The organism is Oceanobacillus polygoni, from assembly GCF_008304605.1.
Classification (GTDB): domain Bacteria; phylum Bacillota; class Bacilli; order Bacillales; family Amphibacillaceae; genus Oceanobacillus; species Oceanobacillus polygoni.
In genome coordinates this window covers 52,061-109,731 of the sequence record NZ_PIJY01000045.1, presented here as the reverse complement: position 1 = coordinate 109,731, position 57,671 = coordinate 52,061, and the positions used below count along the sequence as shown (strand labels likewise).

The following is a 57,671-nucleotide window of genomic DNA, read 5'->3' as shown; positions in this document are numbered from 1 at the left end:
AAAAAGGGTCAAAATATCAATATGCATTAGTCAAGCAGTCCTTCCATTGGTTCAATCACTATTTTCTTATTCACTATATCCACATCTGTTACAACATCATCAATATATGGGATGAGAAGATCCTTTCCAGCTTGCTGCTTCACTACCCAAACGTCATTTGCACCCGGAGATAATATTTCCTTGATTTTCCCCAGATTTCTTCCCTCAGCAGTAAACACCTCGCAACCGATGATTTCGTGATAATAATATTCATCTTGATCAAGTTCAGTTAATTGCGCCTCATTAATTTTTAGTTTACAGCCTTTAAAGCTTTCCACATCATTAATATTAGCGTAGCCTTCGAACTGAAGGAGATCAAACCCCTTATGCATCCGACGTGCAGCAATTTTAAGTTCAATTGGCTGCTCGTCCTTTATAACAAAGAGCTTTTCGCCCGGGGCAAAGCGTTCTTCAAAATCACTAATACGCAGTACTTTGACTTCTCCTCGAATACCATGTGTGTTGACTATTTTTCCTACATTAAACATTCGACTGTTCATTTTATCACCTACTTGTTATTCATCAATTCGTACGACAACGTCATCTTTAATAACGATGACTTGTTCCTCCATAATCTCATTCCAATTAGAACCAACCTTCACCTCAACAAGAGCTTCAACTTCTTTTTCAATAATTTCACTTCCAAGCTCCAGCGTTTCCAATTGACTTATTTTAAAATCAAGCAGTTTAATCTTTTCTTTGCGATTATTTATTTCCTGCTGGAAGCGCTGTTCAATTTCTTGCTTTGAGCTTCCCGCTTTATTCTGCAATTTTCTTTTTTCAAAAAGGAGCTGTTGACACTCTTGTTCAAGTCGCAATTTATGATCATGGAAATTGCGATATATCTTTTCTTTACTTTTCTCCGTGACAATTTGTTTAATCACTACTTTTTTAATGATATTCACTGGATCTCCTCGCTCCCGTTATAAAGTGAAACTTCAATCAGCAGGGATTCCTTTTCCCAACTGATTGTTAGTTATACAGAATCAGGAATTTACGGGCTGTTTTATACTATACAGAGCGCTCCCACACCTTTACATTTTTATTTTTCTTCTGCTTAGAAGTGGGGGTATTACAGTCCGTTAATACGTGAGAAAACTTGGCACTTGCTATTAGGTTAGGCAGATGCCTTTGTTGCATTTATTCAGATAGGAAGCTTTTATACTTTACTATCTGCCAAAAAATCTTTTTAAGATGTGTAAAAGGGAAAGAAGAACCCTACGGGGGTCCGCTTTCCCTTTACATAATGTCCAAATAAATACGTTTATTACCATCCGTTTTTGCTGCATAGACAACCGTACGAATTGCCTTTGCAATACGTCCATTTTTTCCAATTACCTTTCCAACATCCTCTTGATGAACAGTAAGATGGTAAACAATCTTTGCATCTTCTTCTGTCTTCTTAACAACGATATCTTCTGGGTGATCAACTAATGGGGTAACAATCGATTCTATTAGGGCCTTCATGATATCACACTACTTCTCTACTTGGTTTTTTTGGTCGTGGAATTTTTTCATGATGCCTTCTTTTGAGAAAAGATTACGAACTGTATCACTTGGTTTAGCACCTTTTGTCATCCAATCAAGTGCTTTTGCTTCATCAATCTTAACTTCAACCGGGTTAACTACCGGATTATATGTTCCGATTTGTTCGATTTGACGTCCGTCACGAGGAGAACGTGAATCAGCTACAACGATACGATAAAATGGGTTTCTTTTAGATCCCATACGCTTTAAACGAATTTTAACAGCCATTATTTTGCACCTCCAATAAAAATGTTATTCACAATTTAAGATTCTAACAGAAAAAAAACGGTCTGTAAAGTGTTTTTACATTACAACGCTAAAATAGTTGTATTACTAAGTCCATTTCCAGTGCCCAGAAGCCATTAGACTCCCTTCCTGACACGATAAGAAGCACCAACTATGGGTAAAGGGTGGCCGACTAAACCTTCGCCAAAGCCTAACTTCGGCATACCCTTTTCAGGGGCATGTTCCTTTATCTCCTACGTAGCAATGTTCGACGCGTCGAACTGCCCCACATTTGCGGGTTGCAGTCTATACGCCTCTAACCAGGCACTTCCACTTCTGAGTTTACATGAATGGGAATTTCATGCCTTTACCCTTTTTACCTTTTTGCATGTTGGTCATTTGTTTCATCATTTTCTTCATTTCGCTAAATTGTTTAATTAAACGGTTGACATGTGATACAGATGTTCCAGAGCCTTTGGCAATCCGCTTTCTACGACTTCCGTTAATAATACTTGGATCCTGTCTTTCTTTTTTCGTCATGGATTGAATGATTGCCTCAACCTGCGTTAACTGATTTTCATCCAATTGTGCATTTTTAAGCCCCTTCATTTTGTTTGCACCAGGAATCATTGCCATCAAATCATCTAGCGGTCCCAATTTTTTAACTTGCCCCATCTGTTCAAGAAAATCATCAAATGTGAAGGACATCGTACGCATCTTTTCTTCTAATTCTTTTGCTTGCTTTTCATCGACATTCGTTTGTGCCTTTTCAATTAAAGAAAGGACATCACCCATCCCGAGAATTCGAGATGCCATTCGATCTGGATGGAATGCTTCTAGCTGGTCTAGTTTTTCTCCCATCCCGGCAAACTTAATCGGCTTGTCGGTAACAGCTTTTATCGATAATGCTGCACCACCACGTGTATCCCCGTCCAATTTTGTAAGCACAACGCCAGTAATATCAAGCTGTTCATTAAAGCTTTCTGCAACATTAACTGCATCCTGACCTGTCATCGAATCAACGACTAAGAATATTTCATCTGGATTGACGGAAGCTTTAATTTGTTGTAATTCATCCATCAAATCTGTGTCTACATGCAAGCGACCTGCTGTATCGATAATGACATAATCTCTGTGCTCTTCCTTTGCCTTTTCAATTCCTCCTGCTGCAATATCAACTGGATTTGCTTCTGTTCCCATGGAGAAAACAGGCATATCAAGTTGTGTACCAAGTGTCTCTAATTGCTTAATCGCAGCAGGACGATATACATCACAAGCAACTAATAGTGGTGAACGATTATGTTTCTTGCGTAATAGATTTGCTAGCTTTCCGGTTGTTGTTGTTTTACCAGCACCTTGTAAACCAACCATCATAATAACTGTTGGCGGACGATCGGCTACAGCAATTTTACTTTGCTCACCGCCCATTAACGTTGTTAATTCTTCTTTTACTACTTTTATAACCTGTTGACCAGGCGTTAAACTTTCCATTACTTCCTGACCAATTGCACGTTCCTTAATACGAGCGATCAAATCTTTGACCACTTTAAAGTTTACATCCGCCTCTAGTAATGCAAGACGTACTTCACGGGTCATTTCCTTAACGTCTTGCTCAGAAACCTTCCCTTTACCAGTTATCTTCTTTATTGTACTTTGCAGGCGGTCGGCTAATCCTTCAAATGCCATAGAAGGTGTCCTCCTAATCTAATTCTTTTAGTTGGTGAAGCAAAGCATAAGCAGATTGATCTGCGACAGTTTGCTCCAATTGTTCAATCAGTACTACTCGCTGTTCAAATTTCTCATATAAATGCAATTTCTTTTCATACGATTCAAGCATAGCCTCTGTACGTTTGATATTATCATACACTGCTTGCCGTGACACATGAAACAGTTCGGAAATCTCACCAAGTGAATAATCTTCTAAGTAATACATTTCCATATAATTACGTTGTTTCGGTGTCAGTAGAGTTTGATAAAAATCGAATAAATAATTAATACGGGTTGTTTTTTCAATCATGATTCACACCCCTTGTTAAGTGAAATTCCTTTACACAATCATAACGAAATCCTTTGTATATTGTCAAGGAATTTCAGATCCTACTCCGCCTCTGCTTCGGTTCCTAAATCTGCAAATAAACCATACACAAATGCATTGGCATCAAATTGTTGCAAGTCCCCCACTTGTTCCCCTAATCCAACATATTTCACAGGAATATGAAGTTCATTTCGTATCGCAAGTACGATTCCACCTTTGGCTGTCCCATCAAGTTTCGTTAATACGATACCAGACACATTCGTTGCCTCTGAAAACGTTTTGGCTTGGCTTAGGGCATTTTGGCCAGTTGTCGCATCTAAGACAAGGAGCACTTCATGTGGGGCACCAGGAATTTCTCTTTCAATTACACGCTTCACCTTCGAAAGCTCGTTCATTAGATTCACTTTATTTTGCAGTCTTCCTGCCGTATCACAAATTAACACATCTGCTTGACGTGATTTCGCCGCTTTAATCGCATCAAAGATTACTGCTGCTGGATCACTTCCTGCATTATGTTTAATTACATCAACGTCAGCTCTTTCTCCCCATACTTCTAGCTGCTCAATTGCTCCTGCACGGAATGTATCACCTGCTGCTAGGATAACATTTTTTCCTTCTTGTTTTAGCTGATGTGCTAACTTCCCAATCGAAGTCGTTTTACCAACACCATTAACACCAACCACAAGAATAACAGAAAGACCTTGTTCTTGTATGTTTAATGTTTCGATTTCTTCCTGAACATCACCATAATAAATTTCTACAAGCTTTTCAGAGATAATATCTTTTATCCCATTTGTGTCTTTGATGTTCTGACGTTTTACTTCCATTTTCAACTCTTCAACAAGTTCCATTACAGTTGATACACCAACATCTGCAGTAATAAGAACTTCTTCTAGTTCTTCAAAAAAATCTTCATCTACTTTACGGTAGCGCGCAATTAAATCATTAATTTTTAATGAAAAAGAATTACGTGTCTTCGTCATACCTTCTTGATATTTTTTAGAAACCTCTTCTTTCTGTTCATTCTGTTTAAATTTATTTTTTAACTTATTGATAAAGCTCATTGTTTATCAACCTCCTAGGAATTTATCAATTCTTTCGTATCCTCTAATCGAACAGAGACGAGTCTTGAAACACCTGATTCTTGCATCGTAACGCCATACAATACATCCGCTTCTTCCATTGTACCTTTTCGGTGTGTAATCACAATAAATTGTGTGTTATCACTGTATAATTTAACATATTTTGCAAAGCGAGCGACATTTGCTTCATCAAGAGCTGCCTCTACCTCATCAAGGATACAAAATGGAACCGGTCGTACTCTTAGAATGGCAAATAGAAGTGCAATTGCCGTAAGCGCACGTTCTCCACCAGATAGCAAGCCTAAATGCTGCAATTTTTTCCCTGGTGGCTGAGCGATGATATCCACACCTGTATCCAATAAATTTTTCGGATTGGTTAATTTCAGCTCGGCATAGCCGCCTCCAAATAATTGTTTGAATACGTCATGAAATTCATCCTTGATTTTAGTAAATGTCTCATCAAACCGTTTCTTCATTTCATCATCCATTTCACCGATAACGGTATACAGTGTTTCTTTTGCCTCGACAAGGTCATTCTTCTGTTCGGAAAGGAAAGTATAGCGTTCCGAAATGCGTTCGTACTCTTCAATCGCTCCTAGATTAACAGTCCCCAGACGGTCAATTTGTGACTTCAATTCATTTACGATCGTTTTAGCTTCTTCTGTATCTTCCGCTTTCTGATACAGCTGCTTTGCCTTTTCGTATGTGATGGTATATTCCGTCTGTAAATGATTCAATCTGTTTTCCAATTCTACATCAAGGCGACCTGCACGAACCTCTTTTTGCTGAATGGTTTGTTGCAGCGTTTGAAGTCTTTTACTTTCTTCCTTCCGTTCTCTTTCTTCGTCTTGAACAAACTGGGTTTGTTCAGCTCTTTCAGAACGCTTCTGCTGAATTTCATTGGTTAACATTTCCTTCTCTTGCTTAGCAGCTACAATACGCGCGTCTACCTCTTCTTCTGTCTCTTTCGATTGTTCAATTTCTAATAAATTGCTCAATTCCTTTGCATAGTTATGATGCTGACCTTTTAGTTTATCTAATTGATCTTGGGTAGAAGTTGTTTTTTCGCGCTGATACTTTACTCTTTCTTCTTGTTCCGCAAGTTGAATTTGTAGTTGATGCAAATCATCTTGCATCATTTTTTTATTCTCTTTAAATGCAGCCTCTTCATTCGTTAACAAATCGATTTCCTGTTGAATGGAGTCCAACTGTACTTTAAGTTCCGTTAATTCATCTGTTAGCACTTCTGCTCGCCTAGTTAGTTCCTCACTATCTTGTACAAACTGCTGCTTGTCTTGATCATAGATCGACAGGTTATCATTAATAGATGAGAGTTTCATCTCTACTTGCTTCCACTCCGAGTGTAATTCTTGTAGTGCAATTTGCTCGGAAGAGATGGTGCTCTCTTTCGTTCTCAGGTCATTTTCCAGTTGCTTAATCAAATGCTTCTTACGCCCGACAATGGATTCAAATTGGAATATTTTCTGCTGGAATCCTTCGATTTTTTCCGTTACTTCTTGTAAATCTTTTTCTCTTGTAAATAGTGACTGATTCGTTTTCTTTTGAGCTCCACCAGACATGGAACCTCCAGGATTTACGACATCCCCTTCTAGGGTAACAACACGAAATCGACGGTTAACGAGTGCAGCAATTTCATTTGCATCCTTTAAGTTTTCAGCAATAATAACATGTCCCATTAAATGATTTACTGCCTTCTGGTAAGTAGCGTTTGTATGTACGAGTTTTGATGCTATTCCATGGAAACCTGGGTGACCTTCAATTTTCACTAACATATCTTGTGTAATAAAACGCTCCTGGATAGAACCAAGTGGTAAAAAGGTTGCTCTTCCATTATTTGTTTGCTTAAGCCAAGCGATAGCCCTTCTAGCTGCCATATCATCTGTTACAACAATATGCTGCGCTTGTCCACCAAGAGCCGTTTCAATTGCTGTAATAAACTTTTTCGGTACGTCTACCAATTCGATTACTGCACCGTGAATGTTTTCCAGCTTCTTCTCTTCACGAGCTTTCAAAATTGCTTTTACGCCATGGAAAAAACCCTGAAAGTCTTCTTTCATTTCTTCCAGCATTTCTTTTTTTGATTTTAGTTTTTCGATATATTGATAGCCTTGATAAAGCTTTGTTTGTGATTCTTGGAATTGGTTTCGTTCCGACTCTAAGTTTATTTTTAATTGCTTCACATCGGATTCGATTGCAGAAAAGCCAGTTTCACCCGCTTTATAACTTGCTTCTAATTCATTTTTCTCTTCCGTCAATTGTTCTCTTTGTTTGATTAGATCTTGAAATTTATCTGCCTGTTTTTCTTTTTTTCCATCAATTTGTTGTAATTGCTGTGCGATTGATTGCTTTTCATTTCGTTTTGCCGCCTGCTTGTTAAGTAATTCAATAAAATCGGACTTCAAATCTTCAATTTTCTCTGAAATACTTTCTTTGCTTGTGTTTAAGTTAGCTTCTAGCTTACTTGCTTGTTCTTTGCATTTTTTTCGATCGTGTTGTAATTGAACAAGCTGCTTTTTTTCTCTTGCTAGTTCAGCCTCTAATTCAGTAATTCTAGTATTACTCTCTTTTTTTTGCATTTCTAATTTATGCTTGTTTTCTCCAAAATGCTTCGATCGTTCATCAAGGAGTTGTTTCTTTCCTTCATACTTCTCAAGCTGCTCTGTAGCAATTAAAAGATTTTCTTGCATTGCTTCGATTTTGTCATCCAATTGCTGAATTGCTTGATTTTGCTTCTCAATTTCAGCTTCCTTTTTTTGGATCGTGGCCTTAAGGGCACTTTCAGATAACTTTTCGTCTTCCAATTCTTTTAATTGTGTTTGCCACTCGTGATGGAGCTGTTCAATTTCAGATAATAGGTAGGAAATTTCCTTTTCTTTAAGCTTATCTTTTAGCTCTATATATTTTTTAGCAGTTTCAGCCTGTTGTTTCAATGGATTGATCTGCTGTTCAATTTCGTGGATAATATCTTCAACTCGATTGAGATTTTCCTGTGTTTCTGCTAATTTATATTCTGCTTTTTTCTTACGTTGCTTGTATTTCAGTACTCCTGCAGCTTCTTCAAAAATCGTTCGTCTTTCCTCAGCTTTTGAGCTAAGAATTTCCTCGACCTTTCCTTGACTTATAATGGAGAAAGCTTCTCTTCCAAGACCAGAATCCATGAAAAGATCAATAATATCTTTTAATCGGCACGACTGCTTATTGATATAAAATTCACTATCACCAGAACGATAAACTCGACGTGTCACACTAATTTCTTCGTAATCGAGTGGTACTCGTTTATCTTGATTATCAAGTACGAGTGTAACTTCAGCGACATTTAATGCTTTTCTAGTTTCACTGCCTTGGAATATGATATCTTCCATTTTGGAGCCACGTAATGATTTAGCTGATTGTTCACCGAGCACCCAGCGAATCGCATCGGTAATATTACTTTTCCCGCTTCCATTCGGACCAACAACCGCTGTTACTCCCGGTACAAATTCCACATTGATCCGTTCCGCAAATGATTTGAAGCCTACACTTTCCAATCGTTTTAAATACATATACATTCTCCTAATTTCAAAAGAACCCTATTCCTTGCGTTCCTTGCTAAATTTCTTTTTAAACTTTATTTTAAGTGAGAGCATGCGCTTCTCATCGTTGTATCCCATTATTTATTTACTTAACTAAAAAATAGATTGGCTTTTTAACCTATTTATTTTATCATAAACTTATGAACAAAAGAAGTGCAGAACCGTTTCAGGCTCAATCGAATTGCAAGTGTTTTGCCAAAAAGGGGGATAATATGAGTTTAGAAGTCGCATCAGAAGAAAACATGAAGATATTGCTTGAAGAACTAGCAGATAAATTACAGGTTGTCAATCGTACAATCATGGAACCAGAGGATTATGATCTTGAAAAATATGAAGATTTGAAATTTATGTATGATATGGTTGTACAAAAAGGAAGACTAAGTGCGTCTGAAACACAGGCATTTATTGAGGAACTTTCTTTAATAAGGAAATAGACGATAAAAGGCTGTGTCCAACTATGGATAACAGCCTTCTGTTAATCAATGCGGGATAAATGAATCAAGTGCATATTTTGCTGCACGTTGTTCTGCTTCCTTCTTCGTTCTGCCAATTCCTTCACCTGCATTTTTCCCTTTTATAACAACCTGGGCAACAAATTCCTTATTATGGGATGGTCCTTTTTCATCAACGATTTTATATTCAATCGTTTGATTTTTATTTTGTTGAACTAACTCCTGAAGCTGGCTTTTATAATCCATCGCATGCGAAAAAGCACCTTTTTTAATTTTAGGAAATACATGAACTTCTAAAAAATCTAGCGCTTCATCAAATCCTTGATCTAAATAAAGTGACCCAAGGAAGGCTTCAAACACATCGGCCAAAATGGCGGGTCTATTTCTCCCTCCTGTTTGCTCTTCGCCTTTACCGAGTAAAAGGTATTTGCCAAAGTTCAATTCTAGAGCAAAGTTTACTAGGGACGGTTCACAAACAATTGCAGCACGCAGTTTCGTCATTTCTCCTTCTGGCATATCATTATTTTTTCGATATAAATACTGAGATACGCCTAACTCAAGAACTGCGTCGCCAAGAAATTCAAGGCGTTCATTATCCGAAAAAACGACATTTCGATGCTCATTCACATACGATGAATGTGTAAAGGCCTGTTTTATCAGGTTATGGTTATTAAATTTAAGATTAAGCTCCTCCTCTAATTGTTCCACGTTCATTGCTTTCACCTCCATCATGTTTAGATACAGAAAGTCCCGCCTTAAGCGAGACTTTCCGAACTATTCCAAACAAGCTTTTTAGCTTTTAGTAATTTGTTTAAGCTTTGCTGTTTATGTAGTTTACAGCATCACCTACTGTATTTATATTTTCAGCATCTTCGTCAGCAATTTCCATGTCAAATTCATCTTCTAATTCCATTACAAGTTCTACTACATCTAGTGAATCAGCTTCTAAATCTTCTTTAAAAGAGGCTTCCATTGTAACTTTAGACTCTTCAACATCAAGACGGTCAACGATAATAGCTTTAACACGATCAAATACGTCTGCCATTTTGCTTCACCTCCCTTCAAGTAGTATAAAATATTTGCCTAAGAAATTCTAGCAGAAACCGAATAAAATAGCCACTTATACTTTTCTGGATAGTTAGACATTTTATTCATAAAATATATAAACTGCGAACTAACTGCTGGGTTAGGAATTACTGTCGCCGTCCGGGATCGCTACGAACAGTCGCTTTCCGCGGGAACGGCTTCAGCCTCTCCGGACTGGTTAGAGCAACGACATTGTTTTCATCGACTCCACTATTAATATGTAGTCATCCAGGACTAATGGCGAAAATACACGCGATATCCCTCATTTAAGTTTACGCCAGATTGCTCCAGACGAATCACATTACCATTCCGCCATCAATGTGGATGGTTTGACCAGTAATGTAGTTGGCGTCATCGGATGCTAGGAAGCGTACGACCTTTGCAACGTCTTCTGGTGATCCTAGCTTTTCTAACGGAATCACTCCTAAGATTGCTGCCTTTTGTTCTTCGTTTAGCTCATCTGTCATATCTGTCGCAATAAACCCTGGAGCAACTGCGTTTACTAAAATATTCCGTGTTGCCAATTCTTTAGCAGATGTTTTGGTCAGACCAATAACCCCTGCTTTTGCAGCAACATAGTTCGCCTGTCCAGGATTTCCACTTACCCCAACAATCGAAGCAACATTAATGATTCTACCAGCACGCTGCTTCATCATTTGTCTCGTAACAGCTTTTGTACAAATAAAGACACCTTTTAAGTTCGTATTTATAACTTGATCGAACTCTTCTTCTTTCATACGCATTAACAAATTATCTCTTGTAACACCTGCATTATTCACTAAAATATCTAAGCTGCCAAATTGTGTAACAACTTCCTTCACCATTGCTTTTACACGTGTTTCATCTGCAACATCAGCTTGTATTTTAAAAGCCTTCACACCTAGTTGCTCTACTTCCTCTACAACAGCTTGTGCTTTCTGTTCACTGCCAGCATAATTAATCGCTACATTAGCGCCTTGACGCGCAAGCTCTAATGCGATTGCTCTTCCAATTCCACGAGATGCTCCTGTTACTAACGCGCTTTTCCCCTTTAGCATTACGCATCCTCCCTATACCATGAAATAAATTCATTCATTGATTTCAAATCCTGGACTGCAAACGTTTTGATCTTCTTGTCGATTTTACGTAGTAATCCTGAAAGAACTTTCCCGTTACCTACTTCCACGAATGCGTCAACACCTTGGTCAATCATATGGTTAACGGATTCTTCAAAACGAACTGGTGAATACAATTGTTTAAGAAGTAAATCCTTAATCACTAAACGATCTGTAACAGCCGCTGCTGAAACATTAGCAAAAACTGGAATTACTGCATCTTTAATTGGTGTTTTATCCAAATACCCTGCAAACTCTTCGTTCGCGGATTTCATTAATCGAGAGTGGAACGGTCCGCTCACATTTAACGGTAGAACTCGTTTTGCACCTTTTTCTTTTAATAGACCAGAAGCAAGCTCAATTCCTTTTTGCGAACCAGAAATAACAACTTGCCCAGGACAATTTAAGTTAGCAACATCCGCTATTTCATCTGTTATACCAGTCAAGACTTCTGTAATCTCTGCTTCAGACAGTCCAAGAACCGCAGCCATTGTACCTTGTCCTTTTGGGAAAGCTTCTTCCATTAACTTGCCACGAACTGCAACAAGCGGCAATGCATCTTCAACGGTTAATGCTCCTGCAGCAACCAGTGCACTGTATTCTCCGAGACTGTGGCCGACTGTCATCAGAGATTCGACATTTTCCTGCTCGAGTAATTGATGGATCGCAATACTGGTTAAAAGTAATGCTGGTTGTGTGTTTTCTGTCTCTGTTAACACTTCTGCAGGACCTTCAAATATAATTTCCTTTATATCCTTACCTAATACATCATTTGCTTTCTGAAACAGCTCTCTAACTTGTGGAAATTCATCATAGAATTCCTTTCCCATTCCAACAGCCTGTGAGCCTTGACCAGGAAACATTAAAGCTACGCGCTTCATTCAATCACTCCTTATCTGATTCAATTGATTCAACTGTTGTTTTAATTGTATTTGTTACATCATTCTCCACCATATAACTAGCTTGTTTGATCGCACTTAAAATTGCTCTACTATTCGATGAACCATGAGCCTTAATAACAGGAGCTGCGAGTCCAAATAGACCAGCACCACCATACTCTGAATAATCTAGTTTATCTTTTAGCCCACGTAAATCATTCTTCGCCAGTGCTGCGGCGATTTTCGTTTTTGTTGAAGCCATAAAGGTTTCTTTTAATAACGTAAAAATTGTTTGTGCAGTTCCCTCAATTGTTTTTAGTGCGACATTACCACTAAATCCATCTGTAACAACAACATCAGCTGCATGATTTAATATATCACGCGCTTCGACATTTCCAACAAAGTTTACTGGTGCCTTTTCTAGCAATTCAAACGTTTTTTTCGTTAAATCGTTCCCTTTTCCATCTTCCGTACCAACATTTAGTAAACCAACAGTTGGATTTTGAATTTGTCTTACCTTTTCTGAATAGATGGATCCCATAATTGCATATTGTACTAAATGATCAGGCTTTGCATCGACATTTGCACCAACATCTAGCATTAGAAATCCTTTTCCATCAACGGTCGGCAATGTAGGGCTTAATGCTGGGCGATCAATCCCCGGTATTCTACCAACTACAAACAACCCCGCACTCATTAATGCTCCCGTATTACCAGCAGAAATACACGCATCTGCATATCCGTCTTTAACAGCCTGTGCCATTAATACTAGTGAAGCATTTTTTTTGCGACGCACTGCGCGAACCGGCTCATCATCACTAGTAATGACTTCATCTGTATGTACAATTTCAATATTATTATCATTTGTTAAAAGTGGTTTTATTTGCTTTTCGTCACCATAAAGGGTGATGTTCAAATTTTCAATTTCTGAAATAGCATCCATTGCACCTAACACTACTTCTTTGGGCGCGTTATCTCCACCCATGGCGTCAATTGCTAATCTCATTTATTCTTTCCCCTTTATTCTCATTTGATTGGTACATATAAAATACACCAGAAAATACTTTTTCATTATCAACATAACTATTAACTTGGACAACGGTACGACTTTTCTCATCTTTCCCTTCCACCGCTGCCTTGGCTATCACGCGTTCACCTTCGATAACCTGACGTCTGAATTTAACTTCTGACTTGGCAGTAAGTGCAAGTTCATCATTAATGACTGCAACAGCTAATGAATTTGCCTGTGCGAACAAATGATGACCTCTGGCAATTTTATTTCTAGAAAAAACAAGATCAGAAGTAATATCTAGAATAGAGATTGCACGCTTGTCCAACTCTAAATCAATGATTTCACCAATAACCTCATCCAATGATAAAGCTTTAACCGTTTCGTTCCACTGATTTGTCGCAACATGCTTAATACGTTCTCGTAATTCAGGGATAGCTAATTCCATCCGATCCAGTCTTATCGTTTGAATACTAACTTGAAACGCTTTTGCTAAATGTTCATCCGTGATAAACGGAGTTTGTTCTATTTTTTCTTTTAAAAGTCGTTGCCGTTCCGCTTTTGTTTTTCTCATTAGACCGCACCATCCACCATTTTCATCATATTTTCACTTTATGCACGACCTCTTTATGACTTGGTACTAATAGTAATATATAATAGCTGCTTTATTTATGCAAGCATACTTTTAATACAATCTTTTAATCAATTTTATCTGCAAACGAAAACTCACTCTCTAAATAATGCTTGAGCGCACGAAATTCCTCGTTTTCTTCTAATTGATTTGTTTCCACAATTTCTTGTGCATCATTCCTTGCGGTTTCCAAAGCACGATAATCATGAATCATATCCGCCACCCTAAACTCAGGAACTCCGCTTTGTTTTTTACCAAAGAAATCACCTGGTCCTCTTAGCTGCAGATCCTGTTCGGATAGTTCGAAACCATTCGTTGTTTCTGTCATAATTCGCATCCGCTCCTTACCAACCTCACCTTTCGGTTCAGCAATCAAAATGCAATAGCTCTGTTTACTGCCTCTTCCTACTCGCCCTCGTAGCTGATGAAGCTGTGATAAACCAAATCGTTCTGCATCGTAAATGACCATTACGGTCGCATTCGGCACATTCACGCCGACTTCTACTACTGTCGTTGAAACAAGCACTTGAATAGCATTGGCAGCAAATTCCTTCATGACACTGTCTTTCTCTTGTGCCGATAGCCTACCGTGCATCAAGCCAACATTTATTTCTTCCGGATAATATGCTTCGAGCTGGTGAAACAAATCTACTGCATTCTGAATATCAAGCTTGTCAGATTCCTCGATAAGTGGGCTAATGACATAAGCCTGTTCCCCTTCTGCAACACGTTGGGCGATAAAATCCAAGATTCTTTCAAACGTATTTTCTTTTGCCCAAAGGGTTTCAACTTCTTTTCTTCCAGCAGGCATCTCATCAATAATCGATACATCCATATCTCCAAAAGCCGTAATTGCTAGCGTTCGTGGAATGGGGGTTGCTGTCATAAATAACACATCTGGATTTAGCCCTTTGTCCCTTAATGTTCTCCTTTGCTCAACGCCAAAACGATGTTGTTCATCGACAATCACAAAGCCTAAATCATGAAAGAAGACATCATCTTGGATTAATGCGTGGGTTCCTATCACAATATCCACTTCACCATTTTTGACAGCTTGCAGGATTTCTTTTCGTTTCTTCCCTTTTACCGAACCAGTTAACAAAACAATTTTTGCCAGATCACCAAATAATCCTGTCAAGGATTGATAATGCTGTTCTGCTAGAATTTCAGTCGGAACCATTAATGCACCTTGTTTCCCTGCAGTGATGGAGGCATAGAGACCAATTGCCGCAACCGCCGTTTTCCCTGATCCAACATCACCTTGTAAAAGTCGGTTCATTCGGTAGGGAGAACTTAAGTCCGCCATTATTTGTTGCAATGATTTCTGTTGTGCTCCTGTTAGCTCAAAAGGGAAACTTGAAATAAACGCTTTTACTTTTTCTGTATCATAGTGCTGCGCATTACCTTTAGTTGCTTCGCGTTTCAGTTTACGTAATAGTTGCATTTTCAACTGGAAAACAAGAAACTCTTCATATGTAAAACGGCGACGTGCATGCTTTAGCGCGATTCGATCAGTTGGAAAATGCATTGTCTTAATCGCTTCCGCCCGCCTTGGTAGCTTGTAAGCATCTAAATAGTTCTCTGGTAAAATTTCTATAATTGCGTCACCATATTTTGTTAATGCTGCTTGCATATATTTTTTTAACTTATAATTGGTTACATCACCCTTTACCGAATACATAGGTTGTACATTCGCTTGTTCATTGGCACGACCTTTTTTGTAATTGCTAACGGTAATTTGCAGGCGATGGGCATCCCATTTTCCCGTTAATGTAACGGTGTCACCAGCGTTGATCTGTTTTTTTGCAAACGCCCGATTAAACATAACAGCTTTTATTGCAACACCTTCTACTTCTAGCGTAAACGAAAGTCTTGATTTCCGCTTACCGTAAAAAGTAAGGGAAGGATCATGGATCACCCTCCCCTCAATCGTTGCTTTATCGTCATGTATTAATTCACGAAGTGGTTTAATTTCATATATATCGTAACGGTATGGGAAATAAAGCAGCAGATCTGCAATGGTATGGATTTTTAACAATGCTAAATCCTCTGCTGCCTTCTCTCCGACACCTTTTACATGCGTTACAGGCTCCTTAAGCACAGTAAATCACTCTTTCTATAAATGTTTCATACGTTTGAATCTCCCGCTAGTCTAAGTGTGGGAGTATTCATACAGACATTCCAAATATTTTTTCTTTAAGCAATCTTCCTGTTGGTGTGTCTGCCAATCCACCTTCACCTGTTTCACGCAAGCTAGATGGCATTTGTTTACCAATTCGGTACATTGCTCCAATTACTTCATCACATGGTATTTTGCTCGTAACACCTGCTAGTGCCAAATCAGCTGATACAATTGCCAAAGAAGAACCTGCAGCATTTCGTTTTACACAAGGTACCTCTACAAGACCTGCAACTGGATCACAAACAAGCCCAAGCATATTTTTCAGTGTTATTGCAAAAGCTTCTGCAGATTGCTGAGGTGTTCCACCAGCCATTTCAACAATCGCTGCCGCGGCCATTGCTCCTGCTGAGCCTACCTCAGCTTGACAGCCTCCAGCCGCACCAGATATGAAGGCATTATTTGCTACAACAAAGCCAAAGGCCCCTGCTGTAAATAAATAACGAATCATTTGTTCCCGTGTTGGATTCAGCTGATTTTTTACAGCGAATAGTGTGCCGGGGACACAGCCAGCACTGCCAGCAGTTGGTGTTGCACAAATGATTCCCATCGCCGCATTTACTTCATTCGTTCCCATCGCTTTACTTACTGCATCTAATAGCAAATGACCTGACAGTGGTGTTTTTTCCTTCATATACGTTTGAATCCGGACAGCATCGCCACCAGTGAGTCCTGTTACAGATTCCACACCTTTTAGCGCATCATCAATTGCTCGTTCCATCACCTGGAGGTTTTTTTCCATTTCAGCAAAAACGTCATCACGAGTTTTCTCTTTTACATCCATTTCCTGGCGAATCATCACTTCAGAAATTAAAATATTTTCCTTCTCAGCTATTTCAACCAATTCGGCTACTGTTCGAAACATCGCTTAAACCCCCTTCTGAAAATTAACTGTCGATTTTAGATATCTGCATGATATGATCAGCACTATCCAACTCTTTTAATATTGTATCCCCAACATTTTGGTCAACTTCAATGACCATTAGTGCCTCTTTCCCGACATCTTTTCGGTTCACTTCCATATGACCAATATTAATTTCATGTTTTGCTAGAATCTTCGTTACGGAGGCAATTGCGCCAAACCGATCATTATGCATGATTAGAATGGCAGGATGGTTTCCTGATAAACGGAGTACAAATCCATTTAACTCCGTAATTTCTACTTTCCCCCCACCAATTGATATGCCAACTAGCTCCAATTGATCGGAATCGTCACCGATAACGAGGCGAGCAGTATTCGGATGATCTGCAGAAGCACTGTCCTCGATAAATTCAATTTCAAGACCTTGTTCTTTTGCCGTATCTAAAGATTTGCTTATCTCCGGGTCGTCCGTTTCAAGCCCCAGTAATCCACCCACTAATGCAAAGTCTGTACCGTGACCTTTATACGTTTTTGCAAATGACTCATACAAATAAATTTTCGCCCATGTTGGTTGCTTTCCAAATAAATTGCGGGCAGCTTTCCCTATCCGTGCAGCTCCAGCCGTATGCGAACTGGATGGCCCAACCATGACAGGACCGATAATATCAAACACTGAATTATATTTCATATGTTTTCACCGCCTATTCTTTGCATAGTTCTTGTTCTATTGTAAAGTATAACAAAAAAGCTTATAATATTCATTTGTGGATTATAGAATTACAGTCTATTCGTAGTAGTTGACCCATTTGTTACCAGTCGACTCACATAGGAATAACACGTTTTCTATATATCGGGTGGGAGAGGGATAGCAAATTGTTAGAGGAAATCAAATGAAACAACAAACTTCATTAAGAAACGAAATAATCGCCGGTATCATTGGATATTTTACAACAGTCTATATCGTTGTGGTCAATGGTTCCATTTTGAGTGAAGCAGGTATATCTCTCGAAACAGGGATGATTGCCACCATCATGGCTAGCTTTGTAGGCACAATGATGATGGGTTTTTTCGGAAAACTACCGTTAATATTAATTCCCGGGATGGGTATCAATGCACTTTTTGCCTATTCGATAATTAATAATAACGATTTTACGTTTCAAGAAGGTCTTGCTGTCGTACTTGTAGCAGCTCTTATCTTTCTTGTGACAGCATTTACAAAAATTGGCGTTATTTTGAAAAATGCGATTCCAGAGTCCTTGACACATGCCATTACAGTTGGACTCGGTTTTTTCTTGATTTTAATCGGTTTAGAAAAAAGCGGTATTGTAATTAGTGGTGGTAGCACCATTGTCGCTATTGGCGACTTTACATCAACACCTGTAATCGTAGGTCTACTCACATTATTTATAGCGATATTTCTTTTCGTAAAAAATGTGCCAGCAAACTTTTTGATTACAATGGTTATCGGTACGATACTTGCAGCTGTCTTTGGCTTACAGCAGCCGGAAGTCGAGCCGGTTCATGTTCATGTAAATGAGTTGCTATTTATTCCTTCGTTTACTGCAATGGGGGATTTTGCGTTCTGGCTAGCTGTATTTCCATTAGCACTGATCCTTATTTTTGAGAATATGGGAATTTTAACCGGGCAACTAGGGATGCTGAAACGTCAAGATAGCTACAATAAAGCATATCGTATCACAGCTTTTTCTACACTGACATCTGCTTTTTTCGGAACTTCACCAACGGTTTCTGGTGCTGAAAATGCCGCAGTAATAGCTTCAGGCGGTAAAACAGGTAGAGCAGCAATTACAGCTGGTATTTTATTTTTGGCTACCATTTTCATCATCCCATGGATATCAATGGTTCCAAACTCTGCCATTAGCCCAATCTTAATTATTGTTGGATTTTTAATGGCTCAGAATATTAAGCACTTGCCATTGAATGATTTTGCTGACTCTATTCCAGCACTCTTGATCGTTGTCATGATTCCATTCACCTATAGTATTGGTGATGGAATGGCGTTTGGCTTTATTGCATATCCGATCGTAAAAATAGCCTTAGGTAAACAGAATGAACTGACAAAACCATTAATTATTATTTCTTCCCTGTTTTTCATTGAATTTGTTTTGAAAATTACAGGTATATAAAAAAACGCCCCAACATTCTAGAAGGATTAGGCTAAATCCTTTAAGTTGGGGCGGTTTTTGTCTATTTCGCATCATTTTTCGATTCTTCAATATGCTTCTGAATCTTTTCTTGTACTTTCTCTTCTACTTTTTCTACTCGCTCATCTTTTAAATGCCTCTCTGGCTTTGGATGAAACCATTGAATTTCGTCATCTCGGAAGATTCCTTTATATTCATTCCCTTGAATCATTAGCTTAAACTGATGCACATCGTGCGTTTGATCAGCAAACAGGGGCTTTACCTCAATATCATCTGTTTCATCTTTAACTCCATGCTCATCTAGAAGCCGATGCACTTCTGATTCAACAGCTTTTAAATACGTATCTCCCAAATCCTGTTTTGGATGTGGATTGAGCCATTGAATTTCCCCATCATGGAAATTACCAACATATTGGTTTCCATGTACTTTTAACTTGAATTGATGCCTTTCGTATATGCGATCTTCAAAAATTTGTTCTACTTCAAAATTATCGACCAGTGTCAACGCCTCCTCGAATTGATTCTTTACTTACTATATTCCCGAATCTCATAAAAAAAATCGGATTTCGAACCAAATCACAATAATTTTATAACAACAATAATGTACTATTCAGTTACATTTGTAAAGTATTGTATTCATGAACAAATATTGTAATTTGTTTATCAGAAGTAAAAATCGTCAACTTTTACAATATACATAAATCAGGTTACATCTTCAACACCATAGGATTACCTTTAAGTTTTAATATTTCACTTTGTAATATGGTCCTGCTTCCACATCTACTGGCAAAGATATAATCTCGCTAACCGTTACAAATTGATAACCTTCATTGATGAGTGCAGTTAATAACTCAGGTAAAGCATCAGCTGTTGCCTGGTGGATATCGTGCATTAAAACAATTGCACCGGGAGTAATACTGTTCAGAATTTCTTCTTTTATCATGTTAGCATTCCTCGTTTTCCAGTCCATGGAATCGACGGACCATAAAATAAGAGAGTTTCCTAATGCTGTAGCTGTTTCTTCAACACGCTTATCAAATATACCATAAGGAGGTCGAGTCATTGTCGGATACTGTCCGCTCGCTTCTTCTATATTTCTAGCTGATTCAGAAATTTCTTCTTCAATACCATATGTATCTAACTTAACTAAATTTTGATGTAAATTGGTATGATTTCCAATTTCATGACCTGCCATAGCAACTTCCTTAGCCATCGATGGGGTCGCTGCCGCTTGACTGCCAAGCATGAAAAAGGTAGCTTTAACATCATGCTCTCCAAGAGCCTCAAGTACTTGAGGAGTAACGTTTGAATTAGGACCATCATCAAATGTAAGTGCAATATATTTCTCATTCCGATCCAAACTATTTACTACTTCGGAATCCTTTTGTACTAGAAACTGTTTGTCATGTAGTGCCGTTTCTTTTAATTCATGGTCTGTTTCCTTTTTCACTTTCGGCATAGTTTGTGAACTGCTTCCAACTGACCCACCTGAAATGAGAAAAAAAGTTATCGCAATAAGTATAATTAATACCCACCCCGGCCAACGTATTCTCCTAATCATTTTATATTTATCCTTTCTAGTAGGCTATCAGCAGAACTAATAGCCCTACCTACATGTTACTTATTATTCGCAACCTCATTACAATGATGGTTACAGTACATTAATGGATATATTCATTACTAACGAGTACTTCATTTAAAACTTCAGTTGGAATTATGAATTCAACGGTTCCCATATATCCTGGTGCAACTTCATATTCATCAAAAGAGATGACAAGCTTGCCATCATGATTAATATAAAATTGCTGTTCAGCTTGTATTGTTTCAAAGAAATCACCAAAGTCTTCCAAGCCAGCATCTTCCACCCAATATATTTTATCAGTATCTGAATTCATTTGTTCACGCATTTGATCCTTGATATTTCCGCTGATTATCTGAATATAGCTTTCATCAGTGAACAGCATTGGTAGTGACAACAATATTTCATTTTTTTTATCAATCGTGTCATATTGAAGCGTTGTTGAACCTGAAGCAGCAATTCTATCGACATACCTCTCTAACACAAGAATTTGCTCATTATCTATCTTTACTTCGAAGCCACTAGAAATCGCATAATGCCCAGTTTCCCCCTCATTAACCTTTTTCATAATAGCTTCAAACTCTTTATAAAGGGTTTTGCCTTCTTCTAAATATTCCTCATTTAGACTATCTTCAAGTTTTTTGTTTTCTAAATCTGTCACTGCCGGTACTTTAATATCTGCTGATAGAAGCCCATCTTCCTCCTCAAATTGTGTAATTGTTATAACCTTTATAACCTCTCCAACAATAGGTACCTCAGATAAAGCTTGAGCCATCGCTGGACTGACATTGACACTCGTTGTAAATAATAAAGCAGCTGCAGCAACACCAGCAGACCATTTAGCTGTTAGTCTTTTAGTTCTCCGTTTTTTCAGTGCATCTTGCACAACATTATCAAGTTCTTTTGGAATCACGATTTCATCATACTTTTTCTTTACGGATTTAAAGTTTCTTCCCATGTTTAACCTCCTCCTCAATAGTTGGATCTTCATCCAGTTCAACTTTCAGCATTTTCAATCCTCTGTACAGCCTTGTTTTAATCGTATTAACATTTTCATCCATAATTTTGGCGATTTCTTCTATTTTCATATCTTCAAAATATCTAAGTATGATTATTGTTTTGTACTTACATGGAAGGTGATCAATCGCCTCTTGTAAATCTAAATGGTGATACTCATCTTCTCTACCACTTACTATAACTTCCATCACGGTATCATCAACTACACTCACCCGTTTATGCTTTCGCAAATGATCCAGGGAAGTGTTTACAACTATCTTATAAAACCAACTTTTTAAACCAACTTGATTTTCCAATGTGTTGATGCGAATGAGAGCTTTATGAATCGCATCCTGTACAATGTCAAGCGCATCCTCTTGATTTCCTACATAGCTATAGGCGACCCTATAAAAACTCTCTTTATTCTCTATAATAAACGCGGTTAATTCTTTTTCTATTTTTGTTTTTTTAAACAAACCCATCTAAAAGAGCTCCTTTTCGGCGGTTAATAAGCTTATACATACTAGACGTACGAACAGGGTAAAAAGTTTGCACATTTATAATATATTTTTTTAAAAAGTGATTTTAATCAAATGTTGTCGTTATATGTATCCCATTATTGAATAAAGTATTCGTAAAGGGGTGACAAATGTGAAATACCTGTTTTATCAATAAACTAGTTGCTTAGGTTTATTATTCTGAAATCACAAAGAGAATGCTTCTTGTAAATGAAACACCCTCTTTATCCAATACTCTTAATCTATACTAAAATGTGATGCACTAAAAAAGCCCGACAACCTTTTCGATTGTCGGGACGATATTAATATTTTCTTAGAAAACTTGGTTTCATTTGATACCATTCATTACTTATTACATGATGACAAGCAGTGAAAATTCGTTCGATTACTTGGGTAGAGTTAGCTAATACCCTTATTGTAAAACCAGGTATATGAAGTTCTGATAAACCTGCTTTTATATCAGCAGCTTCTTCGCCAATTGTTTCATATAACAAATCAAGTAAAGCAGAATCTGTCTTTTCGCCAATCACGATAAACGAGCCTAAATGTGTATAGCCTTCCATAAAACCTAGACCACCAATTTCTTGAGCACCTGGGTTCAGGTTAATATGATCAAAGGCAATCAATTCATTATCCATATAGATTTCGTTGATAAGTCGTAAATGATTATAACTAAATTGTTTCCCTTCTGGAGACCAGCCTGGTGTCAAAATATCAGTATAAAGTAATGTTGCACCCTTTTCCATATAAACCGTATTCTTCTGAAAATAACGTGCATCCTGATAGGCAATAAGCGCATCTGGTAAATATTCTAAATAACTATCTTTTTTTAGGTGAAATTCTGTTTCCTGGTATGCTTCTTTATTCGGCGTTTTATAAACTTTTGTTGCAGACTGTGTCGTTAACGTAAGCTGTGCACCTTCATCAAGCGTTACTTTCATTCGGTACGTATCGCCATCTAGATAGCCACCACCAGGATTTAAAAGATAATAACAAGGATAGCTATAATTGTTATGATATATAGGGCGCATTACTTTGAAAGCCCCCTGAAAATAAACGTTTTTAGCTACCGTTCTCCCTTGACGTTTTTCTAAGTCAAGCTCTAGAAACCCCGTCCAATCAGTCATCTTGCTCCAAACCTTTTAACAATGCATGCTTTTTGATCCAATCAATAACCTCATCAAGACCTTCATTATCTTTTAAATTTGTAAAAACAAATGGCTTATTCCCACGGAAAACCTTCGTATCTGACTCCATCACTTCAAGGCTCGCACCAACGTATGGAGCTAGATCTGTTTTATTGATAATAAATAGGTCCGATTTAATCATCCCTTGTCCACCTTTACGTGGGATCTTCTCTCCTTGTGCCACATCAATAATATAAATGGAGAAATCAACAAGCTCCGGGCTAAATGTTGCAGCAAGATTATCGCCACCACTCTCCACAAAAATCAGCTCTACATCTGGATGTTTTTCTTTTAACTCATCAATTGCCGCAAAGTTCATCGATGCATCTTCTCGGATCGCTGTATGCGGGCAGCCTCCTGTTTCCACACCAATGATTCGATCATCCGGCAATATTCCGTTTGCCACAAGAAATTTCGCATCCTCTTTCGTATAAATATCATTTGTAATAACTGCCATGCTGATTTCTCCATCTAATGCACGTGTTAGCTTTTCTACGAGCATGGTTTTCCCTGCACCAACAGGACCACCTACTCCAATTCGAATTGGTTCCATATAAACACTTCCTTTACAAAATTCTAAAACTATGACATAAAGATTCGTATATTTACACGCTCATGCTTCATTTGAGATAATTCTAAGCCTGGCGAAACGATTCCAAAATTGATTTTTTTTAATTGCATTACTTTATCCGTTGCTACAACAAGTTCTTTTTGAAATTCGTGAATGATCTGCTGACCAGTAGTTTGTCCCAAAGGGATAGCGCGGACAGCATTTTGAACAAGAGCAGTAATGGTCGAATATAAATAGTATAGGATAGTCGTTTCCTTATCCACATGAAGGTGGTAACCAACGATTGTAAACGCAAGCGCTGAGTGGCCAAACGACTGCTTCTCTTTAATTCGACGTCGATATTGTGATGTGACTGGAATTTTATACAATTCCTCTGTGATGTTTAACATACGATCTCCCATTCGTTGGGTTCCGTCTCGTGATTCACGCGCAAGGTTTTGGACAGTTAATAACCTGTCCAATTCCCACACCTTATCTAGATCATCTTCAACTAGCGCCTCGTATGCAAGCCGCGATGCTAAACCATCTGAATAAACAAGTTGCTCATGCAAGTATACCTTTAACCACCTTGAAAAAGACTCTTTATCATGAACGATGCCTTCCTGTATATAAGTTTCCAGCCCGAATGAATGACTGAAAGATCCTGTAGGAAAATTGGAATCACATAGTTGAAAAAGTGATAAAGAACGATCAATCATGGCTGTGACCTATATGTCTGAAGGCTTGTTTCACTTTACGGTCTTCCCGCTTGAACGGAATACCTAACCCTTGTAACAATTCTTCAACTAAGTAATCATACTGGACAAGCATGTCACTCTCTTCAAACTGAGCTGGAAGATGACGATTGCCGAGCTGATGTGCGATCGTACCCATCTCATGCATCGTTCTTGGACTGATCACTAATAAATCATCTGACAGCACATCAACAATAATCATATTTTCTTCATCCATGAATAGTACATCACCAGCTACTAAATCGCGCGGTTCCTTTAGACGAATTCCAACTTCTCTTCCGTGATCCGTTTCAACACGCTGAATCCGTTTGACTAAATGAGCACTTTCAAGATAAACCTTTTCTTTATGAAGCTTGTTAACTTCTTCTTGATCCATTTCGTTTATATTTCCGACGATTTTTTCGATAATCAATCATTTCACCTCAAAATAAGAAATATCGTTGACCCATTGGCACCGTGGCAACGGGATCACATGTAATTAATTCACCATTTATTCGGACTTCATACGTTTGTGGATCAACATCAATTTCAGGAGTTGCTGTGTTTAATTTCATATCCTTCTTTGTAAGTTGGCGAATTCCACGAACGGGTCTTACCATTTTCTCAAGCCCTAGCTTCTCTTGAATGTTATCGTCATACGCAGCTTGTGATACAAAGGTAAACGAGCTTTTTGCTAATGCTTTCCCTGTTGTAGCATACATTGGACGATAAATCATTGGTTGCGGCGTTGGAATTGTTGCATTGGCATCGCCCATAAGACTTTGTACAGCAAGACCATTTTTTAGAATCATTTCCGGTTTCACTCCAAAGAAGCGCGGCTCCCATAATACAAGGTCAGCTGATTTTCCAACTTCAATGGAACCTACATATTCTGAAATTCCGTGTGTAATTGCAGGATTAATCGTATATTTAGCAATATAACGTTTTGCACGATTATTATCTGCGTACTTGCTGTCACCTTTCATCGTTCCCATTTGCTTCTTCATTTTGTCAGCAGTTTGCCATGTCCTCAGTACAACTTCACCAATACGTCCCATTGCCTGTGCGTCGGAGCTCATCATACTAAATACACCCATATCCTGTAGGATATCCTCAGCTGCGATAGTTTCTCTGCGAATACGAGAATCTGCGAAGGCAATATCCTCAGGTACTGATGGATTTAGATGGTGACAAACCATTAACATATCAAGATGCTCATCGATTGTATTAACTGTATAAGGCATCGTTGGGTTTGTTGAAGATGGTAGTACATTTAACATACCGGCTGATTTAATTAAATCTGGTGCATGTCCGCCACCAGCACCCTCTGTATGGTACATATGAATAACACGGTTTTTAATTGCTTTCATCGTATCTTCAAAAAATCCTGCCTCATTCAATGTATCAGCATGAAGCGCAACCTGAACGTCAAATTCATCAGCTATGCGTAGCGAATGATCTAATGCAGAGGGTGTCGCTCCCCAATCTTCATGTACCTTCAAGCCGATTGCCCCAGCACGAATTTGCTCTTCGAGTGGTCCGGCTGTTGCAGCATGACCTTTACCAGTCAAACCAACATTAATCGGAAGGCCTTCAACAGCTTGAAGCATCCGGTGCATATTCCATATACCCGGTGTGACAGTTGTCGCCCGAGAACCTGCACCTGGACCAGTTCCCCCACCAATCAAGGTTGTCAGTCCAGCAGTAAGCGCAACATCTACTTGTGCAGGGTTAATAAAGTGTACGTGGGTATCGATTCCACCTGCTGTTAGAATTTTCCCTTCTCCTGCAATCACTTCTGTTGCAGCACCGATAACAATATCTACATTATCCATGACAAGTGGATTTCCGCTTTTTCCAATTGCAAAAATCGACCCATCTCGTAATGCAACATCTGCTTTATATATCCCTGTATAATCAAGCACAATAACATTGGTAATAACAGTATCAGGAACACCTTCCTCACGAGTAGCTAGTGGATGCTGGCCCATACCATCTCGAATAACCTTCCCGCCGCCAAATACTACTTCTTCACCATAGGTTGTATAATCTTTTTCAATTTGAATAAATAAATCTGTATCGGCTAATCGAACCGAGTCTCCAGTTGTCGGTCCATACATTTGCGAGTATTGCTCTCTGGACATTTTAAAACTCATTCTGAATCCCTACCTTCTAATGGCCCATCTACTTTATTATTAAATCCGTATACTTCTCGTTTTCCAGAATAATCGATTAGCTCAATCTCTTTCTCATCACCAGGTTCAAACCGAACTGCTGCACCTGCAGGAACATTCAATCGTTTTCCATATGTTTCGTCACGATTAAATACCAATGCTTCATTCACTTCATAAAAATGATAATGCGAGCCAACTTGTACTGGTCGGTCACCAGTATTGATCACAGTAACCTTCGAGCTTATTTTATTTTCGTTACAGATGATTTCCTCATCTATTAAAATCAATTCACCAGGAATCATTTTGCCACTCCTCTCTTTAACGTATTGGGTTATGAACCGTTACTAATTTAGTTCCATCAGGAAAGGTTGCTTCTACTTGAATATCATCAATCATTTCTGGTATCCCATCCATTACATCTTCACGTGTTAAAATGGTCGCTCCAAATTCCATTAACTCAGCAACTGTTTTGCCATCACGTGCACCCTCTAAAAGCTCATATGTAATAAGCGCCATCGCCTCTGGATGATTCAATTTTAGGCCACGATCTCTCCTGCGTCTCGCTAGATCAGCTGCCACTACAATTAAAAGCTTATCCATTTCACGTGGTAATAATTGCATTTATCTTTTTCCTCCTTTATATTTCGTGTGTTTAACAATCAGTTTCCCCATTTCGTATAAGTTCAAAACCCATTATCTAATTTTAAAAATCAGATAAAAGAATTGATTATGTTATTATTGGGAAATTTCAATCAAGCCAACATCCTATTAATGTTCGCTTTATCGAAGCTAGATCCTTACAGCTCTAAAAAGCATCATCAAAAGTGTTGATCACGTTCTTACACACAACTCGTTTTTTTGTATTAAAATTAATCTTCATTATCGATTAAACTTAAATCTTTGTGAAATCCATAACAAATAAGCGATCTCATATAGAGAACCACAAAATACGTCATATTCAATTATTATTGGTTTTTAATGTTTGTCATTCGTGCCGTTCATTTTCAGTCAGGTACTGATGAAGACGGTGGGTCTTCTGAACAACGAAAAGAGAGGTTTGTCTACTTCGTCTATTAGTAGATTAACTAAAGACAAAATAGTTTGAGAGTATAAATATATATAATCGATATGTGATTAAATCAATACTATACCTATGATACAGATTTATTCGGGGAAATCAAGTTTTTTCGCTTTTCTAAGGCAAACTTCATAGTGCCAACGACAATAGCTATCAAAATTGGAGAGAAACCAAAAAGATCGTACGCAATCGTACGATCTTCTAACAAACATTATTCTACAGAGAAAATATAAGAATAGATAGGCTGGTTACCGTTATGAACCTCAACCTCAACATCTTCATATGTCGCTTCAATATAGTCCACAAGCTCCGCTACTTCACTTTCTTCTACATCTTCGCCCTGTAAAACAGTCAATATTTCATCTTCATCTGTAATTAATTCATTCAATAATAATTTAACAGCTTCTACTTTATCTTTATGTGTTACAACAATCTTACCTTCATTAATACCCATAAAGCTGTCTTTTTCAATTGTGATGCCATCAATTTGCGTATCTCTTACAGCATATGTTATTTGTCCGGTTTTTACATGCTTTCGGGCTTCATCCATTGCTTCTTTATTCTCATTAATGTCAGCTTCCGAATTAAATGCCAACATTGCACTAATCCCTTGTGGAATAGTTTTTGTCGCCACAACTGCTACATTTCCTTCAGCAAGCTCAGCTGCTTGGTCAGCTGCCATCCAAATATTTTTATTGTTCGGTAAAATGATTACATTTTCTGCATTTGCTTTTTGAATAGCATCTGTAATATCCTGGGTACTCGGGTTCATCGTTTGTCCACCTTCTATAACAACCGATACTCCTAGGCTTTCAAATAATGCCTTGAGGCCACTTCCCATAGCAACTGTCACAACACCATACTTACTTTTTTGCTTCGGAGCATCATGAGAATGCTCGCCAACAATTGCAGCATGCTGTTCACGCATATTTTCGATCTTCATATTGATCAAGCTGCCGAAACGCTGTCCCAACGTAAGACATGTTCCAGGTTCCTCCGAATGGATATGAACCTTTACGATTTCATCATCTGATACAACTAATAGGGAGTCCCCATGTTCGCTTAATTCATTACGGAATTTATCTTCATTAAATGGATGATCGGCTAACTTTTCATCCTCAAATTTCACCATGAACTCCGTACAGTAACCGAATTCAATCTCTGAAGTATCCATGAAATCTTGGCTAACCTTATGATGCTCGGCATTCACCATTTCTTCCATCTTCACTACCGTTGTATCAGCTGGTAAAGCTTCCCCTTTTAAAGCAGCCAAAAAGCCTTCATAAATCGTTACAAGGCCTTGTCCACCAGAATCAACTACTCCCACCTCTTTTAAAACAGGTAATAAATCCGGAGTGCGCTTTAAAGATGCCTTCGCCTCAGTTAGTACCTTTTCCAGGAAAACGATGATATCATGTTCTGTTTCAGACACACGTACTGCTTCTTTAGCGGCATCCTTCGCCACCGTTAAAATGGTACCTTCAACAGGCTTCATTACAGCTTTATAGGCACTAGCAACACCAGCATCAAATGCCTCAGCCAAATCGGCAACTGATAACGATTGCTTCTTTTCCATGCCTTTCGCAAAACCACGGAAAATTTGGGATAAAATAACACCTGAATTTCCCCTTGCTCCCATTAACAGTCCTTTTGCAAAAGCATTTGCTACTTCAGACGTACTATTACTTGTAAGTTGTTTCACTTCATTTGCACCTGAAGTCATCGATAAATTCATATTTGTTCCCGTATCTCCATCTGGTACCGGGAATACATTTAGCGCATCTATTTTCTTGGCATTATTTGATAAATGATGTGCTCCAGTGAGTATCATCTGTGCTAACGTAACGCCATCTAACTTTTCTACCGTCACTGAATTTCCTCCTCCAAAACCGAAACAAAACTAGTCTTTTGCTACACGGACACCTTGAATAAAAATATTTACTGAGTCAATAGATAAACCTAACGATTGATGTAATGTATATTTAACTTGTGATTGCACATTGTTTGCTACTTCAGAAATTTTCGTACCATAACTCACGATAATATACATATCGATATGCAATTTATCTTCTTCTTGTCGAACTACAATACCTCTTGCATAGTTTTCTTTTCTAAGGATTTCTGCAATTCCATCTTTAATTTGGCTCTTAGATGCCATTCCTACAATACCATAACATTCAACTGCAGTTCCACCTGCAATTGTAGCGATTACTTCATTTGTAATTGTTACTTGACCATCATTTGTATGAAGTTCAATGGACATAATAATCCCCCTTAACGTACATATCAAAAAGCTCCGAATGAAAAGCAACATAACTGTAAAAAACGCTATGCATAATTTGAAGCTTGCGATGCCTTTTAAACCTTTACACAATATAAGCAAATTATACTATACACAGAACATATTTAAAAGCAACTACAATTTAATACGTATAAAATTAAAAAACACCTCATATAACAATGAACGATTCCAGAAAATCTGTCAAGTATTTTCGCTTTATCCCAATGAGTCGTGCTTGTCATCGGCCACTTTCCAGCAAACATAAAAAAAGATTCGTTGCATTATTAGCTTACTTGTGATAAATTGTATAAGTAATTAATGACACATGATAGAGTAAGGAGTGAATAACATGGCTAGAAAATGTGTTGTAACTGGACGTCAAACTCGCAGTGGAAACCTTCGTTCTCACGCTATGAATTCCAACAAACGTAATTGGAAAGCTAATGTACAAAAAGTACGTATTATGGTAGACGGTAAACCTAAAAAAGTTTATGTTTCTGCACGTGCCCTTAAGTCTGGTAAAGTAGAGCGCGTATAATATACCACAGCGTCAGCTTAACATTAGACAATTAAAAGCACCGGATGCAATGCACCTGGTGCTTTTTAATGTTTAGAAAACTATAAGTGCGTGTACCATGGATGAACGAAATAGCTTTTTAACTCAGGCAATTATTTTTCCTTCTTAAACATCCCAATTACAACTTTTACAAATCCACCAACAAATCTTGGAAGTTTAATCGTATAGAACTTCATAAGTAGGGACCCCTCCTGTTTTACAATTCAAACGTACCGTTCAAATCGTATCACAACTCTTTACTAGTAATACTATGCCTTTATCGAAGGAAAAAGTACCTTTTTTTGAAAGAAGCTTGTTTGAGATACAAAGCGTCGATCCCCATGAAATAGTTGTATTCGATAATGGGTAATGAAATCCTGATAAATAAATTCCTTCTACTTCTTTTGTAAATGGAATGAAAGATATATAGGGGTATGTTCTATGATTTTCAATCGTATGTGTACCAGGTGATAACATTTCTATTTGATTGGATTGATCCACGATAACAGCCTGAATACCTTTATTTTGAATCGTATATAGCAGCTGTATATTAATTAGTTCATGATCCAGTCTGCCACCTGTAACACCAAATAAATATATTTTACTTGGTTCCATTGCATATGCTTGATTTAACGCAATTTCCATATCTGTTTCATCTTTTTCAGTTGGGTGTTTTTCCATATATGACACGTTTCTAGAGATCACCTGTCTTTCATGCTCATCAATTGAATCAAAATCACCAACAGCATATTCTACAGGAATCCCTTTTTCTGCTATCAGATACGCTCCACGATCTGCACCAATCCAGCTATCAATCTCACCTTTAAACAAATGGAGGTCGGGAACTAAACTAGCAGGTCCGTTCCCTACAATCGCTACTACTTTCATCATGATTACCCTTTCGTTGCATTGCGTATTGCTTGAATCGCTTCACGTCGATCAGCTTGACCAAAAACTGCACTTCCTGCCACTAAAACATCTGCGCCTGCATCCGTACAGATTTTTGCAGTTTCTGGATTGACACCACCATCTACTTCAATCTCATAATCTAAATTTAATTCCTTACGCCACATAGATAGCTTTTCAATTTTTTCTACTGCTGCGTAGATAAACGATTGCCCACCGAAACCAGGATTGACAGTCATAATTAATACGAGATCCACTTCTTGTAAAATAGGCTTAAGCATTTCTACTGGTGTTGCTGGATTAATAACAACTCCGGGTTTTACCCCATTTGCTTTAATCAACTGAAGCGTACGATGAAGGTGCGTACAAGCTTCCTGATGCACCGTTATAATGGAAGCACCAGCTTCAGCAAATACAGGTATGTATGAATCAGGGTTTTCAATCATTAAATGAACATCCAATGGAAGGGTGGTAACTGGTTTGATTGCATCCACAATTAATGGCCCAATTGTAATATTAGGCACGAAATGCCCATCCATAACATCAACATGGATGTAGTCAGCCCCCCCTTTTTCTACATCGATTATTTCTTCTCCTAATTTGGCAAAATCTGCCGATAAAATAGATGGTGCAATTTTTGTCATAATTAATACCTCGGCTTTCGTGATTGTATTTCTTCCAGAAAACTTAAATAATGATCATAGCGGAAACGTGCAATATCGTTATTTTCCACTGCTTCCTTTACAGCACATTTTGGTTCTTTATGATGCATACAGCCTCGGAACTTACAATACTCTCTAGTTTCTCTCATCTCTGGAAAACAATCAGATAAGTCTTCCGCTTCAATTTCATTAAAGTCAAGAACACTGAAACCAGGCGTATCTGCAACAAGTCCATCATTTACCTGCATTAGCTCAACATGTCTCGTTGTATGCTTTCCCCTGCCAAGGCTTTTTGATATTTCTGCAGTTTTTAGCAATAAGGATGGCTTTAGAACATTTAAGAGCGTTGATTTTCCAACACCTGATTGTCCTGCAAAAACAGATACTTTATTCGTAAAGTAATGTCCCAATTCCGGTAGTGTTTCCTGTTGTTTGGATGAAATCAATTCAACAGGGTAACCGATTTTCTTATATATATCTTGATATACTTCAATTTCATGACGTGCATCGTCAGAAGCTAAATCAATTTTTGTTATAAAAATAACCGGATCTATCTGCTTCGATTCTATTAACACAAGAAAACGGTCCAATAGCAGCGTGCTAAAACCAGGTGAAGCGGCAGAGCTAACAATAATCGCTTGGTCGATATTTGCTATTGGTGGACGAACAAGTTCATTCGTCCTTTCTTTTACTTCCATAATATATCCTTCACCAGGATTACTTTCCTCAAACACTACAAAATCCCCGACAAGTGGGGTGATATTCCGATTCCGAAAAACACCCCGACCTTTACAGGAATAAATAGTATCATTTGATTTCACATAATAAAAACCACTTAAAGCTTTAACAATTCTTCCTTCTGCCATCGATTCACTCCTCTTCTCCATCGTAGGAAACCGTCCTGTTTCGTATGACTTCGTCGTCTCTTGTAATCGTATATTCCGCTTCACTATCAGGGGCAATCGTTAAGGTAAACTCAAACTCTCGATCTTCTGTAATTACTTCTTCCCTGTAGACATCTGTTATTTCATTGTTTGCATCACCAATATAAATGCGCACAACCTGTTCCACGGGTTCTGGCTCTTCCTCTTGGCCATCTTGATCTTCCTGATCTTCTTGTTCTTCTTCATCCTCTTCCGGATTCTCTTCCTCTTCTGTTACCGGATTATATGGAACGGTAAGGCTTATTGTATGTGACCGTGGTGGTCTTGCTTCCGGTCCAGTCGATATATACACATTAACTGTAGAATCTTCTTCTACTTCAGCTCCCGATGCAGGATCTTGTCTCGTGACTTCACCTTCAGGAACCGTTTCAGAATTCTCTTCAATTACATTCATAACAAGATTCTCGCCATCTAAATAAGACTTCGCCTCATCTATCGTCATTCCTACAAGGTTATTTAAACTGATTGCTTCTGGTCCAATGCTGACCTCAAAAATAACCCGCTCTTCACTTGGTACAACTTCACTTCCAGGTTCTGGCTGAATTTGGGTAATAATTTCACCTGCAGGACGATCTGAATGCTTTTCGATAGGCATTACATTCGTAAACCCTTCATCCTCCAACAATCTACTAACCTGACTGAAATCACGTCCAACATAATCTTCAAACGTCACCCGTTCTTTTCCTTGGCTGACAAAAAGTGTAACGGTACTACCTTCCTTCGCAGTCCTTCCAGCCCTTGGATCTGTTTGTACAACAAGTCCCTCTTCAATTTCATCTGAGTATGTCTCTTCTTCTTCAACAACAAATTTGTCTGCTTCGAGAATATCTCTAGCTTCTTCCACTTCATACTCAGAAACGTCTTTAACAATTACATCTTTCGGTTGCATCAAGTCCGGGATGATAAACATCGCTGCTACACCTGCTGCGAGGAGGAGAAATAATACAACGAGTATCATTATCCATTTCTTCTTGCCTCTTTTTTTCTTTGCTGGCTTTGCTTTCGCTGGCTTTTTACCCTTTTTTGCTTTCTTAACTTTTTTGCCTGCAGAATTTTCTGCAGGGTTATCTTCTGGATAATTTTTCGTTCCCTCATCAAATTGATGAACCAATGTAGCCTGCTCCATATCTTCCTCAATTTGCTGATCCGTTATAATCGGAATGGCCTTCGTTTCTTCACCGACTTCAACCGGCGGAGCGTACAGAGGCTCATTGAGTTTATCTGGATGCAGTGCATTTTCAACTGCTTCTTCTAGCTCATATATATTTTCATAACGGTGAAATGGATCTTTTGCAGTCGCCTTCAATACAATATTTTCTACACTTTGTGGAATATCTTGATTAAACCTTCTTACGGATGGAGTACTCGTTTGTAAATGTTTTAGAGCAATTGATACAGGTGATTGTCCCGAAAAAGGAAGTTTGCCTGTCAATAACTCATAGAGTACAATTCCAATCGAATAGATATCTGATTTTTTGGTTGCCATACCGCCTCTTGCTTGTTCTGGAGATAAATAATGAACCGAACCAAGAATCGAGTTGGTTTGTGTTAAGGATGTTGCGCTCAACGCAATTGCAATCCCAAAATCAGTCACTTTCGCTTGTCCAAAGCTGTTCATTAAAATATTTTGCGGTTTAATATCTCGATGTACAATATCGTTTGCATGTGCATGAGCGATTGCTGATATTAATTGCTTCATAATATCCAATGCTTCCTGCACATCAATTGGACCATAATTTTGTATGTATTCCTTAAGTGTCATGCCATCCACGTATTCCATAACCATATAGAGGACTTGATCTTCTTCACCGACATCGTAAATATTTACGATATTCGGATGTGAAAGACTTGTTGCAGACTGCGCTTCACGATCAAAACGAGCAATAAATTCATCATCGTGGATATACTCCATCCGCAATGCTTTTACTGCAACATCACGGTTTAAAATCGTATCCCTCGCAAGGTATACATTCGCCATTCCGCCTCCGCCAATTTTTTCAATTATCTTATAGCGCTCATTTAAAAGGTGACCACTTCTCATTCGTTTTCACCTGCTTTCAACGAAGATTCATGTTGTAAGAGAATAAGTGTAATATTATCTTCTCCGCCTCTTTCGTTAGCTAGGCTAATCATTTCCATGCCCGTTTCTTTCATGTCTTCAGTAACTGTTAAATAAGCAGCCATTTCCTGTTCATTTAGCTTATCGGACAAGCCATCGGAACAGAGGAGTAGCTTATTTCCTTCCTCCCAATTCACGGTTAATATATCTTCTGAAACTGTTTCTTCAGTACCAACCGCCTTCAAAATAATGTTTTTGCGTGGATGCCATTCCGCATCTTGTTCAGAAATTTGCCCTGATCGTAACAGCTCATTCACTAATGAATGGTCTTCCGTCACTCGATTAAAGCCATTTTCATTAAAGAGATAGCCACGACTATCGCCGACATGCGCAATGGTTAAAAACTCTTCTGTACAAATAGCGGCAACTATGGTCGTGCCCATTCCTTCACATTCCTTATTTTGCAACGAATGTTCATATATGGATTGATTCACATCTGAAATTGTAGCAGATAACCATGCTTCCGCTTCATCTGGAGCATTTACGCGAGCTGTCATTTGCCATTTTTGTTTCATTAATTTTGTAGCAAGTTGACTAGCTACATCTCCCGCCTGATGACCGCCCATTCCATCAGCGATAATAGCGATTAGTTGGTTATCCGTATTATAAAAGAGACCACCTGAATCTTCATTATGGGCTCGAATCTTACCACGATCCGTTAGAAAATAACCTTCCATCTTATTCCCCCCTTGCTTCTTGGGTCAGTAAATTACGTGCTAATTTATTTAAAGTATTGCACAATTTTCCCAATAAAAGAACCGATTTATTAAATTTTTTTTAAGCGAGTTAAGAAGAAACCATCTGTTCCATCGTACTCGGGAAATAATTGTAAACCATTTCTGGTTATCCCAGGTGCCCGCTTTAACTCATTTGGTAAAGTTCCAAAAAAGCTTTCATCGATTTGAAAATCCGTTTGATTTGCAAGAAAGTTTTGTACCACTTTTTCATTTTCTGCAGTATCAACCGTACACGTGCTATAAATCAACAAACCATCTTTTTTAAGCAATGGTGCTACATGTTCAAGTATTTCTAATTGAATTTCCGCTAACCGTTTGATGTCCTCTTCTTTTTTATGGTATTTGATTTCTGGTTTCCCCCGGATCACTCCCAATCCAGAGCATGGGGCGTCAATCAAAATTCGATCAAAGCTGGCGTCCTCATGAAGTTCACCAAGCTTTCTAGCATCACCAGGATTAGCATCAATTATGGTCAAGTTAAGTTGTGCCGCTTTTTCATCAATCAGCCTTACTTTCTTTTTATGCAAGTCATACGCATGAATTTGTCCTTCATTCTGCATTTTCTCAGCGATGTGCGTTGCTTTTCCACCCGGCGCACTACATGCATCAAGCACTTTCATACCCGGTTCTACTTCTAACATTTCAGCAACAAGCATGGAACTTTGATCTTGAATCGTAACGTAGCCTTTGCGGAACAATTCAGTATGAAGGATGTTTCCTTTTTCCACAATAATACCTTGTTCCGAAAATAAAGAAGCTCTTGTTTCAAAGCCGAGATCTTCTAACATACGCATCGCTTTCTCTCGCGTTATCTTCATCGGTTGAATTCGGATCGAAATCGGTTTTCTTGTCAAGTTGGCTTCACACATTGTTTTAACCGTTTCATAGTCATACATGGTCATCCATCGTTTCACAAGCCATTCAGGATGGCTTGTTTCGATAGATAATCTTTTCGCATCATCTGTAATCTCTTTAGTATCTGGTACACCATGACGCTGTATATTGCGTAGCACACCATTCACAAAAGAACTGATTCCTTTATGACCGCGCTGTTTTGCGATTTCCACTGCTTCATGAATAATTGCATGATCAGGGACTTTATCTAGGTAAACCATTTGATACACAGACATTCGTAAAAGCATACGAACCCAGGCATCCATTTTTTTATTCTTCTTCACAAAGTTGTCCAAATAATAATCTAAAGTCATTTTACGTTGGATTGTTCCATAAACAACCTCTGTTAAAAGACCTTCATCCTTTGGAGCGATTCGTTTGGATTTCATCTCATTGTCGATTAGTAAATGGCTGAATCCACTATCTTTCTCAATGCGAAGCAGTAAATCCAGAATCGTATTTCGTAGCTGATATGCCGTCATATTATTCACCTAATACCGTTCCTATTTTAATTCGTTCCTCTGAGCCTTGTAAGTAATCTTTTACAAGCATTCGCTTCTTACCTGCAGGCTGAATTTCTGTTACTTTTATTCCTTTTTGGTTCCCACAAACAACGATAAAGCTTTTAGTATCTACTTTTTCAACAATTTCTCCTGGCGTTTTTCCTTCGTATAAGGTATCAACTGGTTTGCCCCACCAAATTTTCATCACATTTCCTTCATAAGTTGTAAATGCTACTGGCCATGGATGCATGCCACGAATTTGATTATAAATGTCAGTGTTATCCTTATTCCAATCAATTTTTTCCTGTTCTCGTTTAATGTTGGACGCAAACGTTGCTTTTGTATCGTCCTGCTTTTCTGGTTGTAATTCGTTTAAAAAGAGCTTCGGTAATGTTTCCATTAAAAGCACTGCACCTGTTTGCGATAATTTATCATGCATCGTGCCAACATGATCATCAGCTTCAATTGGAACGACCTGTTGTGTGAGAATATCACCAGCATCCAATTTTTCGACCATATACATAATGGTAATCCCTGTTTCTCTCTTTCCTTGCATAATGGCATAATGAATTGGTGCTCCTCCACGCAGTTCCGGTAATAACGATGCATGTACATTAATACAGCCGTAAGCTGGATTTTCAAGCAATGCATTTGGTAGCAGTTGACCATATGCAGCAGTAACGATTAAATCCGGCTCATAGGATAAGATCTCTTCGTATTCATCTTTTAGTTTTTCCGGCTGAAACACTGGAATATTAGCTTTCTCTGCTTCTACTTTAACTGGAGGAGGTGTAATAACACGCTTTCTCCCTTTCGGACGGTCTGGCTGTGTAACAACAAGCACGACCTCATATTCGGATTCAATTAATGTTCGTAACACCGGAACAGAAAAATCCGGTGTACCCATAAAAACAATTCGTTTCATTTATTAGCCTTCTTTCTTTACAATAGCTTGTCTTACATCATATGGTATGGTTGCATATCTACGGTAATTAACAAATCATTTTTCCGTACATCGTCTGCAAAAATAGTTTTTATTTTATTTAAATAGGTTCTCAAGTCTGGCTCATTTCTATATTTTATCATGCATTGATAGCGATATCTATCTTTGATCCGCGGAATAGGTGACGGTGTCGGTCCTAGTAGTACGGTTGTGTTTCCAACATGCTGCGAAAGCACTTGGACAATTTGTTGTGTTGTCTGGACCGCTTTCACTTGATTTTCATGGGAAACCGTTACGAGTGCTAAAAAGTAATACGGCGGATATTGAAATGCTTTACGCATGCTCATTTCCCGCTTATAAAAGGATTGAAAGTCATATTCGCTTGCCAGCTCAATACTATAATGCTCTGGTGTATACGTTTGGACGATTACCGTTCCCGGAAGTTCATGTCTCCCAGCACGACCACTTACTTGTGTCAGCAACTGGAATGTTTTTTCCGACGAACGAAAATCTGGTAAATGTAGCATCGAATCCGCTGTCAGGACACCAACTAATGTCACATTTTCAAAATCGAGCCCTTTTGCGATCATCTGTGTGCCTAACAAAATATCTGCTTTCTTCTCTGCAAATTGCTTTAATAGCTTTTCATGCGAGCCTTTTCTTCTCGTTGTATCTACATCCATACGAATAACTTCTGCTTCAGGTAAGAGCTTTGTTAGTGCTTCTTCCACTCGTTGTGTTCCAGTACCGAAATAACGAATTAAATCACTTTCACATTCTGGACAGACGACAGGTACCGGTTCTTCATAAGAACAATAATGACATTTCATTTGATTGCTATTTTTATGATAGGTTAAGGCAATATCACAATGCGGACATTCTTTTACATGACCGCAGTCTCTGCACATAATAAAGGTTGAATAACCTCTTCGGTTAAGCATCAGTACGATTTGTTCCCCTTTTTCAAGACATTGCTCCATCTTTTCCATTAAGTCCCTAGAAAACATCGTACGATTTCCTGCATGTAACTCTTTTCGCATATCAATAATATCCACTTTCGGCATATCCATCTGATTTGTTCGTTCACTTAAAGTAGCAAGCCGATAAACACCCTTCGTAGCTCTTGCATAGGATTCTAATGCTGGCGTGGCACTGCCTAAAATCACTGGACAGCTATTCGTTTGTCCACGATGAATCGCAACATCACGTGCATGATAGCGTGGCTGATCCTCTTGTTTATAGGTCGTTTCATGCTCCTCATCAATAATAATAATTCCTAGATTCTCGAATGGAGCGAAAACCGCAGAACGGGCCCCGACAACGACTTTCACTTCTTTTCGCTGAACCTTCCGCCATTCATCATACTTTTCACCTGCTGAAAGCGCACTATGCATCACAGCAACCTCGGATCCAAATCTACCTTTAAACCGATTTACCATTTGTGGTGTTAGTGAAATTTCTGGGACAAGTACGATTGCTTCCTGTCCTTTATTCAGGACCTCCTGAATCGCTTGTAAGTAGATCTCTGTTTTCCCACTGCCTGTAACACCATGGATAAGGAAAACATCATGCTTATCTGCTTCAATTGCTTCATTAATTGGTATAATTGCTTCCCGCTGCTGTTTCGTTAATACGAGTGGTGTTGTTCGCTCAAATTCACGATTTTCATAAGGATCGCGCATTACTTCCTGTTGAAAGGTTGCAAGCAGGCCTCTGTCTACGAGTGCTTTAACCGTACTTGTGGTTGTGCCTACTTTTTTTAATAACTCCTGTTGTTCAATCGGATTTTCATGTTCAATAAAAAACTGCAGGAGCAGCTTTTGCTTTTTCGCATTCTTGCTTAAATCGAGCAATGCTTCTTCTAACAAATGCATATCCTTTGTAGGTTTAACCATCGATACATGCTTTTTCGTTATGCGAGATTTCACAAGATAGTCAATGGAAATATCTCCAGCTTCAATTAATTTTTGCAACTGATAGTAGCTGATAGAAGAAGCTTCAAATTCTTTAAATGGAATGAAGCCTCGGCCTGCAAATAGATGTTCAAATACTTCCGGAAGTTGCTCCTCTGTCATACGTACAAGTTCCTTCTCGTAGGTTGACTTTAATACTTGCGGAAGCATTGCTTGTAACGCTGTAATGGATAAGCTGAGCGTCTCATTTGCTACCCATTTACCAAGTTCAAGCAATTCCTCTGTTAATACTGGCGTAAAATCCAATACATCAATAATTCCCTTTAACTTATTAAATGATGACTCACTAACTCTTTCCACGACAAATCCCATGATTTTACGTGGTCCAAATGGGACAATTACCCGCATTCCGACAGTAAGCATTTCTTGGAATTTTTCCGGTATTACATAATCAAATGTTTGATTCGTGGAACTTGCTGGTACATCAACAATTACTCTAGCTATATTCAAATTCATTCATCCTTCATATCTCGATCAATAAATTCTAAGATTCTTGTCGCTACTTCCCTTTTGGAAGCTAAAGAAACCTCATCTTGCTGCATCGCTTCATTTAAATAGGTAACCATATTGGTATCCCCTTCAAAGCCTGCACCCTCGGCAGAAACATCATTAATAACAATTGCATCCAAATGCTTCTGTAAAAGTTTTTTCTTTCCATAATCCATTGGATTATTTGTTTCTGCAGCGAATCCTACTAAGAATTGATTTGTTTTCATTTCACCAAGTGACTTTAAAATATCCTTCGTTCGCTCCATTTCGATTTGCAAATTTCCGTCCTGTTTTTTAACTTTTTGATCATGCACAAGCTTTGGTCTGTAGTCAGCTACAGCAGCAGCTTTTATCACAATGTCTTGATTTGCATAATTGGCATGCATCGCTTCATACATTTCTTCGGCAGTCAATACGTCAATTCGTTTAATGCGTGGGTGATTTACTTGTTCAGAAACGGGACCAGAAACAAGCGTTACCTCAGCACCTAATTCAGCAGCGACTTCGGCAAGCGCATAGCCCATTTTTCCAGATGATCGATTTGTAAAAAAACGAACAGGATCAACTTTTTCTCTTGTTGGACCTGCTGATATAAGCACCTTCTTCCCAGCAAGCAGCTGCTCTCTATTCTGATGATTTTCGACTGCTTGAATAATGCTCTCTGGCTCCTCTAATCTTCCTTTTCCTACATAACCACAAGCTAAGTATCCTGAGCCAGGCTCGATAAAGTGATACCCCCAAGCTTCAAGTTGTTGCATGTTTTGCATAACTGCTGGATGGGCATACATATGTACATTCATTGCAGGCGCAATATAAACATCTGCCTCCGTAGCTAATAACGTTGTCGATAACATATCATCAGCTATGCCATTTGCAAGTTTGCCGATTATGTTTGCGGTTGCCGGTGCAATAATAGCGATATCAGCCCAATCCGCAACATCGATATGAGCAATTTTCTTTGGATTTTTTTCATCAAATGTGTCAATATATACAGGGTTTCTCGATAAAGCTTGAAATGTTAGTGGTGAAACAAATTTAGTCGCACTTTCTGTCATCATTACTTTCACATTAGCGCCTTTTTGTGTTAATTTACTAGCAAGCGCACATGCTTTATACACAGCAATTCCACCAGAAACTCCGAGTAGAATATTTTTTTGATTAACCATTCACTTTACCCCTTTCAATCCTAGTATCTAGTTGGAAATATCCCTAAAGCATACTATCCTTGTACTTAAGTAAGTTTAGTAAAAAATTGGACTACGAGTACTTGTCCTATCTAAATAAAGTTGTTATTTTTACATAACAGAATTAAACTGCGAACTAATGTGCGATGGGGTATAGAGCTTTTGCACTGCTTTGGAAATACACTTTGCGCACCTTAACCTTAGGGTGACCTGTGAGTCTTCGTGTATTTCCTCCGCTCATACTGGTTTATTAGCTATTACAACAACGTTTATCAAAAACAAAGCATCGCTCCAACCAGTCCTGGTGAGCGTAGGGCGGTGACTCCTGCGGGAATAGCACGTGTCTGAAGCCTCACCGGAAGTGGTTTTCTTCCGGTGAGGCTGAAGCCGTTCCCTAAGGTGCGCATCCGCCTGAAGCGATCCCGGACGGCGACAGTTGCTCCTACCAAAGCAGTTAGTTCGCAATTTCTTTCAAATGCGATGATAGGTAGATACACTATTAAATATTATAAGCAATACCCTTAGGCTCAGTTGGTTTTGTGTCAATTAGAGAGCAGTATATCTCTTGTTTTTCTCACTCGTTCAAGACGTATTTTTTAATCTCACACTACAAATATTGCATTAATTTAGTTATAACATATCGCTATATATATATCTTGTAAAAAGCTACTTTATAAAAGCCACAATGACAAGAATACCCTCCGCGAGAAAAGAACGGAGGGTAAACTTCATTATTTATTATCTTTTGCTATATATAATTTTTCGGCTTCTATTTCTTCTAATGCCATTCCAACGTACTTATGAGATTTCGGATTCTCAATCATTATATCTTTTGTATCACTTAGTTCTCTTGCTCGTCTTGCTGACAAAGTAACAAGCGTATATTTAGATTTAATTTTTTCTTGTAATGCATCAATTGATGGTTCTAACATCATTTCAATTCATCCTCCAATATTTTTTTATATTGCTTGGCAACTCGTTCTCGTTTCAAATGCTCACTTTTTATAATTGCTTTAACTCTGTCCACAGCATGCTCGACACGGTCATTGACAACAACGTAATCATAAGCGTCCATCATTTCAATTTCCTTCCGAGCTTCCTTCAATCGATTGACGACTAATTCCTGTGATTCCGTTCCACGATTCACAATGCGGTTTTTAAGTTCTTCCAAGCTTGGCGGGAAAAGGAATATAAACACGCCTTCAGGAAAGTTTTCTTTTACCTGTAAGGCACCTTGAACTTCTATTTCCAAAAAGACATCCTGGCCTTTTTCTAATGTTTCTTCTACATACTTGCGTGGAGTTCCATAGTAATTACTTACATATTTCGCGTATTCTAAGAGCTGATTTTCTTCTATTAGCTTCTCGAACTCTTCAACGGATTTATAAAAATAATCCACCCCATCAACTTCACCAGGGCGCATATCCCTCGTTGTCATCGAAATGGAATATTGTAGTTCCGATGCTTCCTCAAATAGTTTTTTTCTTACTGTTCCTTTACCAACACCTGAAGGACCAGAAAGAATAAATAAAATCCCTTTCTCTTCAATCAACATAGTACCTCCTAAAGCCCTAAAGAATAGATGGATAATCTATTCATCTGAAATTTCATCATTGCTGATTACCCGTTGTCCAACCGTCTCCGGCTGAACAGCAGATAGAACGACGTGGTCACTATCTGTTATAATCACAGCGCGAGTTCGTCTTCCATATGTAGCATCTACTAATTTATTATTTTCTCTAGCCACTGTAATAATCCGTTTTATCGGTGCAGATTCTGGTGACACAATCGAAATAATACGATTTGCCGACACCACATTTCCAAAACCGATATTAATTAAACTCAAGCTCAACTTACTTCCCCCTTGCAAAAGTTCCAACAAATTTCGCTTTGTTTTTTTGATATATTTTATTCACGTACCGTAAAAAATCTATATTCAATCTTATTATCAAGGCAAGATTATCTATATTATACTTTATCCTAGTGGAAATTTACACTATAAAGTGAAACCGAACAAGGTTAATTGCTTATTTTATCGATTGCATTAAAATGAATGATACATTTTTGGAGGTTAACTTACAAAAGATTAAACTGGAATCACTCCCCTGTGATTACCTAGTCGAAAGTATTTTTATTCTATATTCTGCACTTGCTCTTTCATTTTTTCAATCATACTTTTTAGTGAAACTGTCCATTCACTAATCGTAACATCGGTTGATTTTGCACCAATTGTGTTTGCTTCTCGATGCATCTCTTGAATAATAAAGTCAAGCTTTCTTCCTGAAGGTTCCTTGCTATTCATCGTTTTCTCGAAGTGCTCGATATGACCTAATAACCTTGTTATTTCTTCTGTGATGTCTCCTTTTTCTGCAAGCAAGACAATTTCTTGATAGATTTTCCCATCTTTAGAAAACGCCTCATCTAAATACGTACGCACTCGCTCCATAATCCTTTCTTGATATTCCTTCCTAACAATATCTCTTTTATCACGTAGCTGTAAAACCGTTTCGTGAATTGCACGGAGTCTTTCTACCAAATCATTTGTTAAGTACATCCCTTCTTCCTGACGCATGACAAAAACTTCCTCACACGCCTCTGTCGTCCCATCTAGAATAAGCTGATGTACTTTTTCCAAGGAGCCATCAATCTCCTTGATATGAAAAAAATCTTGCATGGATGATAAAAATGTTAGAGGGATTTCACCATTTAAATGATACTTTTGCTTCGCCTCGTTCAAATGATTCACATATTGATCAATTAATTCCCAGTCTGCTTGTAGCGTTCGAGTGGATAGCCCATCTCCTGCAATGCTAATATAAACATCAATTCGTCCTCGAGTAAACTGAGATTGAACGATTTTTTTTAGCTTATCTTCCAAAAATAAAAAAGTGCGAGGTAACTTGATCGCTATATCAAGAAAGCGATGGTTTACACTGCGAATTTCAATTGTAACCATCGTATTTTCGATATGTAGTACTTTTCTTCCGTAACCAGTCATGCTTAACGGCATGTCAATCACATCCATCCTTCATTATACGGTAATCTCAAGATTTATAAACCTATTATACCATTCAAATCGAAAAACTCCCTTTATTTTACATTACATAATAGATATAGAATGCGAACTAACTTCTCTGCATATTCTTCAAATGTGTGCAATAATCGCCGTCCTGGATCGCTTCAGGCGGATGCTTTCCGCGGGACGTGGCCAGAGTGAGACTCTGAAGGACGGAGTTCAAAGAGCCTCACGGGTCATCCGCGAAAAGCGTAGTGTGTTTCCGTAGCGTGTATACGCACAATCCATAATTGCACATTACTCCGAAGTTTCTTTCGAGTACGATACAAAAACTGCAATAAAAAGCCCGAGAATGTGAGCTTAACACATTGTCGGGCAGTGTTGTGATGCTTATTTTTTTGTAAAGCCGAATAGTACAGTAGGAATCGCACTTAATCCAATAATCAGTAGCCAATCTCTTAGTGATAAACTGACCGTATGGAATATTGGCTGTAAAGGCGGCCAGTAAATGACTACTAATAATAAAAGCAAGGATGAAATTACTGCAAAAACAAGATAAATGTTCTCAAATGGATTTCGAGCAAATACAGAATGTTCGCTCCGGCAATCGAACACATGAATTAGCTGCGCCATAACAAGTGTTGAGAAAGCAGTGGTTTGAGCAAACATTAGATTATCCGGGTTATTTTGATACGTAATGATAAAACCAATTAATGTTACGATACCGATTAAAATACCCCTACTAATGATTTTATAACCGAGTCCTCTTGAGAAAATACCTTCCCTCGGATTCCTCGGTGAACGTTTCATTACGTCTTCTTCCGCTTTATCTAGTCCCAGGGCCATTGCTGGAAGTCCGTCAGTTACTAAGTTCACCCAAAGAATCTGTACCGGGATAAGCGGTAATGGCATTCCTAGTAACATCGCAAATAGCATGACAAGTATTTCACCTACGTTGGAAGCTAGTAAATATCGAATAAATTTACGAATGTTTTCATAGATATTTCTTCCTTCTTGAATAGCAGACTTAATTGTAGCAAAATTATCATCCATTAAAATCAGGGAAGACGCTTCCTTTGTTACATCTGTACCAGTAACACCCATACTAATTCCGATATCACTCGCTTTAATTGCCGGAGCATCGTTAACCCCATCTCCAGTCATTGCAACAATGTGTCCTTTTTCTTGAAAAGCTTTTACAATCTTTAACTTATGCTCTGGTGTAACTCGAGCAAAGACATACGTATCTTCGATTACATTACTAAGCTCCTCTGCTGACATTCGATTAAGCTGATGACCTTCAAGAACAAGTCCATTTGGTGGAAGTAGCTGAAGGTTTTCAGCAATTGCTCTAGCTGTATTGACATGATCTCCTGTAATCATAACTGTTTTAATTCCAGCTTCCTTACATTCTCTAATTGCTGACTTCACTTCTTTTCTAGGAGGGTCCATTAGCCCGTATAAACCAATAAGCGTCAATTCATCTTCTAGTAAAGCTGAATCCAGTGATACATTATTTGAAATGGACCGCATACCAATGGCAATAGTACGTAATGCCTTATTTGCCATCTCATTTATTGCACCTTCAATAAGTGCTTTGTTTTCCTTATTTAAAAGCTTTCGACTATCTTTGTCCATATAAAACGCTGATCTAGGAAGGAGGACATCCGGAGCACCTTTCGTAATTAAAAAGCGCATTTGATTTTCGTCTTCTACGACAACACTCATACGTTTACGGTCTGAATCAAATGGAAACTCTTTAATAATCCGAAACTTTTTGCCAAGCTCCTCTGTCATCCCTAGCTTTTTTGCTGCAACGAGCAGCGCACCATCCGTTGGGTCTCCATCAATATAATTTTTTCCTTTTTTTACGACTATCGATGCGTTGTTACAAAGCATTCCATATGAAAGCATCGTTTCTAAATTCGGAAATGAGCGCTTTACTTTCTCTCGATGAAGGAAAAAGTCACCTTGCGTCTGATAGCCGTCACCTGAAACGTAGAGGTATTCCCCATTTAAGAAAATTTCCTTTACCGTCATTTGATTTTCGGTCATTGTCCCCGTTTTATCGGAGCAAATAACGGATGCACAACCAAGTGTTTCTACAGCGGATAACTTTCTTACGAGCGCTTTTTTACGAATCATGCGTTGTACACCAAGTGACAATGCGACTGTCACAATTGCTGGCAAACCTTCTGGAATCGCAGCAACTGCTAACGAAACCCCTGCAAGAAACATTTCATACATCGGATGGCCTTGTATTACTCCAAGACCTACTACAAGTATTGTAAGGAATAATGCAACAACGATTAATATCTTTCCAAGCTCTGCTAGTTTCATTTCTAGTGGCGTAACCATTTTTTTCGTATTTGCCATTAATGATGCAATTTGACCCATTACCGTATTCATTCCGGTTCCAACAACAATCCCTACACCTGATCCTCTTGTAACGAGTGTTCCCATAAAGCCCATATTTACTTGATCCTGTACATCCAGATCTTCCTTCGTGATCGCCGTTGCATGCTTTGTTACCGGTAAAGACTCACCAGTTAGTGCGGATTCCTCTGTTTCCATCCCATTTGATTTAATAATACGAACATCCGCAGGGATCCGGTCTCCACTATTTACCTTAACAATATCTCCAACAACAACTTCTCGAGAGGATATTTTCTCCCAGCTCTCATTACGTAGAACATTGGCCATTGGAGCGGATAATTCTTTTAGTTTTTCCAATGAATTCTCAGCCTTTTGTTCTTGGAAAAAGCCGATAAAGCCATTTACTAATACAATAATCATAATAGCAATGGCGTCGACATATTCTCCAAGTAATCCCGCTATAAGCGTCGCAGCAAGCAACACAAGAACCATGAAATCCTGGAATTGTTTTAAAAATATGAGCCATTTGGATGTATTTTTCTTTGCTTCCAGAATATTTTCACCATATTGTTTTCGCCGCTCACTAGCCTGTTTTCCTGATAACCCTCTGTCTGCTGTTACGTGAAGCTTCTTCTCTACTTTTTCTGCATCCAACTGATACCAATTCATCTGCATTCCTCCGGCTTTTAAATAGTACAAGCTATTTCCATATCTATGCATACTTGTCCAGAAAAATGCTATAATTGCTCTTGAGGTGATGATATGCCATTCGATGGAATTGTAACGAGAGCATTAACAGAAGAATTACAAGAGAAAATAGTACATGGGAAAATTAATAAAATATATCAGCCAACGCAGACTGAGTTAGTTTTTACAATTAGAAGCCAAGGAAGAAATCATAGTTTGTTGTTTTCTGTTCATCCTACCTATGCAAGATTTCATTTAACAGAAGATACATACACGAATCCAAAAGAACCCCCAATGTTCTGCATGGTATTAAGAAAACATCTTTCAGGAGCCATTGTTGAAGCTATCGAACAGTTTAATATGGAACGTATCGTAACCTTCACGTTAAAAACACGGAATGAAATTGGGGATATTAGTCATAAATTACTTATCGTTGAGTTAATGGGTAAGCATAGTAATATGATGATTGTCGATAAAGAGAAAGGACATATTATTGATAGTATCAAGCATATTTCCATGGCACATAATCGACATCGTACGATTTTGCCTGGGCAGGCTTATAAGCTACCTCCTTCCCAAAATAAATTGAATCCACTTGAAATCAATGGAGAACAGTTGCTACGAAAACTAGATTTCAATGCTGGAAAAATGGATCAACAAATGGTTGGAATTATTGAAGGTTTCTCCCCTCTCATTACAAAAGAAATTGTTGCTCGCACACAGTTTGGATCCAATGAAGTTTATATTGAAGTATTTGCTGAAGTACAAAGGCAACTAATCGATCATGACTACACTCCAACAATTTATCGAGCGGCTAAAGAAGACTTTCATGTTATTCCAATCTCTACTTTTAATGGGGAGAAGATCGAATTTCAATCCGTTAATGACATGTTAGATTCATTCTATTCCGGAAAAGCAGAACGTGATCGCGTTAAACAACAAGCGAAGGACTTATATCGTTTTATCAAAAATGAAAAGAGTAAAAATGAACGTAAATTAAAAAAGCATCAGCAAACGATTAAAAAAGCAGAAAAAGCGGAGCATTATCAAAAGATGGGAGAGCTGCTTACCGCACATATGCACCTTGTTAAACAAGGAGACACGAGCATCCGTGTGATCGATTATTATGACCCAGAGCAAACAGAGCTGACCATAGAGCTTAATCCCAATAAATCACCTAGCGAAAATGCGCAAAGCTTTTATAAAACATATCAAAAGCTTAAAAACTCAAAAATAGTGGTAGAAAAAGAAATCATTCGTACAGAAGAAGAATTAAATTACCTTGACCAATTACTTCAGCAAATTGATGTCGCACGTGTTGAAGATATCGAGGAAATTCGTGAAGAGCTACGTGAAGAAGGTTATTTGAAAAAGCAAAAAACAAATCGGAAAACAAAAAATAAACCAAAGAATCCTGAACCTGAAACCTATACTTCAACAGACGGAACGAGTATTCTAGTTGGGAAAAATAACAAGCAAAATGAATATGCTACAATGAAGCTTGCCCATCGCGATGATACGTGGTTGCATACGAAAGATATTCCGGGATCTCATGTTATTATCCGAGCGAAAGATTTTAGTGAGCAAACATTAATGGAGGCCGCCGAACTGGCTGCCTATTTCAGTAAGTCGCAAAATTCTTCTTCCGTACCAGTTGATTACACAAAAATAAGACATGTTAAAAAACCGAATGGGGCAAAGCCCGGTTATGTTACGTATGATAATCAAAAGACGATTTTTGTCACACCAGCAAAAGACACCATCGAGAAATTAAGGGAATCGAATAAGAGAGGGTGAATACCCCCTCTTTGATTTCCCATTCCGGGGGTAAAAGAAGTTATGATGCATTCCCCACTGAATCGTTTATTCAAAAAATTCTTCTGCTTTATCTAAATATTCTTCTTGCTCACTTGTCAAATCCTGTTCGGAAATGATAGCTTCTACGGGACAGGCAGCAACACAAGCTCCGCAGTCAATACAAGCATTCGGATCAATAAAAAACTGGTTATCCCCTTCTACAATACAATCAACTGGGCATATACTGACACACTCGCCAGCTTTTTCATTCGTACATGGATGTGTAATGACAAAAGCCATTCTTATCCTCTCCTTTTCTGTTTATCACATTCCCTCGCTGTCGATAATTTTGAAAAAAATAACCAAGCACGCTACTTTCTCTTTTCTCCAAAATTACTGGTACTGTTTCACTTGTAAACTTAAAAAAGATGAAGCATTCAAACCGTGAATTTTTGCTTTTTCGGTGTCCGTCAAATTCGTTAGCTGGTCCACAACTTTGCCTGATGGTATTTCACGTAACAAAAATGGATAGTCAGAACCAGCAATAATCTGATCGATACCAAAACGTTCAATCATAAGCTGTAAATTTCTCTCATCGTAAACAAGTGAATCAAAATAAAGCTGCTTCGCATAATGACTAGGTGGCTTCTCTGTTTTTTGTATTTGTGGCCAGACATTCCACCCTTTGTCCATTCGCGGCAGTAAATATGGCAAAGCGCCACCACCATGTGCAAAACAAATTTTTAAGTTTGGATACTTATCCAACATTCCACTCATTATAATGCTTCCAGCTGCCAAAGCTGTTTCTGAAGGCATGCCAACCATATACATAAAATTATGGCGTGGCATTCTTTCTCCTCCCAACGTTTCCCATGGATGGACAAATAGTGGAACGTTCCGTTCATGTGCAGCTTTGAAAAATAAATCCAATGATTCATCATCAAGATTTTTTCCATTCACGTTACTACCAATTTGAATTCCTTTTAAACCTAATTCTTTAACTACGCGCTCCATTTCTTTTATAGCTAAGTCAACATCTTGCAAGGGTACAGTGCCTAATCCAATAAACTTGGTAGGGTGTTCATTGACAATCGAGGCGATAAAGTCATTTTGCGAGCGAGCCATCTCTAGACCTTGCTCAGGAACTGACCAATAACTGAATGTAACAGGAATTGGTGATAAAACTTGTATATCAATCCCTTCCTTTTCCATATCCTTTAATCGCTCTTCCGTATCCCATGCTTGATTCGTTATCTCTCTAAATTTTTTCCCTTTAATCATGATATTGGCGCCGCAATCGCATGTTTTTTCTAAAATTGGCCAGCGATCATCACCATATTTTTCTGCTAGATTCAAAAAATCTTCCGATATAATATGCGTATGAAAATCAATTTTTAAGTTTCGTTGCACAGCAGGACTCTCCTATTTTTCATAGTTTTTGAAAGGGAGATAGATTTTCTTAAATCTATCTCCAACCCGTTTATTCTCCTAGTTTTGTTCCATACGTGAAGTACGTTTCTGGTGGTTTACTTCCCCACATTTCAAGACCAAGTTCGCCTACTCCAGTTGGCCATTCAATCGCCTTCCAATCAGGAGCAAACATTAAGAATCCACCCGTCCAAATTTCTACTCGATGTCCCGAAGGCTCAATTACGTAAATGAATTGCGCTCCACTTGTTCCATGCTTTCCTGGTCCCCACTCAATCTGAATATCATTTTCTGCCATTATATTTGCTGCTCGAATAAGCTCATCGGGAGAATCTAAATAGTATGCCAAATGATGAAATGCTGCACCATTCTGATTTGAATTTCGCATGAACGCAATTTCATGTGCAATGTTTGTTCTGCTTAGCCATGACCCTAAACGAATATCCTCTTTGTTCTGAACAAAATAACGATGATGAATACCAAGTAATTCCGTCCACCACTCTTGTTCGCTTATAACATTATCAACCATAATATTTACATGATCAAAACGACGTGGGGAAACTCCTTTAATTGTATACTTACTTGGATGACTCGGTAATTTTGACTTCAATTTCGGATCATCGGTTACGAATAGCTCTTTTTCCCAATAAAGTTCAATTGGAACACCAGATGGAGATTTAAAATGAATTGCATCGCCTAGCGCTTTCTTTTGTCCACCTTCAACCCAATTGAAATTAATATTCATTTCTTTTAACTGCTTTTCAAATAGATATAAAGATTCTTTCGTACTAACACGCCAGCCAATTCGATTTACTTCAGAAGTATCAGCTGCCTTTAAAACCAATGTATGATGGTCATAATCCTGCCACGCTCTTAGGTAAGCCCGATCACCATGCGTTTCTGTTAGCACTAAGCCCATTACTTCCGTGTAAAACCATAACGACTGTTCAAATTTGGTGACACTAATTTCCACATGCCCAAGGTGTGCAACTGTTCGTAAATAATTTTCTAGCCTTACCTGTGCTGATTGCTCTAAAATTTCATCTTTAACTTTTGACATTGTATACCCTCCGATATTTTCATTTATTAAACGATATTTACTGGAATAAACTGAATTATCATTTCGCAAAACTTCCATTTTCTATTACATTTTATGATTGTGCTACTTTTTCCTGATTCTCTTTGTTATTTTTTCTACTCATAATTGATGTACTATGAGCAACGTGCATCGATTCTGTCGGGTCGATGTAGACCTTTGCATTACTAACTGCAATTGGCGCTTCACCGAAACCTGTTGCCATTAATTCCACTTTTCCTGGATACATAGAAATATCTCCAACTGCATACATACCTGGGATATTCGTTTCTGCTCTTGAATTTACGAGAATTGAGTTATTCTCAATCGCTAAGCCCCAATGATTAATGGGCCCCAAATCAGAAATAAACCCATAATTTACTAAATAAGCATCTGCTTCAAGCTCTAGTATTTCTTTACTTTTTGCTTGTTTTAATCGAATGCAATCTAGTTTTGATCCACCAATTAATTCAGCAGGAACGTATGGCGTCACAATATTTACAGAGCATTCCTTCAGCTGCTTCACACTATGTTCATGTGCTCTAAACCGATCTCTCCGATGGACAATCGATACACGTGCTGCTATTTTTTCAAGCATTAAAGCCCAGTCTACAGCCGAATCACCACCACCAAAGATAACAACGTCTTTGTCTGCAAACTCATCCATATTTTTAATACTGTAATAAAGGTTCTTGTTTTCATATTTAGCTTCATTTTCCAAATTCATAGTCCTCGGTTTAAATGCACCATTTCCAGCAGTAATAATGATTGTTTTCGAATAATGAATCTGTGAATTAGTTTTGATTGTGAAAATTTCATTTTCCTTTGTTACGTCCAACACTTCCTCATTCAAACAGACTTCATTCTCAAATTGATCCATTTGTTCGTATAGACGTTCAACAAGTTCGCTTGCTTTTATTTTAGGAAAACCAGCTACATCATAGACGTATTTATCTGGATACAAGGCAGCAAGCTGACCGCCTAATTGAGGCAAACTTTCAATTATTTTCACCGTAGCTTGACGCATTCCAGCATAAAATGCTGTAAACATACCAACTGGACCGCCACCTACAATCGTAATATCAAATACATCTTTTTCACTCTCCATCTCATGCACCACCTTCCATCTAAAACCCTTATAATATTAAGCTTATTTTCCCATGTGGACGCAAACTATCTAGATTTAAAACAACTTTTTTGTTTTTTATTACTAACCCATTATCTTGCTGAATGAGCTCATATGATGCTCTTCCAATAAAGGTATCTACAACTTCGCGTTTCGTTCGATACGTTGTAAAATTACATTCCACAGTTATGACACCTGAATTCAAGCCATTCACCAAAATATTATGATAATTACGCGTTGTCGTAGAGTGTGGATATTCAACATGCGCCTCTTTCTTCAACAGTCTCTCTGCACGTTCTTGCAGTCGGGATCGATTGTCGTGGATATAGTAAAGTGAATTCGTTGGAACAGCTTCTGGTTCACCAATTGGTGGAACAATAAAGGTACCATCATCTGTAAACAGTGCTGCCCATTCTTTTAATTTCCATTCATCTAGCAACTTTGCTTCTGTGTATAAAAAATCAATAACATCTTGTCTTTCAATTGTATTTCTCGTCATTTATGAACAACCTCCTTCTCTTCCTTGAAGGATTGCTGTAATCGCGTATTATAATGTCTCCAAAAACTTCTCATTTGAAGCTCATCTGTAGCAAGTGCGTTCTCTTCTCCTCTTACCATCCCTTTAGAAATATCATTCCACTCAACTTCTTGATTATTGTTGTATGCTTCCTGACATAATTCCAATGCTTCATTATCGTCTGGTGTTGCAAAGCCACCCGGTCCCAAAAACTCTAAGAAGTTATTATTTCTCGCTAATCGATGTGCATCATTTTCTCCTTTTGGTGCTAACGCATAACCAGATACTTCGATATAGCCTGGTGAAGTTGGATAAAAGGTCCTTGCAGTGACAGCCATAATGTCATTGATAACTAGGTTCGGGAAAATAATGATATTGCGATTATAATTCGCGATTCGATCTGCACGTTCATCACCAAATTGTTCTACCAACCGTGCTTTAATCTTTTCCATATCTTTTTTAAAATCATCATCCCAGATTGGAGTCCACTGTGCTACAGGACGACCCCACGGAGCTACATATTCGATTACACCATGTCCATTATCTAAACTTCTGCCTTTTCCCTCTAATTGAACTTTTTTTAAATTCGGATCTTGCGCTTGCTTAATATCAAAGTATGTTTTATGAGTCGGCATTCCGTGATATAAGTCAGCACTGTTTTCAGCAAGCAGCTTCCAGTTCGCCCGAACACTATATTGCTGAACCCCACCAAGCGCCTCTAACCCATGTTCCGATTGATCGACGACAAGATCAATGTATTCTTTTGCGTTTCCTAGATATTCATCGAGTGAAACGGCATTATCATCAAAGTTAACAAACATAAATCCACGATAGTTTTCGAGTCGATTAACCACCTTCATATTCTTAGTACCTTCATCATTAAACCCTTCGGGGAAGCCGTCTTTTCCTGGCATACCAACTAATTGTCCATCATTTTTAAAGCTCCAGGCATGATAGAAGCAACGGAAAACCCTTGAATTTCCTTCGTTTTCTCTGCAAACGAGCGCACCACGATGCGGACAAGTGTTGTACAAAGCTCTAATTTCTCCATCCTGACTATGGACAAATAATAAGTTTCTACCACCTACTTTTTTCCGCTTATAATCTCCAACATTAGGAATCTCAGTTTCATGACCAATAAATAACCAACACTTATTAAAAATCGAAGCTCTTTCTCTAGCTAAAATTTCCTTATCTGTAAAAACACTACGATGAACAAGAAATTCATTTTTTTCTTTATTGTCTTGTATAATCGTTCTCATAAAAATACCTCCATTTACTATAAAATATATGTTGTAAAGCTCTTAGAGCATATTACTTCCACCATTGACACTAATAACCTGCCCTGTAATAAATCCTGCTCCATCTGTAGATAAATACCAGACCGCATCTGCAACTTCCTCTTCTTTTGCAGCTCTTCCCTTTGGAATAATAGCAATATACTTATCAACTAATTTAGAATCTCTTTCTCGTATTCTATCTAGTAATTCCCCTTCAACCGCCGGTGGTGCTATCGTATTTACTGTAATATCCGATTTGGCGAATTCTTTTGCTAGACCAGTAGTCATCGCATGAACCCCGCCTTTTGCGGCATTGTATGCAGCATGATCCCATAATCCATTTCTTACAGAATCTGCACCAACATTTATAATTCGTCCGTATCCAGCATCTACCATATAAGGTAGCACCTTGTAGCAGGACCAAACTGTCGTCCATAAGTTTCTGTCAATAGTTGTCTTTAACGTTTCAGATGTCTGTTCTAGGAATGGTAAGATAACACCACCACCTGCGTTATTAACTAAGATATCAACTTTTCCCCAGGTGTTGATTGTGTATTGTACCATTTCTTCTACATTGCTCTCTTCGGAAAGGTCCCCTGCATAATAGTTTATTTCTGATCCTGTTAGCGCTTGCAATTCTTCAGCTGCTTTACTCGTACGCGCTTCATTTGTACCACTAATCAGTACGTTCGCACCCGAATTTGCTAACTTTAGAGCAATCGCTCGACCTATTCCTCTTGCAGATCCTGTTACAATTGCTACTTTTCCCTTTAATGATTCACTTAATCGTACATCATTCAACTTTAACCCTCTCCTTCTTCCACGCTTTTCTAAACACTTTCATTTGTCGGTAATCCTTTTACTTTTTTCTTGGATTTACTAGCATACGTTTATTATAAAAGCTAAGTTTTACACATACCAATAGGATTTATTTTTGTTTTTATACAATTAACAAATAATATTAAATAGTTATTTTCATTTAAATAATTTATAATTTAAATATTTTCCGCTAATTTAGTTGACAGTTTTTCATCAAATGACTATCATTAAAAATTATTAACTACTTTTTTTTAGTCTCATTATAATAGGGCAAAGAAAATTTAGTTAATCTGCTAGCATTGGCTTTTCACCTATTTGCAAGAACTTCTTTATAAACTACCATCCAGATATAACGTAATTAAAATAAAACACGTATTTAGGAGGATATGAAATGAACGAAAGCCAATTAGAAACGTTTCTAACTGTAGCTAAATATCGAAGCTATTCAAAAGCTGCCGAGGTTCTTAATGTGACACAACCAACGATTACTTCACGTATAAAAGCTTTGGAAACTATCTTACAATGCCCACTCTTTAAACGAATTAGACATGAAATCTATCTTACAAAAGCAGGTAATATGTTTATTGATTACGCCAAAAACATACTGACCTATATTCAGCATTCAAAGGAAATTGTAAACTTAGTTAAAGATCCAATTATAAAGGTTGGATTCTCGCCCGGATATTCCTATTCTTTTATTATCAATCTTTTGAAAGCGGTTAAATCAATTGGCGGAATCGATATTCAAGTAATCGATAGCTATCACTCTCACAATTTAAATGAAATGTTTATGTCAGGGGAAATTGACTTAATCTTCACAAGAGACACCATTGACAATAATCCAGACATTGTTTCCGAGTATTTATTCGATAATCACCTTGTCTTAGTATTACCATCCAACCATCCATTGACTAATAAACTAACGCCTCGAATAGAAGATTTAAATAATGAAACGATTATAAGCTACAAGCGAAACTCACCATTATGGAGAACAATTGATAAAAAGCTGATCAGCGCACAAAACATCGTTCGTATTGAGGTTGATAATAATGAAATGGCTTTAAAAGCCATTGCAAACGGAATTGGAATTGGCATCATTCCGGAACTTGGTATTGATAAAAGGTATGCTTCCGAAATTAAAACCCTCAAAATAGATGAGATTTATAAAATACCAAACAAAGTATATGTCCAATACCGAAAAACGCTAAATACAGATGGTATTGCTAAGAAAATTATCTATTCCATTATTAATCACAAATATGAACAGGTTTGAGAATTACATATGACCGACCTTAACCATTACTTACGCATTTGATTAGTACTTCTCTCCTTTCGACCAATGCGCTTTCGATATCTCGTTTACATTCAGATATATATTTCTTTTTAATCACCAATGTCCAGCTTGCTTATCAAGAAAATATAATAGTGTTTGAACAGGTGCTCTCCTTCGAAAGGAGAATCTTTATCAAACCTTCCATCTTATCCTTATTATAATTGTTCAATAAAAAGGTTAAAATCTTATCGTTCCTCTATATAAAACTATACAAAATAGGTTTTTTTTGAATTTCTGATAAAATCCAAAAAATTTAAATACAATTAAGTTTGTTTCTTTGTGTAAGAGTCACGAATCCGTTCTTATATGGAGAACAAAAACAAACAAGATGTTTTTTCAGTTATAGGATGCAC

Annotated in this window: 58 protein-coding genes (1 of these 58 cut by a window edge); 5 read left to right on the top strand and 53 right to left on the bottom strand. The window is 38.0% G+C overall.

Annotated features, from left to right (window positions below):
- The 9 genes from trmD to smc form a co-directional block, all read right to left on the bottom strand.
- Positions 1–27, bottom strand: the beginning of a protein-coding gene (gene trmD / locus F1560_RS19440) for a tRNA (guanosine(37)-N1)-methyltransferase TrmD (protein WP_149476287.1). The gene continues 717 nt to the left of window position 1, outside the view; the window shows 27 of its 744 coding nt (coding positions 1–27); it begins with the start codon at positions 25–27; the stop codon falls past the left edge of the window.
- On the bottom strand, positions 27–539 hold the full coding sequence (gene rimM, locus F1560_RS19435; protein WP_149476286.1) for a ribosome maturation factor RimM: 513 nt from the start codon (positions 537–539) through the stop codon (positions 27–29). The genes trmD and rimM overlap by 1 nt, the downstream gene beginning before the upstream one ends.
- A gap of 15 nt (positions 540–554) precedes the next feature.
- On the bottom strand, positions 555–944 hold the full coding sequence (locus F1560_RS19430; protein WP_149476285.1) for a YlqD family protein: 390 nt from the start codon (positions 942–944) through the stop codon (positions 555–557).
- 334 nt (positions 945–1,278) lie between these two features.
- Complete coding sequence (locus tag F1560_RS19425; protein WP_149476284.1) at positions 1,279–1,506, bottom strand: KH domain-containing protein; 228 nt, start codon at positions 1,504–1,506, stop codon at positions 1,279–1,281.
- 9 nt (positions 1,507–1,515) lie between these two features.
- Positions 1,516–1,794: a 30S ribosomal protein S16 gene (gene rpsP, locus F1560_RS19420; RefSeq protein ID WP_095308586.1), complete on the bottom strand. Its 279-nt coding sequence runs from the start codon at positions 1,792–1,794 to the stop codon at positions 1,516–1,518.
- Between the two features lie 339 nt (positions 1,795–2,133).
- Positions 2,134–3,477: a signal recognition particle protein gene (ffh, locus tag F1560_RS19415; protein ID WP_149476283.1), complete on the bottom strand. Its 1,344-nt coding sequence runs from the start codon at positions 3,475–3,477 to the stop codon at positions 2,134–2,136.
- A 13-nt stretch (positions 3,478–3,490) separates the two neighbouring features.
- The gene (locus tag F1560_RS19410; RefSeq protein ID WP_149476282.1) at positions 3,491–3,808 is read right to left on the bottom strand and encodes a putative DNA-binding protein; all 318 of its coding nucleotides are present in this window, start codon (positions 3,806–3,808) and stop codon (positions 3,491–3,493) included.
- Between the two features lie 80 nt (positions 3,809–3,888).
- Positions 3,889–4,890, bottom strand: a complete 1,002-nt coding sequence (ftsY, locus tag F1560_RS19405; RefSeq protein WP_149476281.1) for a signal recognition particle-docking protein FtsY — start codon at positions 4,888–4,890, stop codon at positions 3,889–3,891.
- Between the two features lie 14 nt (positions 4,891–4,904).
- Positions 4,905–8,471 carry a chromosome segregation protein SMC gene (gene smc, locus F1560_RS19400; RefSeq protein WP_149476280.1) on the bottom strand — a complete coding sequence of 1,189 codons (3,567 nt, stop codon included), beginning with the start codon at positions 8,469–8,471 and terminating at the stop codon, positions 4,905–4,907.
- A 242-nt stretch (positions 8,472–8,713) separates the two neighbouring features.
- On the opposite strand from smc, the gene F1560_RS19395 reads away from it, so the two are divergent.
- Complete coding sequence (locus F1560_RS19395) at positions 8,714–8,935, top strand: DUF1128 domain-containing protein (RefSeq protein WP_149476279.1); 222 nt, start codon at positions 8,714–8,716, stop codon at positions 8,933–8,935.
- Between the two features lie 45 nt (positions 8,936–8,980).
- Here the strand turns inward: F1560_RS19395 and rnc are convergent, their stop codons facing one another.
- The 9 genes from rnc to sdaAB form a co-directional block, all read right to left on the bottom strand.
- Positions 8,981–9,667: a ribonuclease III gene (gene rnc / locus F1560_RS19390; protein WP_149476278.1), complete on the bottom strand. Its 687-nt coding sequence runs from the start codon at positions 9,665–9,667 to the stop codon at positions 8,981–8,983.
- 97 nt (positions 9,668–9,764) lie between these two features.
- Positions 9,765–9,998, bottom strand: a complete 234-nt coding sequence (acpP, locus tag F1560_RS19385; RefSeq protein WP_149476277.1) for an acyl carrier protein — start codon at positions 9,996–9,998, stop codon at positions 9,765–9,767.
- 337 nt (positions 9,999–10,335) lie between these two features.
- On the bottom strand, positions 10,336–11,076 hold the full coding sequence (gene fabG / locus F1560_RS19380) for a 3-oxoacyl-[acyl-carrier-protein] reductase (protein WP_149476276.1): 741 nt from the start codon (positions 11,074–11,076) through the stop codon (positions 10,336–10,338).
- A complete protein-coding gene (gene fabD, locus F1560_RS19375) occupies positions 11,076–12,014 on the bottom strand; it encodes an ACP S-malonyltransferase (RefSeq protein WP_149476275.1) in 939 nt (312 codons plus the stop codon). Before fabD ends, fabG begins: the two co-directional genes overlap by 1 nt.
- Before the next feature lie 4 nt (positions 12,015–12,018).
- Positions 12,019–13,017, bottom strand: coding sequence for a phosphate acyltransferase PlsX (gene plsX, locus F1560_RS19370; protein WP_149476274.1), 999 nt, complete (start codon positions 13,015–13,017; stop codon positions 12,019–12,021).
- On the bottom strand, positions 13,001–13,594 hold the full coding sequence (fapR, locus tag F1560_RS19365) for a transcription factor FapR (RefSeq protein WP_149476273.1): 594 nt from the start codon (positions 13,592–13,594) through the stop codon (positions 13,001–13,003). Before fapR ends, plsX begins: the two co-directional genes overlap by 17 nt.
- Before the next feature lie 124 nt (positions 13,595–13,718).
- Positions 13,719–15,752 (bottom strand): ATP-dependent DNA helicase RecG, encoded by a 2,034-nt coding sequence (recG, locus tag F1560_RS19360; RefSeq protein WP_149476272.1) that lies wholly within the window; start codon positions 15,750–15,752, stop codon positions 13,719–13,721.
- A 67-nt stretch (positions 15,753–15,819) separates the two neighbouring features.
- Positions 15,820–16,695 (bottom strand): L-serine ammonia-lyase, iron-sulfur-dependent, subunit alpha, encoded by an 876-nt coding sequence (gene sdaAA / locus F1560_RS19355; RefSeq protein WP_149476271.1) that lies wholly within the window; start codon positions 16,693–16,695, stop codon positions 15,820–15,822.
- A gap of 22 nt (positions 16,696–16,717) precedes the next feature.
- The gene (gene sdaAB / locus F1560_RS19350) at positions 16,718–17,380 is read right to left on the bottom strand and encodes an L-serine ammonia-lyase, iron-sulfur-dependent subunit beta (protein WP_149476270.1); all 663 of its coding nucleotides are present in this window, start codon (positions 17,378–17,380) and stop codon (positions 16,718–16,720) included.
- Positions 17,381–17,582: 202 nt separating this feature from the next.
- Between sdaAB and F1560_RS19345 the strand changes: the two genes are divergently transcribed.
- A complete protein-coding gene (locus F1560_RS19345; RefSeq protein WP_149476269.1) occupies positions 17,583–18,839 on the top strand; it encodes an NCS2 family permease in 1,257 nt (418 codons plus the stop codon).
- A 61-nt stretch (positions 18,840–18,900) separates the two neighbouring features.
- Here the strand turns inward: F1560_RS19345 and F1560_RS19340 are convergent, their stop codons facing one another.
- From F1560_RS19340 to F1560_RS19280, 13 genes are all read right to left on the bottom strand, one after another.
- Complete coding sequence (locus tag F1560_RS19340) at positions 18,901–19,362, bottom strand: HicA family toxin-antitoxin system (RefSeq protein WP_149476268.1); 462 nt, start codon at positions 19,360–19,362, stop codon at positions 18,901–18,903.
- 237 nt (positions 19,363–19,599) lie between these two features.
- Complete coding sequence (locus F1560_RS19335) at positions 19,600–20,418, bottom strand: polysaccharide deacetylase family protein (RefSeq protein WP_149476267.1); 819 nt, start codon at positions 20,416–20,418, stop codon at positions 19,600–19,602.
- Between the two features lie 100 nt (positions 20,419–20,518).
- On the bottom strand, positions 20,519–21,394 hold the full coding sequence (gene rsiV / locus F1560_RS19330) for an anti-sigma-V factor RsiV (RefSeq protein ID WP_149476266.1): 876 nt from the start codon (positions 21,392–21,394) through the stop codon (positions 20,519–20,521).
- Positions 21,378–21,914: an RNA polymerase sigma factor SigV gene (locus tag F1560_RS19325; RefSeq protein WP_149476265.1), complete on the bottom strand. Its 537-nt coding sequence runs from the start codon at positions 21,912–21,914 to the stop codon at positions 21,378–21,380. The genes rsiV and F1560_RS19325 overlap by 17 nt, the downstream gene beginning before the upstream one ends.
- Positions 21,915–22,252: 338 nt before the next feature.
- Positions 22,253–23,077, bottom strand: a complete 825-nt coding sequence (locus F1560_RS19320; RefSeq protein WP_149476264.1) for an urease accessory protein UreD — start codon at positions 23,075–23,077, stop codon at positions 22,253–22,255.
- Entirely contained in the window at positions 23,070–23,690 is a 621-nt protein-coding gene (gene ureG / locus F1560_RS19315) for an urease accessory protein UreG (RefSeq protein WP_149476263.1), read from the bottom strand. The genes F1560_RS19320 and ureG overlap by 8 nt, the downstream gene beginning before the upstream one ends.
- A 29-nt stretch (positions 23,691–23,719) precedes the next feature.
- Positions 23,720–24,406 (bottom strand): urease accessory protein UreF, encoded by a 687-nt coding sequence (locus F1560_RS19310; protein ID WP_149476262.1) that lies wholly within the window; start codon positions 24,404–24,406, stop codon positions 23,720–23,722.
- Complete coding sequence (gene ureE / locus F1560_RS19305) at positions 24,399–24,854, bottom strand: urease accessory protein UreE (protein ID WP_149476261.1); 456 nt, start codon at positions 24,852–24,854, stop codon at positions 24,399–24,401. The genes F1560_RS19310 and ureE overlap by 8 nt, the downstream gene beginning before the upstream one ends.
- 10 nt (positions 24,855–24,864) lie before the next feature.
- Positions 24,865–26,577: an urease subunit alpha gene (ureC, locus tag F1560_RS19300; protein ID WP_149476260.1), complete on the bottom strand. Its 1,713-nt coding sequence runs from the start codon at positions 26,575–26,577 to the stop codon at positions 24,865–24,867.
- Complete coding sequence (locus tag F1560_RS19295) at positions 26,574–26,897, bottom strand: urease subunit beta (RefSeq protein WP_149476259.1); 324 nt, start codon at positions 26,895–26,897, stop codon at positions 26,574–26,576. Before F1560_RS19295 ends, ureC begins: the two co-directional genes overlap by 4 nt.
- Positions 26,898–26,913: 16 nt before the next feature.
- Positions 26,914–27,216 (bottom strand): urease subunit gamma, encoded by a 303-nt coding sequence (locus tag F1560_RS19290; protein ID WP_149476258.1) that lies wholly within the window; start codon positions 27,214–27,216, stop codon positions 26,914–26,916.
- Between the two features lie 668 nt (positions 27,217–27,884).
- Complete coding sequence (locus tag F1560_RS19285; protein ID WP_149476257.1) at positions 27,885–29,543, bottom strand: DAK2 domain-containing protein; 1,659 nt, start codon at positions 29,541–29,543, stop codon at positions 27,885–27,887.
- 30 nt (positions 29,544–29,573) lie between these two features.
- Positions 29,574–29,936: an Asp23/Gls24 family envelope stress response protein gene (locus tag F1560_RS19280; RefSeq protein ID WP_149476256.1), complete on the bottom strand. Its 363-nt coding sequence runs from the start codon at positions 29,934–29,936 to the stop codon at positions 29,574–29,576.
- A 367-nt stretch (positions 29,937–30,303) separates the two neighbouring features.
- Between F1560_RS19280 and rpmB the strand changes: the two genes are divergently transcribed.
- Positions 30,304–30,492 carry a 50S ribosomal protein L28 gene (rpmB, locus tag F1560_RS19275; RefSeq protein ID WP_095308553.1) on the top strand — a complete coding sequence of 63 codons (189 nt, stop codon included), beginning with the start codon at positions 30,304–30,306 and terminating at the stop codon, positions 30,490–30,492.
- Between the two features lie 131 nt (positions 30,493–30,623).
- Here the strand turns inward: rpmB and spoVM are convergent, their stop codons facing one another.
- From spoVM to F1560_RS19200, 15 genes are all read right to left on the bottom strand, one after another.
- A complete protein-coding gene (gene spoVM, locus F1560_RS19270; RefSeq protein ID WP_095308552.1) occupies positions 30,624–30,707 on the bottom strand; it encodes a stage V sporulation protein SpoVM in 84 nt (27 codons plus the stop codon).
- 40 nt (positions 30,708–30,747) lie between these two features.
- Entirely contained in the window at positions 30,748–31,398 is a 651-nt protein-coding gene (locus tag F1560_RS19265) for a thiamine diphosphokinase (RefSeq protein ID WP_149476255.1), read from the bottom strand.
- 5 nt (positions 31,399–31,403) lie between these two features.
- The gene (gene rpe / locus F1560_RS19260; RefSeq protein WP_149476254.1) at positions 31,404–32,060 is read right to left on the bottom strand and encodes a ribulose-phosphate 3-epimerase; all 657 of its coding nucleotides are present in this window, start codon (positions 32,058–32,060) and stop codon (positions 31,404–31,406) included.
- A 2-nt stretch (positions 32,061–32,062) separates the two neighbouring features.
- A complete protein-coding gene (gene rsgA, locus F1560_RS19255) occupies positions 32,063–32,944 on the bottom strand; it encodes a ribosome small subunit-dependent GTPase A (RefSeq protein ID WP_149476253.1) in 882 nt (293 codons plus the stop codon).
- 4 nt (positions 32,945–32,948) lie between these two features.
- Positions 32,949–35,063 (bottom strand): Stk1 family PASTA domain-containing Ser/Thr kinase, encoded by a 2,115-nt coding sequence (gene pknB, locus F1560_RS19250; RefSeq protein WP_149476252.1) that lies wholly within the window; start codon positions 35,061–35,063, stop codon positions 32,949–32,951.
- The gene (locus F1560_RS19245; RefSeq protein ID WP_149476251.1) at positions 35,060–35,818 is read right to left on the bottom strand and encodes a Stp1/IreP family PP2C-type Ser/Thr phosphatase; all 759 of its coding nucleotides are present in this window, start codon (positions 35,816–35,818) and stop codon (positions 35,060–35,062) included. Before F1560_RS19245 ends, pknB begins: the two co-directional genes overlap by 4 nt.
- 89 nt (positions 35,819–35,907) lie before the next feature.
- Positions 35,908–37,254 carry a 16S rRNA (cytosine(967)-C(5))-methyltransferase RsmB gene (gene rsmB, locus F1560_RS19240; RefSeq protein ID WP_149476503.1) on the bottom strand — a complete coding sequence of 449 codons (1,347 nt, stop codon included), beginning with the start codon at positions 37,252–37,254 and terminating at the stop codon, positions 35,908–35,910.
- Between the two features lies 1 nt (position 37,255).
- Positions 37,256–38,200, bottom strand: a complete 945-nt coding sequence (gene fmt, locus F1560_RS19235; RefSeq protein WP_149476250.1) for a methionyl-tRNA formyltransferase — start codon at positions 38,198–38,200, stop codon at positions 37,256–37,258.
- A 32-nt stretch (positions 38,201–38,232) separates the two neighbouring features.
- Positions 38,233–40,641: a primosomal protein N' gene (gene priA / locus F1560_RS19230; RefSeq protein ID WP_149476249.1), complete on the bottom strand. Its 2,409-nt coding sequence runs from the start codon at positions 40,639–40,641 to the stop codon at positions 38,233–38,235.
- A 2-nt stretch (positions 40,642–40,643) separates the two neighbouring features.
- On the bottom strand, positions 40,644–41,846 hold the full coding sequence (gene coaBC / locus F1560_RS19225; protein ID WP_149476248.1) for a bifunctional phosphopantothenoylcysteine decarboxylase/phosphopantothenate--cysteine ligase CoaBC: 1,203 nt from the start codon (positions 41,844–41,846) through the stop codon (positions 40,644–40,646).
- A gap of 749 nt (positions 41,847–42,595) precedes the next feature.
- Positions 42,596–42,799: a DNA-directed RNA polymerase subunit omega gene (rpoZ, locus tag F1560_RS19220; RefSeq protein WP_149476247.1), complete on the bottom strand. Its 204-nt coding sequence runs from the start codon at positions 42,797–42,799 to the stop codon at positions 42,596–42,598.
- Positions 42,796–43,416, bottom strand: coding sequence for a guanylate kinase (gene gmk, locus F1560_RS19215; RefSeq protein WP_149476246.1), 621 nt, complete (start codon positions 43,414–43,416; stop codon positions 42,796–42,798). The genes rpoZ and gmk overlap by 4 nt, the downstream gene beginning before the upstream one ends.
- Before the next feature lie 39 nt (positions 43,417–43,455).
- On the bottom strand, positions 43,456–43,716 hold the full coding sequence (gene remA, locus F1560_RS19210) for an extracellular matrix/biofilm regulator RemA (RefSeq protein ID WP_095308538.1): 261 nt from the start codon (positions 43,714–43,716) through the stop codon (positions 43,456–43,458).
- A 279-nt stretch (positions 43,717–43,995) separates the two neighbouring features.
- A complete protein-coding gene (locus tag F1560_RS19205) occupies positions 43,996–44,874 on the bottom strand; it encodes a YicC/YloC family endoribonuclease (RefSeq protein ID WP_149476245.1) in 879 nt (292 codons plus the stop codon).
- A gap of 396 nt (positions 44,875–45,270) precedes the next feature.
- Positions 45,271–47,925, bottom strand: a complete 2,655-nt coding sequence (locus F1560_RS19200) for a calcium-translocating P-type ATPase, SERCA-type (RefSeq protein WP_149476244.1) — start codon at positions 47,923–47,925, stop codon at positions 45,271–45,273.
- 93 nt (positions 47,926–48,018) lie between these two features.
- On the opposite strand from F1560_RS19200, the gene F1560_RS19195 reads away from it, so the two are divergent.
- Positions 48,019–49,740 (top strand): Rqc2 family fibronectin-binding protein, encoded by a 1,722-nt coding sequence (locus F1560_RS19195; protein ID WP_149476243.1) that lies wholly within the window; start codon positions 48,019–48,021, stop codon positions 49,738–49,740.
- A 66-nt stretch (positions 49,741–49,806) separates the two neighbouring features.
- Here F1560_RS19195 and F1560_RS19190 read toward each other — a convergent pair whose 3' ends face one another.
- From F1560_RS19190 to F1560_RS19160, 7 genes are all read right to left on the bottom strand, one after another.
- On the bottom strand, positions 49,807–50,040 hold the full coding sequence (locus F1560_RS19190) for a DUF362 domain-containing protein (RefSeq protein ID WP_149476242.1): 234 nt from the start codon (positions 50,038–50,040) through the stop codon (positions 49,807–49,809).
- A gap of 93 nt (positions 50,041–50,133) precedes the next feature.
- The gene (locus tag F1560_RS19185; protein ID WP_149476241.1) at positions 50,134–51,150 is read right to left on the bottom strand and encodes an amidohydrolase family protein; all 1,017 of its coding nucleotides are present in this window, start codon (positions 51,148–51,150) and stop codon (positions 50,134–50,136) included.
- A gap of 70 nt (positions 51,151–51,220) precedes the next feature.
- Positions 51,221–52,228: a VOC family protein gene (locus tag F1560_RS19180; protein ID WP_187773781.1), complete on the bottom strand. Its 1,008-nt coding sequence runs from the start codon at positions 52,226–52,228 to the stop codon at positions 51,221–51,223.
- Between the two features lie 91 nt (positions 52,229–52,319).
- Positions 52,320–53,351: an NAD(P)/FAD-dependent oxidoreductase gene (locus F1560_RS19175; RefSeq protein WP_149476239.1), complete on the bottom strand. Its 1,032-nt coding sequence runs from the start codon at positions 53,349–53,351 to the stop codon at positions 52,320–52,322.
- Positions 53,352–53,379: 28 nt separating this feature from the next.
- Positions 53,380–53,868, bottom strand: coding sequence for an aromatic-ring-hydroxylating dioxygenase subunit beta (locus F1560_RS19170; RefSeq protein ID WP_149476238.1), 489 nt, complete (start codon positions 53,866–53,868; stop codon positions 53,380–53,382).
- Positions 53,865–55,148 carry an aromatic ring-hydroxylating oxygenase subunit alpha gene (locus F1560_RS19165; protein ID WP_149476237.1) on the bottom strand — a complete coding sequence of 428 codons (1,284 nt, stop codon included), beginning with the start codon at positions 55,146–55,148 and terminating at the stop codon, positions 53,865–53,867. The genes F1560_RS19170 and F1560_RS19165 overlap by 4 nt, the downstream gene beginning before the upstream one ends.
- Positions 55,149–55,190: 42 nt before the next feature.
- Complete coding sequence (locus F1560_RS19160) at positions 55,191–55,967, bottom strand: SDR family NAD(P)-dependent oxidoreductase (protein WP_149476236.1); 777 nt, start codon at positions 55,965–55,967, stop codon at positions 55,191–55,193.
- Between the two features lie 409 nt (positions 55,968–56,376).
- Here F1560_RS19160 and F1560_RS19155 point away from each other — a divergent pair, with 409 nt between their 5' ends.
- Positions 56,377–57,258 carry a LysR family transcriptional regulator gene (locus F1560_RS19155; protein ID WP_149476235.1) on the top strand — a complete coding sequence of 294 codons (882 nt, stop codon included), beginning with the start codon at positions 56,377–56,379 and terminating at the stop codon, positions 57,256–57,258.
- Positions 57,259–57,671 lie beyond the last annotated feature (413 nt).

Excerpts from the sequence above, each read along its gene's own strand:
- rimM (WP_149476286.1), bottom strand. The coding sequence starts at position 539 with ATGAACAGTCGAATGTTTAATGTAGGAAAAATAGTCAACACACATGGT.
- F1560_RS19425 (WP_149476284.1), bottom strand. The coding sequence starts at position 1,506 with ATGAAGGCCCTAATAGAATCGATTGTTACCCCATTAGTTGATCACCCA.
- rpsP (WP_095308586.1), bottom strand. The coding sequence starts at position 1,794 with ATGGCTGTTAAAATTCGTTTAAAGCGTATGGGATCTAAAAGAAACCCA.
- ffh (WP_149476283.1), bottom strand. The coding sequence starts at position 3,477 with ATGGCATTTGAAGGATTAGCCGACCGCCTGCAAAGTACAATAAAGAAG.
- F1560_RS19410 (WP_149476282.1), bottom strand. The coding sequence starts at position 3,808 with ATGATTGAAAAAACAACCCGTATTAATTATTTATTCGATTTTTATCAA.
- ftsY (WP_149476281.1), bottom strand. The coding sequence starts at position 4,890 with ATGAGCTTTATCAATAAGTTAAAAAATAAATTTAAACAGAATGAACAG.
- smc (WP_149476280.1), bottom strand. The coding sequence starts at position 8,471 with ATGTATTTAAAACGATTGGAAAGTGTAGGCTTCAAATCATTTGCGGAA.
- F1560_RS19395 (WP_149476279.1), top strand. The coding sequence starts at position 8,714 with ATGAGTTTAGAAGTCGCATCAGAAGAAAACATGAAGATATTGCTTGAA.
- rnc (WP_149476278.1), bottom strand. The coding sequence starts at position 9,667 with ATGAACGTGGAACAATTAGAGGAGGAGCTTAATCTTAAATTTAATAAC.
- acpP (WP_149476277.1), bottom strand. The coding sequence starts at position 9,998 with ATGGCAGACGTATTTGATCGTGTTAAAGCTATTATCGTTGACCGTCTT.
- fabG (WP_149476276.1), bottom strand. The coding sequence starts at position 11,076 with ATGCTAAAGGGGAAAAGCGCGTTAGTAACAGGAGCATCTCGTGGAATT.
- fabD (WP_149476275.1), bottom strand. The coding sequence starts at position 12,014 with ATGAAGCGCGTAGCTTTAATGTTTCCTGGTCAAGGCTCACAGGCTGTT.
- plsX (WP_149476274.1), bottom strand. The coding sequence starts at position 13,017 with ATGAGATTAGCAATTGACGCCATGGGTGGAGATAACGCGCCCAAAGAA.
- fapR (WP_149476273.1), bottom strand. The coding sequence starts at position 13,594 with ATGAGAAAAACAAAAGCGGAACGGCAACGACTTTTAAAAGAAAAAATA.
- sdaAA (WP_149476271.1), bottom strand. The coding sequence starts at position 16,695 with ATGTTTCGAACAGTAGCCGAATTGGTTGAAATAGCTGAGAAGGAAAAT.
- sdaAB (WP_149476270.1), bottom strand. The coding sequence starts at position 17,380 with ATGAAATATAATTCAGTGTTTGATATTATCGGTCCTGTCATGGTTGGG.
- F1560_RS19345 (WP_149476269.1), top strand. The coding sequence starts at position 17,583 with ATGAAACAACAAACTTCATTAAGAAACGAAATAATCGCCGGTATCATT.
- F1560_RS19335 (WP_149476267.1), bottom strand. The coding sequence starts at position 20,418 with ATGATTAGGAGAATACGTTGGCCGGGGTGGGTATTAATTATACTTATT.
- rsiV (WP_149476266.1), bottom strand. The coding sequence starts at position 21,394 with ATGGGAAGAAACTTTAAATCCGTAAAGAAAAAGTATGATGAAATCGTG.
- F1560_RS19325 (WP_149476265.1), bottom strand. The coding sequence starts at position 21,914 with ATGGGTTTGTTTAAAAAAACAAAAATAGAAAAAGAATTAACCGCGTTT.
- F1560_RS19320 (WP_149476264.1), bottom strand. The coding sequence starts at position 23,077 with ATGACTGATTGGACGGGGTTTCTAGAGCTTGACTTAGAAAAACGTCAA.
- ureG (WP_149476263.1), bottom strand. The coding sequence starts at position 23,690 with ATGGAACCAATTCGAATTGGAGTAGGTGGTCCTGTTGGTGCAGGGAAA.
- F1560_RS19310 (WP_149476262.1), bottom strand. The coding sequence starts at position 24,406 with ATGATTGATCGTTCTTTATCACTTTTTCAACTATGTGATTCCAATTTT.
- ureC (WP_149476260.1), bottom strand. The coding sequence starts at position 26,577 with ATGAGTTTTAAAATGTCCAGAGAGCAATACTCGCAAATGTATGGACCG.
- F1560_RS19295 (WP_149476259.1), bottom strand. The coding sequence starts at position 26,897 with ATGATTCCTGGTGAATTGATTTTAATAGATGAGGAAATCATCTGTAAC.
- F1560_RS19290 (WP_149476258.1), bottom strand. The coding sequence starts at position 27,216 with ATGCAATTATTACCACGTGAAATGGATAAGCTTTTAATTGTAGTGGCA.
- F1560_RS19280 (WP_149476256.1), bottom strand. The coding sequence starts at position 29,936 with ATGTCCATTGAACTTCATACAAATGATGGTCAAGTAACAATTACAAAT.
- rpmB (WP_095308553.1), top strand. The coding sequence starts at position 30,304 with ATGGCTAGAAAATGTGTTGTAACTGGACGTCAAACTCGCAGTGGAAAC.
- spoVM (WP_095308552.1), bottom strand. The coding sequence starts at position 30,707 with ATGAAGTTCTATACGATTAAACTTCCAAGATTTGTTGGTGGATTTGTA.
- F1560_RS19265 (WP_149476255.1), bottom strand. The coding sequence starts at position 31,398 with ATGAAAGTAGTAGCGATTGTAGGGAACGGACCTGCTAGTTTAGTTCCC.
- rpe (WP_149476254.1), bottom strand. The coding sequence starts at position 32,060 with ATGACAAAAATTGCACCATCTATTTTATCGGCAGATTTTGCCAAATTA.
- rsgA (WP_149476253.1), bottom strand. The coding sequence starts at position 32,944 with ATGGCAGAAGGAAGAATTGTTAAAGCTTTAAGTGGTTTTTATTATGTG.
- pknB (WP_149476252.1), bottom strand. The coding sequence starts at position 35,063 with ATGAGAAGTGGTCACCTTTTAAATGAGCGCTATAAGATAATTGAAAAA.
- F1560_RS19245 (WP_149476251.1), bottom strand. The coding sequence starts at position 35,818 with ATGGAAGGTTATTTTCTAACGGATCGTGGTAAGATTCGAGCCCATAAT.
- rsmB (WP_149476503.1), bottom strand. The coding sequence starts at position 37,254 with ATGACGGCATATCAGCTACGAAATACGATTCTGGATTTACTGCTTCGC.
- fmt (WP_149476250.1), bottom strand. The coding sequence starts at position 38,200 with ATGAAACGAATTGTTTTTATGGGTACACCGGATTTTTCTGTTCCGGTG.
- coaBC (WP_149476248.1), bottom strand. The coding sequence starts at position 41,846 with ATGGTTAATCAAAAAAATATTCTACTCGGAGTTTCTGGTGGAATTGCT.
- rpoZ (WP_149476247.1), bottom strand. The coding sequence starts at position 42,799 with ATGATGTTAGAACCATCAATTGATGCATTACAAGAAAAAATTAAATCT.
- F1560_RS19205 (WP_149476245.1), bottom strand. The coding sequence starts at position 44,874 with ATGCCGTTAAGCATGACTGGTTACGGAAGAAAAGTACTACATATCGAA.
- F1560_RS19200 (WP_149476244.1), bottom strand. The coding sequence starts at position 47,925 with ATGAATTGGTATCAGTTGGATGCAGAAAAAGTAGAGAAGAAGCTTCAC.
- F1560_RS19195 (WP_149476243.1), top strand. The coding sequence starts at position 48,019 with ATGCCATTCGATGGAATTGTAACGAGAGCATTAACAGAAGAATTACAA.
- F1560_RS19190 (WP_149476242.1), bottom strand. The coding sequence starts at position 50,040 with ATGGCTTTTGTCATTACACATCCATGTACGAATGAAAAAGCTGGCGAG.
- F1560_RS19180 (WP_187773781.1), bottom strand. The coding sequence starts at position 52,228 with ATGTCAAAAGTTAAAGATGAAATTTTAGAGCAATCAGCACAGGTAAGG.
- F1560_RS19175 (WP_149476239.1), bottom strand. The coding sequence starts at position 53,351 with ATGGAGAGTGAAAAAGATGTATTTGATATTACGATTGTAGGTGGCGGT.
- F1560_RS19170 (WP_149476238.1), bottom strand. The coding sequence starts at position 53,868 with ATGACGAGAAATACAATTGAAAGACAAGATGTTATTGATTTTTTATAC.
- F1560_RS19165 (WP_149476237.1), bottom strand. The coding sequence starts at position 55,148 with ATGAGAACGATTATACAAGACAATAAAGAAAAAAATGAATTTCTTGTT.
- F1560_RS19155 (WP_149476235.1), top strand. The coding sequence starts at position 56,377 with ATGAACGAAAGCCAATTAGAAACGTTTCTAACTGTAGCTAAATATCGA.